The organism is Actinomadura sp. BRA 177, assembly GCF_013372625.1.
In the GTDB taxonomy this organism is placed as follows: Bacteria; Actinomycetota; Actinomycetes; order Streptosporangiales; family Streptosporangiaceae; genus Spirillospora.
In genome coordinates this window covers 1-51,814 of the sequence record NZ_JABXFD010000334.1, presented here as the reverse complement: position 1 = coordinate 51,814, position 51,814 = coordinate 1, and the positions used below count along the sequence as shown (strand labels likewise).

Annotated in this window: 44 protein-coding genes and 2 pseudogenes; 4 read left to right on the top strand and 42 right to left on the bottom strand. The window is 71.2% G+C overall.

The annotated features are described in order from the left end of the window. Nucleotides 1–4: 4 nt before the first annotated feature. The 16 genes from HUX53_RS17790 to HUX53_RS17715 all read right to left on the bottom strand — a co-directional run bounded on the left by HUX53_RS17790 (nucleotide 5) and on the right by HUX53_RS17715 (nucleotide 17,416). Nucleotides 5–622 (bottom strand): TetR/AcrR family transcriptional regulator, encoded by a 618-nt coding sequence (locus HUX53_RS17790; protein ID WP_176404328.1) that lies wholly within the window; start codon nucleotides 620–622, stop codon nucleotides 5–7. A 4-nt stretch (nucleotides 623–626) separates the two neighbouring features. Next, on the bottom strand, nucleotides 627–1,751 hold the full coding sequence (locus HUX53_RS17785) for a hypothetical protein (protein WP_176404327.1): 1,125 nt from the start codon (nucleotides 1,749–1,751) through the stop codon (nucleotides 627–629). A gap of 15 nt (nucleotides 1,752–1,766) precedes the next feature. Next, a complete protein-coding gene (locus tag HUX53_RS17780) occupies nucleotides 1,767–3,251 on the bottom strand; it encodes an NAD(P)/FAD-dependent oxidoreductase (RefSeq protein ID WP_176404326.1) in 1,485 nt (494 codons plus the stop codon). Between the two features lie 62 nt (nucleotides 3,252–3,313). After that, the gene (locus tag HUX53_RS17775; protein WP_176404325.1) at nucleotides 3,314–4,567 is read right to left on the bottom strand and encodes an acyl-CoA dehydrogenase family protein; all 1,254 of its coding nucleotides are present in this window, start codon (nucleotides 4,565–4,567) and stop codon (nucleotides 3,314–3,316) included. A gap of 20 nt (nucleotides 4,568–4,587) precedes the next feature. Continuing rightward, nucleotides 4,588–5,613, bottom strand: coding sequence for a phosphotransferase family protein (locus HUX53_RS17770; RefSeq protein ID WP_176404324.1), 1,026 nt, complete (start codon nucleotides 5,611–5,613; stop codon nucleotides 4,588–4,590). Continuing rightward, nucleotides 5,606–7,006 (bottom strand): 4-hydroxyphenylacetate 3-hydroxylase N-terminal domain-containing protein, encoded by a 1,401-nt coding sequence (locus tag HUX53_RS17765; protein ID WP_176404323.1) that lies wholly within the window; start codon nucleotides 7,004–7,006, stop codon nucleotides 5,606–5,608. Before HUX53_RS17765 ends, HUX53_RS17770 begins: the two co-directional genes overlap by 8 nt. 14 nt (nucleotides 7,007–7,020) lie before the next feature. Then, entirely contained in the window at nucleotides 7,021–7,809 is a 789-nt protein-coding gene (locus HUX53_RS17760) for an enoyl-CoA hydratase (RefSeq protein WP_176404322.1), read from the bottom strand. Then, nucleotides 7,806–8,588: a crotonase/enoyl-CoA hydratase family protein gene (locus HUX53_RS17755; protein WP_176404321.1), complete on the bottom strand. Its 783-nt coding sequence runs from the start codon at nucleotides 8,586–8,588 to the stop codon at nucleotides 7,806–7,808. The genes HUX53_RS17760 and HUX53_RS17755 overlap by 4 nt, the downstream gene beginning before the upstream one ends. Then, entirely contained in the window at nucleotides 8,585–9,712 is a 1,128-nt protein-coding gene (locus tag HUX53_RS17750) for an acyl-CoA dehydrogenase family protein (protein ID WP_176404320.1), read from the bottom strand. The genes HUX53_RS17755 and HUX53_RS17750 overlap by 4 nt, the downstream gene beginning before the upstream one ends. 19 nt (nucleotides 9,713–9,731) lie before the next feature. Beyond that, entirely contained in the window at nucleotides 9,732–10,943 is a 1,212-nt protein-coding gene (locus tag HUX53_RS17745) for an acyl-CoA dehydrogenase family protein (protein ID WP_176404319.1), read from the bottom strand. Between the two features lie 28 nt (nucleotides 10,944–10,971). After that, on the bottom strand, nucleotides 10,972–11,775 hold the full coding sequence (locus HUX53_RS17740; protein WP_176404318.1) for an enoyl-CoA hydratase/isomerase family protein: 804 nt from the start codon (nucleotides 11,773–11,775) through the stop codon (nucleotides 10,972–10,974). A gap of 34 nt (nucleotides 11,776–11,809) precedes the next feature. Then, on the bottom strand, nucleotides 11,810–13,042 hold the full coding sequence (locus HUX53_RS17735) for an acyl-CoA dehydrogenase family protein (RefSeq protein ID WP_176404317.1): 1,233 nt from the start codon (nucleotides 13,040–13,042) through the stop codon (nucleotides 11,810–11,812). Continuing rightward, nucleotides 13,039–14,184 (bottom strand): acyl-CoA dehydrogenase family protein, encoded by a 1,146-nt coding sequence (locus HUX53_RS17730; protein WP_176404316.1) that lies wholly within the window; start codon nucleotides 14,182–14,184, stop codon nucleotides 13,039–13,041. Before HUX53_RS17730 ends, HUX53_RS17735 begins: the two co-directional genes overlap by 4 nt. 27 nt (nucleotides 14,185–14,211) lie before the next feature. After that, nucleotides 14,212–14,973 carry an SDR family NAD(P)-dependent oxidoreductase gene (locus HUX53_RS17725; protein WP_176404315.1) on the bottom strand — a complete coding sequence of 254 codons (762 nt, stop codon included), beginning with the start codon at nucleotides 14,971–14,973 and terminating at the stop codon, nucleotides 14,212–14,214. A gap of 30 nt (nucleotides 14,974–15,003) precedes the next feature. Beyond that, nucleotides 15,004–15,795: an enoyl-CoA hydratase/isomerase family protein gene (locus HUX53_RS17720; RefSeq protein ID WP_176404314.1), complete on the bottom strand. Its 792-nt coding sequence runs from the start codon at nucleotides 15,793–15,795 to the stop codon at nucleotides 15,004–15,006. A 40-nt stretch (nucleotides 15,796–15,835) separates the two neighbouring features. Continuing rightward, nucleotides 15,836–17,416 carry a class I adenylate-forming enzyme family protein gene (locus HUX53_RS17715; RefSeq protein ID WP_176404313.1) on the bottom strand — a complete coding sequence of 527 codons (1,581 nt, stop codon included), beginning with the start codon at nucleotides 17,414–17,416 and terminating at the stop codon, nucleotides 15,836–15,838. Between the two features lie 224 nt (nucleotides 17,417–17,640). On the opposite strand from HUX53_RS17715, the gene HUX53_RS17710 reads away from it, so the two are divergent. Beyond that, complete coding sequence (locus HUX53_RS17710; RefSeq protein WP_176404312.1) at nucleotides 17,641–19,203, top strand: class I adenylate-forming enzyme family protein; 1,563 nt, start codon at nucleotides 17,641–17,643, stop codon at nucleotides 19,201–19,203. 28 nt (nucleotides 19,204–19,231) lie between these two features. Here the strand turns inward: HUX53_RS17710 and HUX53_RS17705 are convergent, their stop codons facing one another. The 10 genes from HUX53_RS17705 to HUX53_RS17660 all read right to left on the bottom strand — a co-directional run bounded on the left by HUX53_RS17705 (nucleotide 19,232) and on the right by HUX53_RS17660 (nucleotide 32,020). After that, complete coding sequence (locus HUX53_RS17705; RefSeq protein WP_176404311.1) at nucleotides 19,232–19,915, bottom strand: TetR/AcrR family transcriptional regulator; 684 nt, start codon at nucleotides 19,913–19,915, stop codon at nucleotides 19,232–19,234. A 244-nt stretch (nucleotides 19,916–20,159) separates the two neighbouring features. Next, nucleotides 20,160–21,386 carry an ABC transporter substrate-binding protein gene (locus tag HUX53_RS17700; RefSeq protein WP_176404310.1) on the bottom strand — a complete coding sequence of 409 codons (1,227 nt, stop codon included), beginning with the start codon at nucleotides 21,384–21,386 and terminating at the stop codon, nucleotides 20,160–20,162. A gap of 127 nt (nucleotides 21,387–21,513) precedes the next feature. After that, nucleotides 21,514–23,055, bottom strand: coding sequence for a class I adenylate-forming enzyme family protein (locus tag HUX53_RS17695; RefSeq protein ID WP_176404309.1), 1,542 nt, complete (start codon nucleotides 23,053–23,055; stop codon nucleotides 21,514–21,516). A 2-nt stretch (nucleotides 23,056–23,057) separates the two neighbouring features. Continuing rightward, on the bottom strand, nucleotides 23,058–23,918 hold the full coding sequence (locus HUX53_RS17690; protein WP_176404308.1) for an alpha/beta fold hydrolase: 861 nt from the start codon (nucleotides 23,916–23,918) through the stop codon (nucleotides 23,058–23,060). 14 nt (nucleotides 23,919–23,932) lie between these two features. Then, nucleotides 23,933–24,676, bottom strand: coding sequence for an ABC transporter ATP-binding protein (locus HUX53_RS17685; RefSeq protein WP_176404307.1), 744 nt, complete (start codon nucleotides 24,674–24,676; stop codon nucleotides 23,933–23,935). Beyond that, complete coding sequence (locus HUX53_RS17680; protein WP_176404306.1) at nucleotides 24,669–25,433, bottom strand: ABC transporter ATP-binding protein; 765 nt, start codon at nucleotides 25,431–25,433, stop codon at nucleotides 24,669–24,671. The genes HUX53_RS17685 and HUX53_RS17680 overlap by 8 nt, the downstream gene beginning before the upstream one ends. Further along, a complete protein-coding gene (locus HUX53_RS17675) occupies nucleotides 25,426–27,450 on the bottom strand; it encodes an ABC transporter permease (RefSeq protein ID WP_176404305.1) in 2,025 nt (674 codons plus the stop codon). The genes HUX53_RS17680 and HUX53_RS17675 overlap by 8 nt, the downstream gene beginning before the upstream one ends. Nucleotides 27,451–27,612: 162 nt before the next feature. Further along, nucleotides 27,613–28,992 carry a 4-hydroxyphenylacetate 3-hydroxylase N-terminal domain-containing protein gene (locus HUX53_RS17670; RefSeq protein ID WP_176404304.1) on the bottom strand — a complete coding sequence of 460 codons (1,380 nt, stop codon included), beginning with the start codon at nucleotides 28,990–28,992 and terminating at the stop codon, nucleotides 27,613–27,615. Between the two features lie 243 nt (nucleotides 28,993–29,235). Further along, nucleotides 29,236–30,798 carry a class I adenylate-forming enzyme family protein gene (locus tag HUX53_RS17665; RefSeq protein ID WP_176404303.1) on the bottom strand — a complete coding sequence of 521 codons (1,563 nt, stop codon included), beginning with the start codon at nucleotides 30,796–30,798 and terminating at the stop codon, nucleotides 29,236–29,238. 22 nt (nucleotides 30,799–30,820) lie between these two features. Further along, entirely contained in the window at nucleotides 30,821–32,020 is a 1,200-nt protein-coding gene (locus HUX53_RS17660) for an acetyl-CoA C-acyltransferase (RefSeq protein ID WP_176404302.1), read from the bottom strand. An 83-nt stretch (nucleotides 32,021–32,103) separates the two neighbouring features. On the opposite strand from HUX53_RS17660, the gene HUX53_RS17655 reads away from it, so the two are divergent. Continuing rightward, complete coding sequence (locus tag HUX53_RS17655; protein WP_176404301.1) at nucleotides 32,104–33,144, top strand: LLM class F420-dependent oxidoreductase; 1,041 nt, start codon at nucleotides 32,104–32,106, stop codon at nucleotides 33,142–33,144. 6 nt (nucleotides 33,145–33,150) lie between these two features. On the opposite strand, the gene HUX53_RS17650 is transcribed toward HUX53_RS17655, so the two are convergent. Then, nucleotides 33,151–33,810: a Sua5/YciO/YrdC/YwlC family protein gene (locus HUX53_RS17650; protein WP_176404300.1), complete on the bottom strand. Its 660-nt coding sequence runs from the start codon at nucleotides 33,808–33,810 to the stop codon at nucleotides 33,151–33,153. A gap of 160 nt (nucleotides 33,811–33,970) precedes the next feature. Here HUX53_RS17650 and HUX53_RS17645 point away from each other — a divergent pair, with 160 nt between their 5' ends. Then, the gene (locus tag HUX53_RS17645) at nucleotides 33,971–34,786 is read left to right on the top strand and encodes an SAM-dependent methyltransferase (RefSeq protein ID WP_176404299.1); all 816 of its coding nucleotides are present in this window, start codon (nucleotides 33,971–33,973) and stop codon (nucleotides 34,784–34,786) included. A 7-nt stretch (nucleotides 34,787–34,793) separates the two neighbouring features. Here the strand turns inward: HUX53_RS17645 and HUX53_RS17640 are convergent, their stop codons facing one another. The 15 genes and pseudogenes from HUX53_RS17640 to HUX53_RS17580 form a co-directional block, all read right to left on the bottom strand. Next, nucleotides 34,794–35,699: a DUF6596 domain-containing protein gene (locus HUX53_RS17640; RefSeq protein ID WP_309237293.1), complete on the bottom strand. Its 906-nt coding sequence runs from the start codon at nucleotides 35,697–35,699 to the stop codon at nucleotides 34,794–34,796. Next, nucleotides 35,699–35,959 carry a sigma factor gene (locus HUX53_RS40065; protein ID WP_217919565.1) on the bottom strand — a complete coding sequence of 87 codons (261 nt, stop codon included), beginning with the start codon at nucleotides 35,957–35,959 and terminating at the stop codon, nucleotides 35,699–35,701. Before HUX53_RS40065 ends, HUX53_RS17640 begins: the two co-directional genes overlap by 1 nt. Nucleotides 35,960–35,979: 20 nt before the next feature. Beyond that, nucleotides 35,980–36,582, bottom strand: a complete 603-nt coding sequence (locus HUX53_RS17635; RefSeq protein WP_176404298.1) for a dihydrofolate reductase family protein — start codon at nucleotides 36,580–36,582, stop codon at nucleotides 35,980–35,982. 113 nt (nucleotides 36,583–36,695) lie between these two features. Next, nucleotides 36,696–37,442, bottom strand: a complete 747-nt coding sequence (locus HUX53_RS17630) for a class I SAM-dependent methyltransferase (RefSeq protein WP_176404297.1) — start codon at nucleotides 37,440–37,442, stop codon at nucleotides 36,696–36,698. A 5-nt stretch (nucleotides 37,443–37,447) separates the two neighbouring features. Then, nucleotides 37,448–38,434, bottom strand: coding sequence for an ABC transporter substrate-binding protein (locus HUX53_RS17625; RefSeq protein WP_176404296.1), 987 nt, complete (start codon nucleotides 38,432–38,434; stop codon nucleotides 37,448–37,450). Nucleotides 38,435–38,475: 41 nt separating this feature from the next. Beyond that, nucleotides 38,476–39,267 carry an ABC transporter ATP-binding protein gene (locus tag HUX53_RS17620; RefSeq protein WP_176404295.1) on the bottom strand — a complete coding sequence of 264 codons (792 nt, stop codon included), beginning with the start codon at nucleotides 39,265–39,267 and terminating at the stop codon, nucleotides 38,476–38,478. 7 nt (nucleotides 39,268–39,274) lie between these two features. After that, nucleotides 39,275–40,381, bottom strand: a complete 1,107-nt coding sequence (locus HUX53_RS17615; RefSeq protein ID WP_176404294.1) for an iron ABC transporter permease — start codon at nucleotides 40,379–40,381, stop codon at nucleotides 39,275–39,277. Between the two features lie 97 nt (nucleotides 40,382–40,478). After that, nucleotides 40,479–41,279 carry an enoyl-CoA hydratase/isomerase family protein gene (locus HUX53_RS17610; RefSeq protein ID WP_217919564.1) on the bottom strand — a complete coding sequence of 267 codons (801 nt, stop codon included), beginning with the start codon at nucleotides 41,277–41,279 and terminating at the stop codon, nucleotides 40,479–40,481. Beyond that, nucleotides 41,276–42,898, bottom strand: coding sequence for a GMC family oxidoreductase N-terminal domain-containing protein (locus tag HUX53_RS42560; protein ID WP_176404293.1), 1,623 nt, complete (start codon nucleotides 42,896–42,898; stop codon nucleotides 41,276–41,278). The genes HUX53_RS17610 and HUX53_RS42560 overlap by 4 nt, the downstream gene beginning before the upstream one ends. 148 nt (nucleotides 42,899–43,046) lie before the next feature. Continuing rightward, nucleotides 43,047–45,083: a catalase gene (locus tag HUX53_RS17600; protein ID WP_176404292.1), complete on the bottom strand. Its 2,037-nt coding sequence runs from the start codon at nucleotides 45,081–45,083 to the stop codon at nucleotides 43,047–43,049. Nucleotides 45,084–45,235: 152 nt separating this feature from the next. Then, the gene (locus HUX53_RS17595) at nucleotides 45,236–46,060 is read right to left on the bottom strand and encodes an SAM-dependent methyltransferase (RefSeq protein WP_176404291.1); all 825 of its coding nucleotides are present in this window, start codon (nucleotides 46,058–46,060) and stop codon (nucleotides 45,236–45,238) included. A 16-nt stretch (nucleotides 46,061–46,076) separates the two neighbouring features. Then, nucleotides 46,077–46,697: pseudogene (locus HUX53_RS41245) on the bottom strand (PP2C family protein-serine/threonine phosphatase); the annotation flags it as partial. Between the two features lie 144 nt (nucleotides 46,698–46,841). Further along, nucleotides 46,842–47,654: pseudogene (locus HUX53_RS41240) on the bottom strand (helix-turn-helix domain-containing protein); the annotation flags it as partial. Between the two features lie 109 nt (nucleotides 47,655–47,763). Beyond that, nucleotides 47,764–49,122 carry an NAD(P)/FAD-dependent oxidoreductase gene (locus tag HUX53_RS17585; protein WP_176404289.1) on the bottom strand — a complete coding sequence of 453 codons (1,359 nt, stop codon included), beginning with the start codon at nucleotides 49,120–49,122 and terminating at the stop codon, nucleotides 47,764–47,766. 45 nt (nucleotides 49,123–49,167) lie between these two features. Next, on the bottom strand, nucleotides 49,168–51,291 hold the full coding sequence (locus HUX53_RS17580) for an NB-ARC domain-containing protein (RefSeq protein WP_176404288.1): 2,124 nt from the start codon (nucleotides 51,289–51,291) through the stop codon (nucleotides 49,168–49,170). A 177-nt stretch (nucleotides 51,292–51,468) separates the two neighbouring features. On the opposite strand from HUX53_RS17580, the gene HUX53_RS17575 reads away from it, so the two are divergent. Next, on the top strand, nucleotides 51,469–51,732 hold the full coding sequence (locus tag HUX53_RS17575; protein ID WP_176404287.1) for a DUF6069 family protein: 264 nt from the start codon (nucleotides 51,469–51,471) through the stop codon (nucleotides 51,730–51,732). The last annotated feature ends 82 nt before the right edge of the window (nucleotides 51,733–51,814 follow it).

Genomic DNA, 51,814 nt, shown 5'->3' with positions numbered 1-51,814 from the left:
TTCATTATGTTGTGTTTGTGTGTGATGCTCGCGCGTCCCGAGGTGTCTCCACGTTCCTCTTCGTCGGCGGCGTCGGATGTGTATAAGAGACAGGGTCGCTTGGGTGCTGCAGCAGGGAGGTCAGGAGGCGCATGATGATCTCGGCGAGGCCGTTGAGGTCGTCGTCGCCTATGCCCGCGGCTTCCCAGTCGACGGGGTAGCGCTTGAGCATCTGGGCGCCGTAGGCGATGACGTCGCCGGTGGTGGCGCCGCGGCCGAAGGCGTCGGAGTCCTTGAGCTGCAGGAGCAGGCTCAGGTGCGGCTCGGTGGGGATGGTCCGCACGCAGAAGACCATGCCCTCGACCACGGCCTCGGCCGGGTCGCTGATGCCCTGGAGGTGGGCGATCAGCCGGTCGACGAACGACTCCGCGCCCTGGGCCGCCACCTCGCCGATGATGTCGGTGATCCGGTCGAAGTGGCGGTAGACGGTCTGGCGGGTGACGCCGAGCTCGTTCGCGACGTCGGTCAGGGTCGTCTTCGCGGCGCCGTGCCTGTCGACGCAGCGGGCGGTCGCGTCGACGATGCGCTGACGGGCCTCGGCGTCCGATGCGGGAGGTCGGCCTCCCCAGCCGTGGTGCGCCATGATCCTAGGATTCCACAGCCTCCGCGGTGAGTTGCGTCGCAGTCGCACGCAGTGCGACCAGGAGGAAGCCGGTCGCGGCGGCGGTGCACAGCGCGGCGTACCACAGGCTGCCGATCGGGGTGCCCTGCTCGGTGACGCCGTCGGTCGCCGCGAAGTACGCAGGCAGGGCGATCAGCCACAGGACGACGTGGACGCCTAGGTAGAGCGCCGGGTAGGTCCGTACGAACAGCGGCGACTCCATCTGGGGGACCGCGCCGGCGCGGTGCGTGCGCCAGGCGTCCGCGAGCAGGTAGAGGCCGGCGATCCAGACGACGGCGAGTTCCGCGGAGAGGATCGCGCGCTGGATCCCGAGCTGGTCCTCGCCGCGGAAGGCGCCGCTGGGCGCGCTCACGATGATCATTGCCAGCGGTGTCAGGGCGCCGGCGACGATGGAGCGCCAGGCGACGCCCGGGCCGGTGAGCGTGCCGCGGCCGTTCCCGGTCAGGCGGACGACGAGGTAGGTCATCGCGCCGAAGGAGACCGAGGCGAACAGCAGCATGCTGTTCATCGGCACCGAGTCGAGCGCCGGCTGGTTGATCATCCTGTTGCCGGGGTTCCACGCCCACCATTTCAGCTGCGGGCCGAGGTGGTCGAAGATCTCGTAGAAGACCTGGCAGGCGAACGCGACCGCCACGGAGCCGAGCAGCGGGCCGCGCCGCGCGAAGACGCCCAGGGCCCGGACGAGTTCGTAGGCGAGCTGCGACAGCGCGGGGTAGAACGCCACGATGTACAGCGGCAGCCGGTCGTACATGAACTGCACGGTGAACACGTTGTGGGAGAATATGAACCCGACGTGCTCCTCAAGGCCGAACCAGCCGGGGAAGTAGAGCGGCGGCTCGATCACGGCCAGGTAGACGACCGAGGCGATCCACAGCGAGATGTTGACGGGGTCGCCGTCGCGCCGCCACCGCCGCCACGCGTGGACGAGGGCGAACACCGCGCCGCCGATGATGAGCAGCTCCAGGAACGGCATGGTGCCGTTCTCCAGGCCGAACGGGTTGCGGAAGCTCACCCAGGGGTTGGTGTCGTGGCAGGAGAAGCCGAGCCCTTCGGCGACACGCTCGGCCGCCGAGTCGCAGGTGTAGTCCATTCCTCGCTCCCCGGGTCAGGCGCCGACGAGGTCGGCGCGGCCGGCGGGACGGGTGTAGCCGGTGAAGTCGGTGCCGGGCGGGTCCTGCCGGTCGTCGAAACCGCCGGGCACGACCGTCCGGCCGAGTTTCTGGCGCACCTTGTAGCGGACGATGCCGAACCAGAACCGCGGATCGGCGGCCATCTCCCTGAGCGACCTGTCGAGGTTGAACACCTGGGCGAACGTCTGCTCGACGTAGGCGTCCTCGCGGCTCGCGGCGTTGATGGCGTTGAAGATCGGCCAGCTGAGGCGGGCGGCCAGCCTGCGCCGCCAGGCGGGGGCGACCTCGCTCCCCGTCGCGAAGTCGTAGGCCTGGTCACGGGCCATCGCGAGCATCCACGGCACGTCGAGCGACTGCTTCTGCCGGGCGAGGAACTCGCGGAAGAAGGCGAGGTCGAGGGCGTCCCGGCCGCGCAGCATCTCCTCCAGGATGAGCGCGGAGCGGGCGGCCGAGCTCATCCCCTGGGCGTAGAACGGGTTGAAGGCGCAGATCGAGTCGCCGACGCAGACCAGCCCGACCGGGGGCACGTCGAGCAGGTCGAACCGGCGCCATTTGTTGCCGGTCGCACGGGTCAGATGCACCTCGGAGGTCGGCGTGCAGGCACGGGCCGCCCGGCCGAAGGCCGTGGCCCGCACCCGGTCCACCGCGTCCTCGAACGTGTCGGCCTTGCGCGGCATCTGAACGCCCCATGAGCCCATGCAGACGATGGCGCGGCCGCCCTCGATGGGGAAGAAGTTGCTGAGGAACTCGTGCTCGTCGGGGTGGTCGCCGGTGTCCTGCGTCGGCGTGATGACCAGGTGCTTCCACCACCACGACTCCGGACGCCGGTCGGCGGGAGGCAGGTCGTACCAGCGCGAGGTGTAGGTGACCTTTGCGTCGAGGGTCTTCTCCGGCGGCGCGGACCAGCCGTCCGCACTGAGCCAGTCGATGACGGACGAGCCGCGCCCCAGCGCGTCCACGACCAGGTCGGCGGCCAGATAGCCGTCGCTGGACTCGACGCCCTCGACGCGCCCGCGCGCGGTGCCGCCTCCGCTGGAGCGGAGCCCGGTGACCGTCACGCCCTCGCGGATCTCGATGGCCGGCAGCTCGCGGACCTTGTCGCGCAGGACCCGCTCGATGAGGACCCGGGAGCTGTACACCATCGTCATCGAGCCGGACTTGCGCGGTGCCCAGCCGTCGTTCTCGCAGTAGGCCGCGTCCATCGACGGCATCAGGTGCATCCCGCCGGCGGCGATCAGCGCGTCCTCGAAGCCGGGGAAGATCTCGCCGATCGCCCGGCGGCCGGAGTTGAGCAGGAAGTGCGGGTGCTTGCTCTGCGGGACGCCCCGGCGGTGCTCCGCGTCCGGCGGCAGCTCGTCCCGCTCCAGGACGATCACCTCGTCGAAGTGCTTCGCGAGCACCCCGGCGGCGCACAGCCCCGCCACGCTGCCGCCGAGCACCACGGCCGTCGTCGTCTCCATCGCCACTCCATTCATACACTCAACGGATGAATGTATGAATGCGGCGAGGTCGCGTCAACCCCTCACAGGTAGCCGAACAGGCGGCCGGCCACGCGGCGCATCTGGATCTCCTCGGAGCCCTCGGTGATGCGGTAGCGGCGGTGGTGCCGGTAGATGTGCTCGAAGGGCTCGTGCCGCGTGTAGCCGATGCCGCCGTGCACCTGCATCGCGCGGTCCGCGGCCTCGCACACCAGGCGGTTGCCGCGGTAGTTGCACATCGAGACGAGATGGCCGATGGTGACCGCCGGTTCGCCGGCCGCGTGCACCTCGTCGAGGCGCTGGGCGGTCTTGTGGATCAGTGTCCGCACCATCTCGGCCTCGGTGTGCAGCTCGACCAGCGGCCACTGGATGGCCTGGCGGGACGACAGCGGGCGGCCGAAGGTGATGCGTTCCCGCGCGTAGGCGACCGAGCGGTCGATGCAGTACTGGGCAGCGCCCACACCGCTGGCCGCCTGGCGGATGCGGTTCTCATGGACGAACGTCTGCGCAACCGCGAGCCCCTCGCCTTCCTCGCCAAGAATCGAGGAGGACGGGACGCGGACCCCGTCCAGCGTCACTTCAGCGTGGTCGGTGGGCATGTTGAGCGTCCACCAGTAGTGCGGGATGTCGAGGCCGGGGGCGTCGAGCGGCACGATGAAGGCCGTGATGCCGGTGGCCTGTCCGGGCTCGCCCGAGGTGCGGGCGAAGACGACGTCGTGCGTCGTGGACGGGCCCAGCGTGTTGAACCGCTTGACGCCCGTGATCACCCAGTCGCCGCCGTCGCGCACCGCCCGCGTCGACATCCAGGTCGCGTCGCTGCCGTGCTCGGGTTCGGTGAGCGCGAACGCCAGGCCGTTCTCGCCCCGGACCGACGGCTCGACGAACTGCTCCCGCTGCTCGGGCGTGCCGAACCGGTGCAGCAGCTCGACGAAGACCAGGTTGCCCACGACCGAGTGCTCGGTCTGCAGGTCGTTGTGGAGGCCGAGGCCGCGGTGCGCCAAGTGCTCGCGGATGATCGCCATTTCCAGGTTGGTGCCGCCGTGCCCGCCGAGGTCGGCCGGCAGGCTGTACCGGTAGAACCCGGCCGCGTCCGCGCGCCGCTTCGCCTCCGCGAGGAGTTCCACCCACTCGGGGCGCATGACGCCGTCCCGCTCGAAGTCCGTCCGCGCCCACTCCCGGCGGTGGTCGAAGAAGCGGCGGTTGTCGCCCTCCTCCTCCAGCGGGACGATCTCACGCTCGATGAAGGTGTCCAGCGCCCCCAGCAGATCGCGGGTCGCCTCGGGGATATCGAAGTCCATGCGGTCGCCTCCTGTCGTCCTCACACGCGTCCAAGGAGAATGCCACGCGCCAGTGCGGCCAGTTCGCGCGGCCGCCGTTCGAGCACGTCCAAGGGCTCGGGCGGGGTGTCCAGCCTGCGGTAACGGTCGTGGATGCCGTGGCTGATGCAGCCGAGCCGCCACAGCGCGAACGCCTCGAAGAACGGCAGGTCCGACACGTCCCGTCCCGAGATGTCGGCGTAGTGCCGCGACAGCGTCGCGGCGTCCAGGAAACCCGGGAGCCGGGCCGGGCCCCAGCCGACGGTGCCGCCGGTGTGCCACCAGGCGGTGAGCCAGCCGAGATCCGCCAGGACGTCTCCGGTGGTGCACAGTTCCCAGTCGAGGACGGCGGCGATGGTCCCGCCGCCGTCGATGATCATGTTGCCGGGACGGTAGTCGCCGTGCGCCAGGCCCGTCCACCGCTGCGGGGGCGTCCGCGCCTCCAGCAGGGCGCGCACCTCCGCCAGCTCCCGCGCGGCGGGGTCCTCGTGTCCCGACCGTGCGGCGACCCGGTCGACCTGGGCCGTCCACCGGCGCAGCTGGCGGGGCACATAGGGTTCCGCGTCCGGCCGGACGGCGAGGCCGGCGTCCGCCGGGGCCACGTCGTGGATCTTCGCGAGGACTTCCGCGCACTGCCGCGAGAACCGGGCCCGTGCCTCGGACGACAGGCCGGCGGCGTCCTCGTCGGAGTCGAGCACCGTCCCGTCGACGAAGTCCATGACGTAGAACGGGGCGCCCGTGACAGCCGAATCTTCGCAGAGCGCCCGCGTCTTCGGCACCGGCACCGAGGTGCGGCCGACGCCGGTGACGATGCGCCACTCCCGTTCCATGTCGTGGGCCGTCGGCAGGAGATCCCCAGTCGGGGGCCTGCGCAGCGCGAAGGCGCGGCCGTCCGGAGCGGCCACCCGGTAGGTGAGGTTGGAGCGGCCGCCGGAGATCCACGTGAACTCCAGCGGCCCGGACACGCCCAGCGTCTCGCCGAACCATTCGGTGAGCGCGCCCGCGTCGATGCCGCGCAAGTCAGACACCCCGGCTCGGCGTCCCGTCGGGGACCAGGCCCGCCGCCTGGAGCGCGGCCTGCTTCGCGGCGTCGAGGTCGTAGTGCTTGCGGGTGACGATGCGCTGCGCGTACAGTCCGCCGCCGGCCTGGACGTTGGTGACCTGGCGCCATCCGCCGTAGGAGTCGGCGGTCAGGTCGCGGATCGCGTGGAAGAGCCGGGTGCGGTACTCGCCGTCCACGTCGGACCGGGTCGACATGTACTTGCGCGCCAGCGGCCCCACCTCGGGGTTCTCCAGGTCCGCGACGGACGGGGCGGTGACGACGGCGGCGCCCGCGATGTCGTGCAGATGCCGCACCATCGTGTTGTACTCGACCGCTCCGGTGTACTTGCCCGCGTTGGTGAACAGCTCGTTGGGGAAGACGGCGCCGAACACGCCGGTCTCCGCGTGGGTCAGCGCGGCCTCCAGGCAGGCCCGCACCACGGTGGCGTGGATGATCATCTCCGAGATCTTCTCCCGGACGTGCCCGACCCGCTGCAGCCCGTTCGCCTCGGCGATCAGCTGGGCGAGCCCGACCAGCACGTCCGCGCCGTCGGCCATGGAGGTGAGGCCGCCGAGCCGCTCCCACAGGCCGAGGGAGTGGGCGAAGACGGCCGCGCTCTCCACCTCGCCGTCGAGGAAGACGCGCTCGTTCGGGACGAACACGTCGTCGAAGATGACGAAGCCCTCCGGGAAGTGCTCCTGGCCCGACATCGGGAACGACCGCAGGTCGGCGTGCCGGGGCGCGTAGGTCGTGTTGATGATCTTCACGCCGGGGGCGTTGACCGGGATCACCGCCGCGAACGCGTAGTCCTCCTCCCCCGGCTTCATCGCCTTGGTCGGGATCGTCATCAGCTCGTGCCCGAACGACGCCGCGGTGATGTGCAGCTTGGCGCCCCGGATCACGACCCCGTCGGACGTCCGGTCGACCACGCGGACGTAGGCGTCCGGGTCGTCCTGCCGGGCCGGCGGGAGCGACCGGTCGCCCTTCGCGTCGGTGATGCACTGCGTGACCCGGATGTCGCGTTCCTGGGCGTCGTCCACGTAGGCCCGGATCCGCTCGACATACTGCGGGCTGCTCTCGGCCAGCCGTCCCGCCGCCGTCGTCAGGGTCATCAGCGAGCTGTAGTTGACGTGCGCCATCATGCCCGCCGTGTGGACGAGCTCGACCTTCTCGCGGAGCTGCTCCACCGTGGCCGGGACGCCGCTGAGTGGGCTGACGCCGTCGACCGCCTTGAGCGCCAGCCAGTCGTAGCCGTCGGCGATGTTCTGCACGACGGTGCCGAGGACGGGGTGCCCGGGAAGGTCGGTGACCTTCCCGCCCTCGAAGTAGGTGCTGCGGCCGTCGTCGAGACTGGCCTTGTACTGGTCACCGGTGAGCACGGCGTTCCTCTCGTTCAGGGGGCGTTCTGGGCGCGGCCCCGGTCGACGATCGCCCGCCGGCGTCCCTCGACCGAGGCGGGGGCGAACCCGCGGGCCAGCCAGTCGCGCGACGTCCGGCCCTCGATGTCGTAGCCGGCTGCGAGTTGGGTCAGCTCGATGCGCCGGTAGGAGTCGAGCAGCGTCCGGACGGCGTCGTGGTCGTTGGCGGCGATCCTCCGGGCGATCCGGTGCGCGGTGGGCAGGAGGTCGGCGTGGGCGACGACCTCCGTGACGAGTCCGGCGCGCAGGGCCTCGCCGGCGGTGATGAAGTCGCCGGTCAGGCTCATGCGGCGGGCCAGCTGCCGGCCGACCAGCTGCGGCAGCAGCACCGAGAGCCCCCACCCCGGCAGCACGCCGACGCGGGCATGGGTGTCGGCGAACCGGGCCCGTTCCGAGGCGACGAGGATGTCGCAGTTGAGGGCGAGTTTCAGCCCGCCGGTGACCGCGACGCCGTTCACGGCTCCGATCACCGGCTTGGACAACACCGGCCAGGGATAGGGCGAGGGCCCCTCGTCCTCCTCCTGGCCGAGCTGGAGGTTGTCCCCCGAGCTGCCGAGCTGCTTGAGGTCCAGGCCGGCGCAGAAGGCGGGATCGGCGCCGGTGAGGACGACGGCGTGCACCTCGGCGTCGTCCTCAAGGGCCCGCATGGTCTCGCGCAGAGCGTTGATGAGCACCGAGCTGAGGGCGTTGCGCACCTCGGGCCGGTTGAGGGTCACCGTGGCGACCCCGTCGGCGCGGTCGAGAAGCAGGACGTCGCTCATCATCGCCCCTTCCATACCGGCGGCCGCTTCTCGGCGAACGCCGTGGCACCCTCGCGGGCGTCCTCGGACCGCGCCACCGGCCGCGCGATCTTGTCCTGCTCGGTCCAGGCTTCTTCTTCCGTCCAGTCCGCCGATTCCACGATGATCCGCTTGCTCGCGGTGAGCGCGAGGGGGCCGTTGGCGGCGATCTCGCGGGCCAGGCCGAGCGCCGCGCCGAGCGCGTCGCCGTCGTCCACGAGGCGGTTGACCAGCCCCAGCTCGCTCATCCGCGCCGCCCCGACGTGGTTGCCGAGCAGGGCGAACTCCATTGCCACGTGGTAGGGGACGCGGCGCGGCAGCCGCAGCAGCCCGCCGCCGGCGGCGACCAGGCTCCGCTTCACCTCGGGGATGCCGAACGACGCGCCTCGGGCCGCGACGACGAGGTCGCAGGCCAGCACGATCTCGAAGCCGCCCGCGAGCGCGTACCCCTCGACCGCGGCGATCAGCGGTTTGCGCGGCGGACGCTGGACGAGCCCGGCGAAGCCGCGTCCCTCGACCACGGGGTGCTCGCCCCGCACGAACGCCTTGAGGTCCATTCCCGCACAGAAGGTGCCGCCGGCGCCCGTGATGACGCCGACCTGGAGGGCGGGATCGGAGTCGAGCCGCTCGATGCCCTCCGCGATGGCGCGCGCGACGTTCTCGTTGACGGCGTTGCGTGCCTTGGGACGGTCGATCGTGATGACGAGGACGCCGCCGTCGGCCTCGACGTGGACCTCCGCGGCGTTTTGAGTCTCGGCTGTCATGGTGCTCCTTGAATGAGGGCGGCGTCGAGGACCATCGCGGCCAGCCGTTCGGACGCGGCGGCGCGGCCGCCGAGCAGCGAGGCGTCGCTCACGGCGCGCTTGTAGTAGAGGTGCACGGGGTGCTCCCAGGTGAAGCCGATACCACCGTGCACTTGAACGGTGTTCTTGGCCACCGCCTGGTAGTCGGCCGCCGTCTCGACGGTGGCCAGGTCGACGGCGATCCGCGGGTCGTCGAGGCTCGGATCGTCCAACGTCCAGGCCGCGTGGTAGGCGGTCGACCGGGACTGCTCCACGGCGACGTGCATGTCCGCGCACCGGTGCTTGACGCCCTGGAACGAGCCGATCGGACGGCCGAACTGGAGCCGCGCGGTGGCGTACTCGACGCTCATCGCCAGCAACCGGGCGCTGGCCCCGGCGGCTTCGGCCGCGAGGACGACCGCGCCGACGTCCCGGGCCGCCGAAACGGCGTCGAGCGCCGACGTCCCGGGTTCGCCCAAGAGCTGGGCGGGAGTGCCGTCGAACCGGACCCGGCCGAGGCGGCGGGTCTGGTCGAGGGTGGTCAGCGGCTCCACGGCGAGGCCCTGCGCGCCCGCGTCGACAAGGAACAGCGACGGCCTGCCCTCGGCCTGGGCCACCGCCACGAACGCGTCGGCGGCGACGGCGTCAAGGACGTGCGAGGCTTCGCCGCACAGCACAGGGCCGTCCGCAATGATGCCGGTCCGCTCCGGCGCCCAGGCTCCCCGCGCGTCGGTGGCCACCAGGCTCACCACGGTCTCGCCAGAAACGATCTTGGGGACGAGCCCGGCCGCGTCTCCCGAACGTGCCAGCACCGTCCCGGCGAGCGCGACGCAGCCGAGCAGCGGCACACCGGCCAGGACACGTCCGAACTCCTCGGCGACGATGGCGAGGTCCACCACCCCGCCGACGGCCTCGCCGCTCTCGGTGGGCAGGGCGAGCCCCAGCACGCCGAGGTCCCGGCCCAAGGTCCGCCACACCTCACGGTCGAACCCCGCGGAAGTCTTCAGCTGGGCGCGGACCGCGTCGTCGGTCCAGGTGCGCTCCGCCACGGACCCGGCCAGGTCGCGCAGCGCCCGCTGCTCCTCGGTGAACTCGAACTCCAGCACAGCTCCTCCTCCCGCCAGGTCAGCCACGGGGCACCTCGCGCCACGGCTTCCCCGTGTCGACGCGGAGATCGCCGGGCAGACCCAGCAGCCGCTCGCCGATGACGTTGCGCAGCACCTCGGAGGTGCCGCCCTCGATGGTGTTGGCGCGCGACCGCAGGAACGCGCGCGCCAGGTCCTCGCCGCCACCGGACGGCACCGCGTCGTAGCCGCTGTAGAGCGCCGCGTCCGGTCCGAGCATGTCCATGCAGAACTCGTACACGTCCTGGTTCAGCTCGGCGCCGGTGAGCTTGCCGATCGATCCCTCCGCGCCGGCGGGACGGTCGCCCTGCTCCACCCGCTGCCGGTCGCCGGTCAGGCGTGCGGCGTCCGCGCGGACGAACAACTCCAGCAGCCGGGCGCGCAGCGCGGGTGTCCGCAAGTCCTCCCGCTCCCGCCACAGCCGCAACGCCGAGCCGATCGAGCCGCTGCCGCGGATGCTGGAGCCGCCGCCGATCGCGTTGCGCTCGTTCATCAGAGTGGTCATGGCCACCCGCCACCCCTCACCGACGGCACCGAGCCGGTGCGCGTCGGGGATACGGGCGTCCCGCATGTAGACCTCGTTGAACTCGGCCTCCCCGGTCATCTGCCGCAGCGGCCGCACCTCGACGCCCGGGTCCTCCATGTCCAGGACGAAGTACGTCAGCCCCTTGTGCTTGGGCTGGTCGGGGTCGGTCCGGGCGAGCAGCAGCGCCCACCTCGCCTTGTGGGCGTTGCTCGTCCACACCTTCTGCCCGTTGAGGACCCATTCGTCACCGTCCTGGACCGCCCGGGTCGCCAAGCCCGCGAGATCCGAACCCGCGCCCGGCTCGGAGAACAACTGGCACCAGATCTCATCGCAAACGTAGAGCGGCCGCAGCAGTCGCTCCTTCAGTTCCCGGCTCGCGTGGGCCATCACCGTCGGGCCCGCCATGCCGTAGCCCATCGGGTTGAGGTCGAACGGCACCGGCCCGCCCGCGCTCTGCAGGACGGCATCGACCGCGGCCTGAAGGCCCGGTTCCACACCCAGACCGCCGAGCCCCTCGGGGAACTGCACCCATGCCAGCCCCGCGTCGAAGCAGGCTTCGAGGAACTCCCGCTGCGGCGTCGAGGCCGGCGGATGGCGTTCGAGGACGGCCCGCGCCGCGTCCAGGACGCGCCGGCGGTCCCCCGGGTCCTCGTCGGTCCGGGCATCGCCAGGGGCGGTGGTGGTCACTGCAGACTCCTCATGGTCGGCGGGCCGGTCAGCGGTCACGGAAGGCGGGCGGGCGTCGTTCCCGGAACGCCGCGGCGGCCTCGTCGTGGTCCTCGGTGTAGGAGGTCAGGATCTGGGTCCGGTTCTCCAGGTCGATGCCCGCCTGGAGGCTGCCGATCTCCAACTGGCTCCACATGACCTCCTTGGTCATGCGCACGCCCATCGGGCTGTTGGCGCGGATGGCCCGTGCGGTCTCCAGCGCGGATTCCAGCAGTTCCCCATCCGGGACGACCCGCGTCACCAGCCCGATGCGGTCGGCCTCGGCCGCGTCGATGAGGCGGCCGGTCAGCAGCAGCTCGAACGCCCGGGACGCGCCGACCAGCCTGGGCAGCATCCAGCTCACGCCGATGTCGCAGCCCGACAGGCCGATCCGCACGAACGCGACGTTGAAGCGGGCCGACGCGCCCGCGATGCGGACGTCCGAGGCCAGCGCGAGCGCCAGCCCGCCGCCCGCCGCCGGGCCGTTGACGGCCGCGACCACGGGCTGCGGCATCGCCCGCAGCTTCGGCACCAGCGCCGCGATGTGCTTCTGCAGCGCGAGGCGCTCCTGCGGCGACTCCCGCCGCTCGCGCTGGGAGCCGAGGTCATAGGCCGTGAGGTCCAGGCCGGCGCAGAACCCGCGTCCCGCGCCGGTGAGGACGACGACCCGGCACCCGGGGTCCTCGGCCACCGCGTCGAGCGTCCGGTGGAGTTCGGCGAGCAGCTCCGCCGACATCGCGTTGAGCCGCTCGGGACGGGACAGGGTGAGCAGGGCGATGCCCGGCTCGGGAGTGCTCAGTTCGAGCGTGGACATGGGGGCTCCTGGATCATGGGCGAGGCGGACGGTCTCAGCCGCCGCGCCGCCGCTCGTTGAACGGGACGTCCTTCTCCGGGTCGGGGTCCTTGGGCAGCCCCAGGATCCGCTCGGCGATGATGTTGCGCTGGATCTCCGACGTCCCGCCCGCGATGCTCGTCTGCTTCATCGCGAGGAATTCGTACGAAGCCTCGGAATTCTGCCGGCCCTCGTCCCAGGCCAGCGCGGACAGCGGCGCCACCTCGGCGGCCAGCGACGCCGCGGCCTCCTCGAACTGGGCGTGGACGAGCTTGCGGATCGACCCCTCGGCCCCGACCGCGTCCCGGCCGGACTCCGCGTACGACCGGACGGTGGTCATCTGCAGGACCCGCTCCTCGACGACGAGGCGAAGCAGCTCGTCCCGCAGCACCGGCTCGGCGAGGGTCCCGTTGTCGCGGGCCCGGCGGAGCAGCTCGTCCGAGCGCCCCGGGCCCACGGCGGGAAGCCCGGTCAGCCCGTTGCGCTCCTGCATGAGGGTCGTGATCGCCACCGCCCAGCCGCCGTTGACCTCGCCCAGCAGGGCGTCGGCGGGCAGGTGCACGTCGGTGAGGAAGACCTCGTTGAACTCGGCGTCCCCGGTCATCTGCTTCAGCGGCCGGGCATCGACGCCGGGCGTGCGCATGTTGACGAGGAAGTAGCTGATGCCCTTGTGCTTGGGCAGCGCCGGGTCGGTGCGGGCCATGAGCAGGCCGTAGTCGGACACGTGGGCGAACGAGCTCCACACCTTCTGGCCGTTGACCAGCCAGGTGCCGTCGTCCTGCCGCACGGCCCGCGTCGAGAGCCCGGCGAGGTCTGAGCCGGCGCCGGGCTCGCTGAACAGCTGGCACCAGCGGTGCTCGCCGCGTGCGAGCGGGCCGAGGAAGCGCCGCTTCTGCTCCGGCGTCCCGTGGACGATGATCGTCGGCCCGGCGAGGGCGAGCCCAACGAAGTCGGACATCCCGCGATCGACCCGGTACCGCAGCACCGCCTCGGCGACCGCGCCCGCCGCCCGCGCGGAGAGCCCCAGACCGCCCCATTCCTTCGGCCATGTGGGCGTCGACAGCCCGGCGGCGCCCAGCGCTGAGTGCCACGCCGGGCCTCGCTCGGGATCGGCCAGGAACGCGGCGACGGTCGCCCAGTCCGCGTCCAGGGCGGCCTTCAGGGCGTCGCCGGGCAGGTTGCGGCGCAGCCAGGCGTCCGCGACCTCGTAGGCCTCCGCCTCGGTGGCGTCCTCCGCGAGTTCGATCATGGGGTCGCTCCTTCCAGCTCGGGCGGCGGATCGGGGAGGACGTGGGGCAGGAGCGCGGCGCGGGCCTCGGCCGTCCCGCCGAGCAGGGTCGCGTCGAGGCGGGCCCGCCGGAGGAAGAGGTGCGCGTCGTGCTCCCAGGTGAACCCGATGCCGCCGTGCAGCTGGATCGTGTCCTTGGCCGTCTGCAGGAGGGCGTCGGAGCAGTAGGACCGGGCCACGAGGGCACCGAACTCCCGGTCGGGCGAACCGGGCTCCTGCCAGGCGGCCCAGAACGCGGCGGACCGGGCCATCTCGTGCCGCACCGCCATGTCGGCGAGCCGGTGCTTCACGCCCTGGAAGGCGCCGACCGGGCGGCCGAACTGGCGGCGCGTCGTCGCGTACTCGGCCGTGCGGCGCACCAGCTCACCGGCGGCGCCGGCCTGCTCGGCCGCGAGCAGGATCGCCGCCGTCCGCCGCATCCGCTCGGCGACCGCCCAGCCCCGGCCCGGTTCCCCGAGCAGGCGGGCCGGTGTCCCGCGCAGCTCAAGGCGGGCCGCCGGACGGGTGCCGTCGAGGACCTCGCGCGGCACGCGGGTGAGGCCATCGGCCCGGCCGTCGACCGCGTACCAGTTCCAGCCGGCGTCCGACCTGGCGAGCACGAGGATCACGTCGGCGCCGGCACCGTCGAGGACGAGTTCCTTGTCGCCGTCCAGGACGGGACCGCCGCCGCCGTCGCGGGCGAAGGTCCGCAGCGACTCCGGCGCCCAGCGTCCGTCCGACTCGACGACGGCGACGGCCGCCGTCAGCTCGCCCTCGGCCAGCGGCGGCAGCAGTTCCGCGGTGACCGGGTCGTCCGGCAGCGCCGCGAGGACGTTCGCCGCGAGCACCGCCGTGGGCAGGAACGGGCCGCCGAACAGCACGGCGCCCATCTCCTCCATGACGATGGCCAGATCCACGAGTGAGCCGCCGCTGCCGCCGACGTCCTCGGGCAGGGCGAGGCCCTGCAATCCCAGCTGCGCGGCGAGGGTCTCCCACATCTCGGGATCGTGCCGCTCACCCGCCTCGGCCAGTTCCCGCGCGCGCGACAGCGGCGCCTTGGCCGTCAGCACGCTGCGCACCGCGGCGCGCAGATCACCGTGCTCCGGCGTCCAGGAGAACTCCATGCGACCACCTCCCTGTGGCGACTGCGTCTAGCGGGGGCTCATCCGGATGGCGCCGTCCAGCCGGATCGTCTCGCCGTTGAGCATCGGGTTCTCGACGATGTGCTGGACCATCGCGGCGTACTCGTCGGGGGCGCCGAGACGCGACGGGTGCGGCACCTGCCGTCCCAGGGACTCGCGCACCTCGTCGCTGAGCCCGCCCAGCATCGGGGTCTCGAAGATGCCCGGCGCGATCGTCATCATCCGGATCTGCAGCGAGGCGAGGTCCCGCGCGATCGGCAGGGTCATCCCCACGACGCCGCCCTTGGAGGCGGAGTAGGCGGCCTGGCCGATCTGCCCCTCGTAGGCGGCCACCGACGCGGTCGCTACCGCGACCCCCCGCTCGCCGCCGACGGGCTCCTGCTCGGCGATGCGCGCCGCGGCGAGGCGGATCAGGTTGAAGGTTCCGACGAGGTTGACCTCGACGGTCCAGGAGAACCCGTCGAGGGGCATGGGGCCGTCCCGCCCGACGGTCCGGCCCGCCCGTCCCGTGCCGGCGCAGCTGACCGCGATGCGCAGCGGGGCGAGGGCCGACGCGGCCTCCACCGCGGCCGCCACGTCCTCCTCGGACCGGACGTCCCCGGCGACGAACACGGCCCCGTCACCCAGTTCCGCGGCCGTCTTCTCGCCCGCCGAGGACGGCAGGTCGAGCAGGACGACGCGGCCGCCCTGCCCGAGCAGCCTGCGCGCGGTCGCCAGCCCGAGCCCGGAGGCCCCGCCCGACACGACCGCTGACGTGCCTTCGATCCTCATGTGGTCAACTCCTGTTCGGGGGGTGGTGGGTCAGCGTCCGCGGAACACGGGGCGCCGCTTCTCGAAGAAGGCACGGCCGGCCTCCGCGGCGTCCTCCATGGCGAGGTTCACCGCCTGGGCGTGGGCCTCGGCCTCCAGCGCGCCCTCGAAGCTGCTCTCGAAGGCGTCGTTGAGCAGCCGCTTCGACTGGGCGAGCGCCACCGGGGGCCCGGCGGCGAGCTGCTCGGCGAGGACGGCGACCGCGGCGTCCAGCTCCTCGGGCGGGACGACCTGCCGCACGATCCCGAGCCCGTGCAGCGCCGCGGCGTCGATCATCTCGCCGAGCAGCACCATCTCCTTGGCGCGGTGCAGCCCGACCAGCCGCGGCAGCAGCCACGAGCCGCCGAAGTCCACGGAGAGCCCGCGCTTGACGAAGATCTGGGCGAAGCGGGCCCGGTCGCTGGCGATGACGAAGTCGCCGGCGAGGGCGAGGTTCATCCCCGCGCCCACGGCGTACCCGTCGACGCGGCAGATGACCGGCACCCGCATCCGGTGGACGGCCAGGCACGCCTCGTTGACCTCCTGCATGCCGATGAGCGCGTGCCGCTCGCCGCGCGCGGACAGGTCCGCGCCGGCGCAGAAGTCGCCGCCCTCACCGGTGATGACGAGCACCCGGGCGTCGCCGTCCGCGATACCCGAGACCGCGTCCCGGAGCGCGCCCCAGGCCGCCTGGCCGATCGAGTTCTTGCGCCGCGGGTTGGAGATCGTGAGCGTCGCCACGTGCCCCTCGCGCGACACCGCGAACGGCGCGACCGCGGGTGCCGCCTCGTCAGTGCTTGTCATGGGTCCCGTCTCTCGATTCGAACTTGATGTCACTGTCATATCATGGCAGCGGAGCGGCGTGAAGACGCAGCTCGCGTTTGAGGATCTTGCCGCTGGCGTTGACCGGCATCGCGTCGAGGACGACGAAGTCCCGCGGCACCTTGTAGCGCGCCAGCCGGGCGCCGCAGTGCGCCGCCAGCTCGGCCGCGTCCGGCCGGTGGCCGACCGCCGGCGTGACGAAGGCGCGCACGACCTCTCCCCAGTGCTCGTCCGGCACCCCGACCACCGCGGCCTGCGCCACCGACGGATGCTCGGCCAGCACGGACTCGATCTCGACCGGGTAGACGTTCTCGCCGCCACGGATGATCATGTCTTTGCTGCGCCCGTGCAGGTACAGGTAGCCCTCCGCGTCGAGGTAGCCCATGTCGCCGGCGCGGAACCAGCCGTCCTCGAAGGCCCGCGCCGTCTCCTCGGGCATGTCGAGGTAGCCGTCCATCACCTGGTCGCTGCGCGTCGCGACCTCGCCGACCTCGCCCGGGGGCACGTCGCGCATCTCGGCGTCCACGATCCGCATCGCCACCCCGACCGACGGGCGGCCGCACGAGCGCAGCAACCCGGGCCGGCCGGCGAGGGCCCGCCGGTGGTCCTCGGGAGTCAGCGTCGACTGGAGGCCGGCCTCGGTCCCGGCCCCGAACGCCTGCAGGAAGTCGCAGTCGAAGACGTCCATCGCGCGGCGCAGCAGCGTCGGGGAGATCGGGGCCGCGCCGTAGGTGATGAGGCGCAGGCGCGCGTAGTCGTGGCCGTCGACCCCGTCCAGCTGGAGGATGCTGCTGATCATCGTCGGGACGAGGAAGACCGAGGTCACCCGGTCCCGAACGAGGAAGTCGAGGACGGCGCCCGGCTCGAACTGCGGGAGCAGCAGCGAGGTGAAGCCGGCCGCCACGCCCATGAACAGCCCGCACACCCCGGAGATGTGGAAGGCGGGGGCCGCGGTGTAGCGGACGTCGTCGGGCCGCGCCTGGTACTCGACCATGCCGGAGTAGATGATGGCCTTCAGCATCCGCTGCGACTGCATGACGCCCTTGGGCAGTCCCGTCGTGCCGGAGGTGAAGGCCAGCGCGATGAGGTCGTCGTCGCTGCTCACCACCGGCGGCTCGACGTCCTCGCCCGCGTTCAGCAGCCGTTCATAGGGCGACGGGCCGGCGCCGTCGGGGGCGTCCAGCTCGATGACCGTCCGCAGGGAGGCGTGCTCGTCGGCCGCGCCGGCCAGCAGTTCGCGGTAGCGGACGTCGTGGAAGAGCGCGACCGGTGCCGAGCGCCGGAGCAGGACGTCGACCTCCGGGCGCTGGAGCCGGTAGTTGAGCGGCACGTAGACCGCGCCGAGCTTCATGCACGCCAGCACGATCTCCAGGTAGCGGTGCGAGTCGAGCGCGAAGACGGCGAGCCGGTCGCCCCGGCCGACGCCCTCCGCGCGCAGGGCGGACACGAGCCGGTTCACCCGCGAGTTCGTCATCGCGAAGGAGTGCGCGGTCCCGTCCGGGAACTCCAGGCAGGGCCGGTCGGGGTGCCGCCGGGCGCTCAGCGGGAGGAACTCCCCGATCGTGATGCCGAGCCGCTCTGCTCCCGCCCGTCGCGCCATCATTCCTCCCAGATTGACCCTGATGTCAATCTCGGTCTGTCTACCCGCGCGGCCGGACGGTGTCAACGGTCGGCACGCAAGCGCTTCACCAGCGCCATGCCAGGCGAAATCGCGAAGACGGCGACCATTGACAGCGCTCCGGCGATGGTTTAGACACGGGGTGACTCCGACGTCAGTTATGGCGCGGCGATCGGATCCACTCCTCCCCCGCACCGCAGGAGCGGCTCATGCACCCCAGAATCCGTGTCGGTGACTACCTGCGGCTCAGTGCGCAGCGCTACCCGGACGTCCCCTGCCTGGTCTTCGGGGACGGCACCGAGCAGACCTTTGCCGAGACCAACACGCGGGTGAACCGGCTCGCCGACGCCATGGCCCGGCGGGGCGTCGCGAAGGGCGACAAGGTCGCGATCGTCGCCACCGACTGCGGCGGATACGTCGAACTGCTGCTGGCCTGCATGAAACTGGGCGCGGTCTACGTCCCGCTCAACAACCGCCTCGCCGGCCCCGAGCTGCTGACGCTGCTGCGCTGGGCCGAGCCGTCGATGCTGTTCGTGACCAGCCGGTACCTGGAATCGGCGCGCGCCCTGCTCCCGCAGGTCGAAGGGCTGGACGTGCTGGTCGACTTCGACCAGGACGGCGGCCCGGAGGGCTACGAGGCGCTCCTGGCGACCGGCGCGGACGTCGAGCCCGACGTCGACGTGCGCGACGAGGACGTCATCGGCCTGGCGTTCACCTCGGGCACGACGGGACTACCCAAGGGCGTCCTGCAGTCGCAACGCATGATCAAGTCGCTCATCGTCAACATGTCGATCGACTACGAGGTCGGGCCGGGCGAGTTCCGCTACACCGCGTCGCCGACCTTCCACATCGCGGGCCAGGGCATGATCCTCATGCACGTCTGGCGCGGCTTCCCGACGCTCGTCCTGCCCCAGTTCGACCCGGGCGAGGTGCTGCGCTGGATGCGGTCCGGCCGGCTCACCGGCGTCTTCCTCGTCCCGACGATGATCAGCTCGGTGCTGGAGCACCCCGAGGCCGCCGGCGGCGACTACTCCAGCCTGCGCTCCATCATCTACGGTGGCGCCCCCATCTCGCCCGGCCTGCTGCGCCGGGCCATCGAGACCTTCGGCTGCGACCTGATCAACGCCTTCGGGGCCGCGACGGAAGGAGGCCTGCAGACCGTCCTGGGCTCCGCCGACCACCGGCGCGCGATGGCGGGCGACACCCACCTGCTCGGCTCCATCGGCAAGCCCGCCTTCGGGGTGGAGCTGCGCATCGTGGACGCCGACGGCAAGGACGTGCCGCGCGGCGAGACGGGCGAGATCATCACCCGGTCGGACGCGGTGATGAACGGCTACCTGGAGATGCCCGAGGAGACCGCGCGGGCCGTCCGCGACGGCTGGTTCTGGGGCGGGGACCTGGCGCGGATGGACGAGGAGGGCTACCTCTACCTCGCCGGGCGCAGCAAGGACATGATCATCCGAGGCGGCGAGAACATCTACCCCATCGAGATCGAGACGGTGATCTCGGGCCATCCGGGCGTCGCGCAGGTCGCCGTGGTCGGCCGCCCGGACGACCACTGGGGCGAGGTCGTGGTCGCCTACCTGACCGCCGAGAAGGAGATCGACCTCGGGGCGCTGCAGCGGCACTGCCGCGACCACCTGGCCGCTTACAAGGTGCCCGCCGAGTTCGTCGTGATCCCGGAGATGCCGCTCAACGCCAGCGGCAAGATCCTCAAACGCACGCTCCGCACCGCACCGCCGGCGGCCGCCGAGCGGCAGCTGAGCGGCTGAGCGCGGGGGCCGCCCGGTGCGGCGGCCCTCAGCCGGACTTGGCGGCCTGCCAGTCGTAGACGCCGGCGCCGCGCAGCCACACCGTGGTCAGGGCGTGCAGGAGCTTCTTCTCGTCGAACTCCTTGCCGAGGTTGAGCCAGACGTGGCAGATCTGGTCGACCATCGAGCCGATCAGCTCCGCGGTCATCTCGGGGTCGAGCGACGGGTCGGCCAGCCCCTCGTTCTGGTGGTGCTCGATGATGCGCGCCATCCGGTCCACGTGCGCCTCGCGGACCTGCAGCCGGATCCGCTTCATCTCGGGAGTGAACGTCCCGACCTGCTCGATGAGGGCGACGATCTTGGCGTTGCGGCGGTAGGAGTCCACGAACCGCTTCATCGCGGCGTAGGTGCGGTCGTAGGTCGCGGGCGCCTGCGGACGGCTCGACCCCAGCTCGATGATCATGTCGCCGGCCACCCGGGTGGCGACGGCCTGGAAGATCGCGTCCTTGGAGTCGAAGTAGGTGTAGAAGGTGCCCTGGGCCACCTTCGCCTCCGCCGCGATGTCGGCGACCCGGGTGTCGAGGAAGCCCTTCTCCTCGAAGACCCGGCGCGCCGCGTCCAGCAGCGCGGCGCGGCGCGCGTGGCCGCGCCCCGTCAGCGGGCCGGCCTGGCGCCGCTCCTGCTGCTCCGGACTCGTGGCGACACCGAGCCGGCCACCGCGCGTCTTGGACATGCTCATCACTCCCGGTCACTGGTGTACGTCCCCCGCTCAGCGCACCAATGAGCATCTCACCTCGGTGACTGCGGCATCAAAGGTTCGACGAGAGCTGCGGGCGGCGGGGGCGCTGGTGGGCCGTGCCCACCTTAGTCAGTCGCTGGTCATCTTACTTGACAATGACGTCATGATTCAAAATGGCCCCGCGACACCGGCGAGGCAGCGCCGGTGCCGCGGAGCCGTGCCGTCGGCCGGGCTCGGGTCAGGAGACCGCCGCCGGCTCCAGGTCGATGTACCCCTGCTCGTTGACGGGCTTGAGCGTGCCGTCCTCCTGCACCTCGAAGAAGATCCCCTCGTGGCTGCACGCGCCCGGCGCACCCGGCCACTGCTCGCCGTCACAGGTCACCTTCGGCCCGAGGAAGGTCGGGAAGTCCTTGACCTGCTGCATGGCCGTGGAGACGGCCTTGTTGGTGATCTCCCCGTCGATCCCCTGGACGACCTTGGCCAGGTTGATCAGCCCGGCGAAGGAGTAGAGCGACCGCGCCGACTGCTCGTCCTCGTAGTCGACGGCCTTCATCGCCTCGGCGAACTCGTCCAGCTGCTTCTGCACCTCGGCGGGCGCGTGGTCGCGGGAGAGCGGGACCCACAGCCGCGGCTGCACGATCGCGCCCGCCGCGTCCTTGCCCAGCTCGTCGATGAACTGCGAGCACGAGCCGGCGAAGATCGTGCCCTCGTAGCCGGACTGCCGCAGCGCCCGGATCAGCCCGGTGCAGCCGTCCTCCGGCAGCGCGATGACGCCGGCCACGTCGGGCTTGGACGACATCTCGGTGGACGCCAGCACCTGGAAGTTGATGTTGTCGACCTTGACGTAGACGGCCCCCACCTGGACGCCGAGCTTCTCGCCCATCGGCTTGACCAGGTTGTCGACGTACCCGTGCGACGACGGCGCGTCGGTCACGGCCAGGGACGCCTTCTTCTTGCCGAGCTGGCTGAGGATCTTCACCATGCCGAGCGCGCTGGTCTCCAGCGGGCCGGAGAAGTAGAAGGACGTCGGGTACTTCTCCCGCTCGGCCACCGCCTGGCCGGCGAGCGTGCCCACGATCGGGATGCCGGCCGACTTCAGGATCGGCGTCATTGCGCCCATGCTCGTGCCGTCGTAGGCGTCGAAGACCACCGGCGCGTTCTTGGCGACGAAGTCGTTCGCGCACTTCACGCCGGTTTCGGGGGTGCCGTCGCCCGAGCAGATGTCGAGCTTGACCGGGCGGCCGCCGATCCCGCCCATCTTGTTGTTGATGTACCACTCCGCGGCCTCGGCGCCGTAGGTGTTCTGCGGGTAGGCCACCGGGCCGGTGTCGAGCGACTGGACGCCGAGGACGATCGGCTCCCCGGTCAGGCCGCCGTCGGAGTCCGATGCCTTCGTCTCCCCGCCGCATGCGGCCAGCGCGAGGGCCAGGGTCAGCGCCCCCGCGGCCGCGATCGTCTTCTTCATTCCTGCTACCAGCCTTCTGCCGGAGGCGGCGGCGCCGCCCTACATGTGCCTAGAGCATTGTTGGTGTTGACGTCAGTGTCAATCAATCTGTGCGAGGTTTGTTCAGGTTGTGACCAGGTCGTGTGGGTCAGGAGGTGGCCAGGTCCAGCAGGTCGCTCTTGCGGACCTTGCCCGTCGGGTTGCGGGGAAGCTCGCGGAGGATGTGGTACTCGACCGGCACCTTGTAGCCGGCGAGCCGGGCCCGGCACATCCGCTCCAGGTCCTCGGCCGCCGGCGGCTCGCCGCGGTACTCCACGAACGCCACCACGACCTCGCCCCACCGCTCGTCGGGCCGGCCGACCACGGCCGCGTCCGCGACCTCGGGGACGTCGGTGAGCACCAGCTCGATCTCCGAGACGTAGATGTTCTCGCCGCCGCGCACGATCATGTCGCGGCTGCGGCCGCCCAGGAACAGGTATCCCTCCTCGTCGACCCAGCCGCGGTCGCCGCCCCAGAACCACCCGTCGTGCAGCGCCTCCCGCGTCTTGTCGGGCAGGTCGAGGTATCCGGCCATCACGCAGTCGGTGCGCGCCGCGATGTTGCCCACCACGCCGGCCGGCACCTCGTTGCCCGCGTCGTCCAGGATCCGCATGTCGACGTAGAGGACCGGCTGGCCCGCCGACGCCAGCAGGTGCTCCTCCCCCGCCAGCGCGCGCCGGTGGTCCTCGGGGCGCAGCAGGGTCTGCACGCCCGACTCCGTCCCGGCGCCGAACATGTTCCAGAACCCGCAGTCGGGATACCGCTCCAGCGCCCGCTTCAGCAGGCTCGGCGGCATCGGCGCCGAGCCGTAGAGCATGGTGTCGAGCCGCTCCCTTCCGGTGGGGCCCGTGTCGGCGTCGAGCACCGCCTGGATCATCGTCGGGACGAGGAAGCACCCGGTCAGCAGCCCGTCCGCGATCGCCTTCGCCGTCACGGCGGGGTCGAACTGCGGCTCGATGAGGGACGTGCAGCCGACCGACACCTGCTCGAAGACCAGCGCCCAGCCGGCGATGTGGAACAGCGGGGACGCCGTGTACCGTACGTCGCGCGGCCTGGCGAAGACCTCCCAGCCCAGGCTCAGCATCCGCTTGAGCATGCCGTGGGTCTGCATGACCCCCTTGGGCAGCCCGGTGGTGCCGCTGGTGAACATGATCCCGAGCAGGTCGTCGTCCTTGAGCCTGACGTCGGGCTCGATGTCGCGTCCGGCGGCCGCGAGCGACTCCACGTCGTCGTCCAGGCAGCCGTCCAGCGACAGCAGCGCGCACTCCCGGGGCAGCCCGGGGACGACCTTGCGCGCGAGGTCCAGGTAGCGCCCGCCCACGAAGAAGAGCTCGGGCTTCGCCTGCCCCAGGATGTTCTCGATCTCGAACTGCGCCAGCCGGAAGTTCACCGGGACGTACGTCGCGCCCAGCTTGAAGCAGGCGAGCAGGACCTCGGCGTAGGCGAAGGAGTCGGTGTCCAGCAGCGCGATCCGGGTGCCCTTGCCGACCCCCCGTTCGGCCAGCGCGTCGCAGATCCGGTTGACGCGGGCGTTGACCTCGGCGAACGTGCGCTGCTCCCCGCTGGTCGCCAGCCAGCACGGGACGTCGCGGAAGCGCCGCGCGGACTCGGTGATGATCCGGCCGATGGGCCACGAAACGTCCAGGTCCACTTCTACTCCTTCTGTTGTTCCGCGGAGACGGGCGCCAGCAGCTCGTCCAGCGCCCGCCGCAGCAACCGCCCGAACGGCGCACCCTGGTCGATCATCACGTGGTGGTAGGCGTTCGGGACGTCGTACTGGGCGACGGGGCGGCCGAGGAGGTCGGCCAGCACCGCGGCGGCGTCCGCGGGCACGAGCTGGCTCAGCTCGCCGCGGACCACCGCCGTCGGGCACCGCACGTCCGCGAGCGGTGCCGTCATCCGGTCGGTGTCGAGGGCGCCGAAGATCGCCGGGTCGGCCTTCCACGCCCACCCGCCGCGCACCGGGCGCACCGACCGCTCGGCCACGTAGGTCAGGACCCGCACGTCGGGCACCGGCTGGGGCGGCGTCAGCCGGAACCGGCCGAGCGCCTCCTCGACCGTCCGGAACACCGTCCCGCCGCGTCCGGCCGACGGCTTCCCGGCCTTGCGGGGCTCGGTGACGACGCAGTCCACGAGGACCATCGCCCGAACCGCGTCCGGGCGGGCCGCCGCCGCACCGGCGGTGACCAGGCCGCCGATGCTGTGCCCCACGAGGACCGCCGGGCCGCCGACCACCGCGTCGACGACGCCGAGGACCTCGCGCGACCAGGTGTCCAGGTCGTAGCCGGCCCGGCGGCCGCTGTCGCCGTGCCCGGACAGGTCCACGGCGACGACGTCGTACCCGTCGGCGAGCCGGCTCACGGTGTGGTGCCACCACGCCGTGTGCGCGGTGGTCCCGTGCACCAGCACGGCGCAGGGGGCGCCGGGCCGCGGCCACCGCTCCCAGGCGACGGCCACGCCGTCGACGACGACCGACCCGCGCCGGCCGGGGGTGAGCTCGATCGACTCCGTCATGTCGCGCTCCCTGCTCAGGAGGGCAGCACGGCGTCGGCGTCGCCGTACTCGTCGGCACCGAAGTACGCCGCCTCGACGTCCGCGCGCCGGTTCAGCAGCGACTTCGCGGGGGCGTCCAGCACGACCCGGCTGTGGTTGAGGATGATCCCGCGGTCCGCGACCGAGAGGGCGAGCTCGATGTGCTGCTCGACGAGGACCAGGCCGATCCCCTCCTCCTTCGCCAGGTCCCGGATCGACGGCAGCATCTCCTGGACGATCTTCGGTGCCAGGCCGAGGCTCATCTCGTCGATCATGAGCACCTTCGGCTTGGCGAGGATCGCCTTGGCGATGGTGAGCATCTGCTGCTCCCCGCCCGACAGCAGGCCGACGCGGCGGCCCTGCAGGTCGCGGAGCGCCGGGAACCGCTCCAGCACCTGCCGCTCGCGCTCCCTGTCGGGCCGCCGGTGCGCCAGCCGGAAGTGCTCGCGGACGCTGAGGCCGAAGAACACGCCGCGGTCGTCCGGCACGAGCATCACGCCGCGCCGGGCCAGCCGGTGGGGCCGCTTGGACTCGACCTCGCGGCCCAGCGCCCGGACCTCCCCGGACATGAGCGGCACGAGCCCCACGATCGACAGCAGCGCCGTGGTCTTGCCCGCGCCGTTGGGGCCGAGCAGGGCCACCACCTCCCCGGGCGCCACGTCGAAGGTGAGGTCGCGGACGGCCTGGACGCCGCCGTACCCGGCCGTGAGGTTCCGGACGCTGAGCACGGGATCAGACATCTGCTTCCTCCATCGGGGAACCGAGGTAGGCGGCGGCCACCGCCGCGTCCACGCGGGCCTCCGCCGGCGTGCCGGCGAAGATGACCTTGCCGAACTCCATGACGTAGACGACGTCGCACACGTTGAGGACGAGCGACATGTCGTGGTCGATCAGCAGCACCCCGGGCCCGGACGCCGCGATCTCGCGCACCCGTTCGCCCAGCTCGACGCTCTCGTTGCTGTCCAGGCCGGCGGCCGGCTCGTCCAGGAGGAGCAGGTCGCACCGGCCGGCGAGCGCGCGGGCGACGCCCACCAGCTTCTGCTGGCCGAGGGTCAGGTCGCGCGCCAGGGCGCCGCGCGCCCCGGTCAGCCCGACCGTCTCCAGCGCCCGGTCGACCGAGCCTCCCGCACCCGCCCGGCCGAAGAGGTCGCGGAACAGGGAGCCGAACCCGACCGTGCGGGCCGACACCAGGAGGTTCTCCTCGACGGTGAGGTTGCCGAACAGTTCCGCGGACTGCCAGGTGCGGGCGAGCCCTTCGGCCTTGCGCTTGTGCGGCGCCATCGCGGCGAGGCTCTGGCCGTTCAGGGTGATCTCGCCCTCCGCGGGCGTGAACCCCGTGACGGCGTCGACGAGGGTCGTCTTCCCGGCGCCGTTCGGGCCGATGAGGCCGACGACCGTGCCGGGCCGGACGTCCAGGTCGATGCCGTCGTTGGCGACGACACCGCCGTAGCGGACGGTCAGGCCGCGGGCCGTTAGCCCGCGCTCATGCTCAGACATGCCGGGCGACCTCCTCACGCGCGCCGCCGGCCGGCGCGCCTTCGACTTCGGTTGTCCCGCGTCCGGCCGGGCCCGCGGGGGCCGACCCGGCCGTTCTCGCGCGGATCCAGGCGATCTGCTCCCTCGTCTTCCCGGCGATGCCGGCCGGGTTGAGGATCGCGGTGAGGATCAGCGCGAAACCGCTGATCAGCGCGTAGTAGTCGCCCATGTCGAACCACTGGTGCAGGGCCGTGTACACCAGCCCCAGCGGGCCGATCATGCCCGCGACGAGCGCTCCGCCGAACGAGGTGATGCCGCCCAGGTAGGCCATGGCGAGGATCTGCAAGCCCACGACCACCGAGAACGACTCGGCGGACAGCTGGCCCTGGCTGTAGCCGAGCAGGCAGCCGGCCACGCCGGCGATGAACGCCGACAGGCCGAAGCCCATCAGCTTGGTGCGCCGCACGTCGATCCCCGCCGAGGCGGCCGCCCGCTCGTTGGCCCGGACGGCCAGGAACGCGCGTCCCGTGTCGCCCCGGGCGATCCGGATGAACATCCAGATCACCAGCGCGACGACCACGAGCACCATCAGCGAGAACTCCACCCGCGCGAGGTCGCGTCCCTCCCGCACGGCGAAGCTCATGCCGAACAGCCCCGGGTCGGCGATCGGGTTCCCGGTCGGGGGCGTCAGGCTGTAGTTGCCGAACACGAACCGCTCGATCGCGAGCGCCGCCGCGATCGTCACGATGGCGAGCTGGACGCCGCGGATCCGGAACGCCGGCAGCGACACCGCCATGCCGAGGCACGCCGCCACGAGCGCGCAGAGCACGATGGCCAGCGGGAACGGCATGTTCCAGGCGGCGGTCAGCTTGGCCAGCGCGAATCCGGCGGCGCCGGCGAACGCCGACTGCGCCAGCGAGATCTGCCCGAGGTAGCCGGTGATCACCACGTAGGACAGCGCGAGCAGCGCGATGATCAGCGAGCTGGTGAGGGCGAACCGGTAGGTGTCGTTGAAGGCGACCAGCAGGAACGCCGCCGCGCCCAGCAGGAGCAGCGCGGGCACCGGGCGGACGCGGGGCACCGCCACGTCCGGGAGGCGCACCGACTGCAGCGAGCCGCGCGCCGGCATCCGCCGCCCGAGCACGAACAGGATGATCATGATGACGATGAACGGGACGACCTGCTCCAGGCCCGACTTCGCCCACACCGGCCACCAGCTCTTCGAGGCGATGAGGCTGAGCTCGGACTGGAACACCCCGAGCGCGACGCCGCCCGCGCAGACGAGCGCGATGGACTCCAGCCGGGCGATCAGCAGCACCGCGAGCGCCGGCACGACCATCACGGTGTAGTTCGCCGGGCTCAGCCCGGTCAGCGTGCTGGCCAGCACCACCCCCATCGTGCTGACCAGGGCGCCCATGACCATCGCCACCAGGGCGAGGCGGTCGGGGTCGAAGCCCATGAGGACCGCGCCGCGCTCGTTCTCCGACGCCGCCCGGGTGGCGGCGCCCGAGTAGGTGAACCGGAGGTAGGCCCAGACCCCGGCGGCGAGCACGAGCATGATGGCGGTCATCACCATCTCGCGCACCGACAGGGAGGCGCCGAGCAGCTCGATCTCGCCGCGCGGGATCAGCGTCTCGACCTTCATGTTGTTCGGGCCGAACCGGATCACCGCCAGCGCCTGGAGGCCGATCATCAGCCCGATCGAGACCACGACCTGGGCGAGGACCGGCGCGTTCCGCACCGGCCGGAACACCAGGTAGTGCACGAGGACGCCGAGGACCGCCGCGTTGAGCAGCCCGATCAGCAGCGCCGGCAGGATGCCCAGCTCGTCGCCGAACTGGACGCTGCCCACCGGGAAGATCAGCAGCCCGTCGTCGACGAGCGCGGCGAAGACGTAGGCCCCCCACATCGCCATCGCGCCCTGGGCGAAGTTGACGATCCCGGTCGCGCGGTACACGAGCAGCAGGCCCGTCGCCAGTCCGATGTAGACAGCCGCGAGCCCGAGACCGAGCACCGCGAACTCCAGATACGTGGTCACCTGCTTCTCCTCGCATCCGCCATGGTTCGTGTCCGTCCTGTGTTGGGCCGCGCTGCGTCCGGGCACGGCGAGCCGCCGCCGCGCCCGCCTCGGGCGAGCGTCCGCGATCGTGGGTGGGGAGGGTGCTCCCGGAGCCCGGCCGGCTCCGGGAGCGGGGACGGGTCAGCCGCCGGACAGGCCCGCCGCCTTGTAGGCGAGGTGCTTGGCGCGTTCCATGTCGTAGTGCCTGCGGGTGACCAGCCGCTGCGCGAACAGGCCGCCGCCGGACTGGATGTTGGTCACCAGGTGCCAGCCGCCGTAGGCGTCGGCGGTCGTGTCGCGGATGGCGTGGAAGAGCTTGGTGCGGTACTCGCCGGCGACCTCGTCCCCGGTCGACATGTACTTCTCCAGGAACGGGCGGAGCGTCTCGTTGTCGAAGTCCGACATCGAGGGGGCCGTCAGCACCGCGCCGCCGGCGATGTCGTGGAGGTTGCGCACCATGTGCCCGAACTGCGTCGCACCCTGGTACTTGGTGACGTTGGTGTACATGTCGTCGGGGTAGAAGTACCCCTCGGGCGTCGAGTGGGCGTGCATGAGCGCCGCCTCCAGGCCGGCCCGCAGCAGGGTGGCGTGGATGATCATCTCGTCGATCTTCTCGCGGACGTGCGAGATCCGGTGGGTGCCGTTCGCCTCGGCGATCAGCTGGGCGAGGCCCACCAGCTCGTCGGCCTGCTCGACCATGAAGGCCGTGCCGCCGAGCCGCTCCCAGAGCCCCAGCGAGTGGGCGAAGACGGCCGCGTGCTCGACCTGGCCGTCCAGGAAGACGTGCTCGTTGGGGACGAAGACGTCGTCGAAGATGCACATGCTGTCCGGCACGCTGCTCTTCGAGCTCACCGGGAAGTCCCGGGCGTCGCGGCCGGTGGGGTGGTAGGTGGTGTTGGTGATGTGGACGCCCGGCGCGTTCACGGGGATCGCGCAGGCGATCGCGTAGTCCTCCTCGCCGGGCTTCATGGTCTTGGTGGGCATGACCATGAGGTGGTGGCCGAGCGCCGCGGCGCTGATGTGCATCTTGGCGCCGCGCACCACGACGCCGTCGGGGCGGCGCTCGACGACGCGGACGTAGGCGTCGGGGTCGTCCTGCTTGGCCGGCGCCTGGCTGCGGTTGCCCTTGGAGTCGGTGATGCACTCGGTGATGCGGATGTCATCTTCGAGTGCCTGGTTGATGTAGGCGTGGATGCGGGGGATGTACTCCGGCGCGGCCGACTCCATCCGCGCGGCGGCGACGATCAGCGTCATGATCGACTGGTACGTCACGTTGAGGAGCAGGTCCATCTCCAGCAGCTCCGGAATCTTGTTCCGCAGCTCGTCCACGCTGCCCGGCGCGGAGATGACCGGGTTCCGCGCGCCGGGCTCGGCGGAGTGGTACTTGTCGTACCCCTCCGCGGCCACCTCCATCGGCACCGCGAGCCCCGGCTCGGTGGCGAAGTCCTCGACAAGCCGCCCCTCGAAGTAGACCTTCCGGCCGTCCTTGAGCGAGTCCTTGTACTGCTGCCCCGTCATCATGTGCGGGTCCTCCTCCTGTGCGAGGCCGCCGCTCGTGCGGCGCTCGTGCTACTGCCGGGCCGGGCCCGGCGGACACCTGAACTCAGTACTGGAACGGCCTGAATATGACGTCGCCGTCATAATTCGAGACCATGTCACGCCCCTTCCGCGGGTGTCAAGGGTCACATTCGTCGTGCGGAACGCCCGCTGCGCAGCGCGGACGCGAGGCCGCGCCGCCGCGCGAGCGGCCGGTCGAAGGGGCCTTCAGTCCCAGGTGCGAAGCTCCCGCTTCAGGATCTTGCCGCTGGCGTTGGTGGGCAGGGCCCCGGCGAACCGGAACTCCGCGGGCACCTTGTACTTGGCCAGCCGCTCGGCGCAGTGCGCGGCGAGTTCCTCCGCCGTCACCCGCGCGCCCTCGCGCACCTGCACCCAGGCCCGGACGATCTCGCTCCAGTGCTCGTCCGCGACCCCGACGGCGGCGCACTGCACGACGTCGGGATGCTCGGCGAGGACGGACTCGATCTCGATCGGGTAGATGTTCTCCCCGCCCCGCACGATCATGTCCTTCTTGCGTCCGTGCAGGTAGAGGTAGCCGCTGTCGTCGACGTATCCCATGTCCCCGGCCCGGAACCAGCCGCCGCGGGTGGCGCGCTCGGTCTCCTCGGGCATGTCGAGGTAGCCGTCGAACTGCATGTCGCTGCGGGTGGCGATCTCGCCGACCTCGCCGGGCGGCACGTCCCGCAGGTCGTCGTCCACGATCCGCAGCGCGACCCCGTACGCCGGCTTGCCGATCGAACCGAGCAGTTCCGGCCTGCCGTCCAGGGCCCGGCGGTGGTCCTCCGGCCCCAGCAGCGCCTGCAGCCCCGCCTCGGTGCCGGCGCCGAACGCGTTGAGGAAGTCGCATCTGAAGGTGTCCATGGCACGGCGCAGGAGGGACGGCGACATGGCGGCGGCGCCGTAGTACATCAGCCGCAGCCGCTCGTAGTCGTGGTCGTGGACGCCGTCGAGCTGCAGCACGGTGCTGATCATCGTGGGCACCATGAAGATGCCGGTCAGCTTGTCGGCGGCGAGGTGGTCGAGGGTCACCCGGGGGTCGAACTGCGGGACGACCAGCGAGGTGAACCCGTAGGAGACCCCCGCGAGGAGCTGGCAGATGCCGGTGATGTGGAACGCCGGCGCCGCGGTGTAGCGGACCTCCTCGGGCAGCATGCGGAACTCGATGATCTGCTCGGTGACGATCGCCTTCATCATCCGCTGCGACTGGAGCACGCCCTTGGGCAGGCCGGTCGTGCCGGAGGTGAAGGCGAGCCCGATGATGTCGCCGTCGGACGCCACGACGGGCGGCTCGGCCTCGGTCCCGGTCGCGAGGAGGTCCTCGTACTCGGAGACCGCCTCCCCCGGACGTTCGTCCAGTGCGAGCATGAGCTTGATCCCGTGCTGCTCGTCCAGCCCGTCGAGCAGTCCGGCGTACCGGACGTCGTAGAAGAAGGCCGCCGGCTTCGCCCGCCCGACGAGGACGTCCACCTCCGGTCTGCGGAGCCGGTAGTTGAGCGGGACGTAGACGGCGCCGAGCTTCGTGGCCGCGAGGACGATCTCCACGAAGCGGTGCGAGTCCAGCGCGAAGATCGCCAGCCGGTCGCCCCGGCCGATGCCGTTGGAGCGGAGCGCCGACACCAGCCGGTTCACCCGGGCGTTCGTCTGCGCGAAGGTGTGCTCGCCGCCGTCGGCGAACAGGAAGCTCGCCCGGTCGGGGTAGTTCCGCGCGGTGAGCGCGATGCTCTCCCCCAGGCTGATCTGCATGCTCTGGCCGAGCGCGGTGCCCATCATTCGCCTCCTCGCGGTTCCCTGCTCACAGCCGCTCGATGATGGTCGCGTTGGCCATGCCGCCGCCCTCGCACATGGTCTGCAGCCCGTAGCGCCCGCCGGTGCGCTCCAGCTCGCACAGCAGCGTCGCCATCAACCGGGTGCCGGACGAGCCGAGCGCGTGGCCGAGCGCGATCGCGCCGCCGTTCGGGTTCACCTTCGCCATGTCGAAGCCGGTCTCCCTCTGCCACGCCAGGACGACGGACGCGAACGCCTCGTTGACCTCGGCGATGTCGATGTCGCCGGCGGAGAGTCCGGAACGCTCCAGCACCTTGCGGGTGGCGGGGATCGGCCCGGTGAGCATGGCGATGGGGTCGTCGCCGACCACGGCGAACGAGTGGAAGCGGGCCCGCGGGGTGAGGCCGAGCTGCGCAGCCTTCTCCTCGGACATGATCAGCACGGCCGAGGCGCCGTCGGTGATCTGTGAGCTGTTCGCGGCGGTCACCTTCCCGTCCGGCAGGAACGCGGGCTTGAGGGTCGCCAGCTTCTCCGCCGTCGACGCGCGGATTCCCTCGTCGGCGGTGAGGTCGGTGCCCGTGCGGGTCACGTCCTTGGACTCGGGATCCCAGGTCCGGGCCTCGACGGGGACGATCTCGCGGTCGAAGCGCCCGGCGTCCCGTGCCGCCGCGGCGAGCTGCTGGCTGCGCAGGCCGAAGGCGTCCAGGTCCGCGCGGGTGAGTCCCCAGCGGTCGGCGATGAGCTCGGCGCTCAGCCCCTGGTGGATCAGTCCCCTGGTGCCGTGAATCTCGACGTCGGCATAGCGGGCCTTGGTGAGCGGGCCGAACGGCTCGCCGCCGACCCCGGACGCGCCCATCGGCGTGCGCGTCATCACCTCGACGCCCGCCGCCACGACGACGTCGTACGCACCGGCGATCACGCCCTGTGCGGCGAAGTGCGCGGCCTGCTGGCTCGATCCGCACTGCCGGTCGATCGTGGTGGCCGGGACGCCCTCGGGCCAGCCGGCGGCGAGCACGGCGGAACGCCCGACGTTGACGCTCTGGTCACCGACCTGGCCGACGCATCCCATGATGACGTCCTCGACGAGGGCGGGGTCGAGGTCGTTCCGCTCCCCCAGCGTCCGCAGGACCGTGCCGGCCAGGTCGGCGGCATGCCATCCGCCCAGGGACCCGTTGCGTTTACCGCCCGGCGTGCGGACGGCGTCGACGATGACCGCGGACCTGGACATGGGCGGCTCCTAATTTTGAAGTTGACGTCGGCATCAGACTAAGTTTCGGCGCAGGACGTGTCAACGGTCACAGAGGAGGCCCCATGCGCATCGGAATGCCGCTGTCGTACGCCGGAGGTTTCTGGGAGGCGGTCGACGACCTGCCCGACTTCGAGCGGGCCGGGCTGCAGATCGTGTTCGTCCCCGAGGCCTACAGCTTCGACGCGGTGAGCCAGCTCGGGTTCATCGCCGCGCGCACGACGACGCTGGAGATCGCCTCGGGCATCATGCAGATCTACTCGCGCACCCCGACCCTCACCGCCATGACCGCCGCCGGGCTCGACCACGTCTCCAGGGGCCGCTTCACGCTCGGCCTGGGCGTCTCCGGCCCGCAGGTGGTGGAGGGCTTCCACGGCGTCCCGTACCGCGAGCCGCTCGTGCGCACCCGGGAGGTCGTCGAGATCTGCCGCAAGGTCTGGCGCCGGGAGGACCTGACCCACCGGGGCCCGCACTTCACCATCCCGCTGCCGGCCGGCCAGGGCACCGGCCTGGGCAAGCCGCTGCACCTCATCAACCGCCCGGTGCGCGACTCCATCCCGATCCTGCTCGCCGCGCTCGGCCCCAGGAACGTGGCCCAGGCGGCGGAGATCGCCGACGGCTGGGAGCCGCTGTTCTACTACCCCGAGAAGGCGCACGAGATCTGGGGCGCCCCGCTCGCCGAGGGACGCGCCCGCAGGGTCCCGGGCCTCGGCGAACTTGACGTCGTCGTCGGTGCGTCCCTGGCCATCGGCGAGGACGTCGGCCGCCTCAAGGCGGACGTCCGCGCGCAGATCGCCCTCTACGTCGGCGGGATGGGCGCCCGCAGCAAGAACTTCTACAACCAGCTCGCCTGCCGGTACGGGTTCGAGGAGGCCGCCGAGACCGTCCAGCGGCTCTACCTGGACGGCCGCAAGGCCGAAGCGGCGGCCGCCGTACCGGACGAGCTGGTCGACCGCACGTCCCTCATCGGCCCGTTGGGCTACGTCCGCGAACGCCTCGACGCCCTGCGCGAAAGCGGCGCGACCACCCTCAACCTGACCCCGCTGGCGGAGGGCCGGGCCCAGCGCATCAAGGACATCGAGACCGTGCGCGCCCTGGTCACCTGACGGGCGTCAGGATGCTCGGGATGCCTGCCAATCGCGTTTCAGGTCGGCGAGGAAGCTGCTCGCGTCCGGCCATCCGTCCATGTGGATTCCGCTGCGATGCACGGAGGCGGCCAACTTCCGGTCGAAGCGCACGATCGCGGCGGATCCCGACTTCGTGCTCGCGTCTCGCAGCCGGTCGCCGTCGAGGACGAGCAGATTCGGGAACTCGGTGCCGGCCGCGTGCGCCGTGGTGGCCACCTCGTGCTTGGTCCGGTTCGCACTGCTGAGATACAGATGCCGGAATCCGTCCAGCAGGGGACGCAGTTCGGGAAGCCAGGCCAGGGTGATGGCCGCCTGACCGGCGACCACGGTCGGCCGGACCCAGTCCGGCACGGCGTCCGTCACCGGGACCAGCACATTGACCTTCCTGGCCCGGGACGCCCATTCGGCGAACTGCCAGCTTTCCGGATCGAGTGCGATATACGGCAGAATGTCCGCAGCATCGGCAATGGCCATTCCCGTCGGCTGCTCCGCGGGCCGCCCTTTCGCGGTGTTGACGCCGTCCGCGCTGGTACCGGCGACGACATAGGGCAGCGGCGAAGGAAACGGCAGGATGATCTCTCGTCCAGCCGAGAGTTCGTGCGTTGCCGCGCGAATTCCATCCTGGTCCAGCCTCTGAATCGGCATAGTCCGATATTACGACGTTGCGCAATGATGGTGGCGCGGGCAGCAGCGTTCGCCCGTCCGCCTTCTGCCGCAGGCTCTCCGCAGTGCCGATTTGCGAAGTTGCGGATCATGAACGCCCGCAGCGGCTAGGCTGTGGCCCCGACGTGAAGGGGGACGCAGGGTGGCTGAGAATCGGACGGACGGCACGCCGGCGGGCGTCGATACCTCGACCGCGCATCCCGCCCGCGTCTACGACGCCTGGCTGGGCGGCAAGGACAACTACGCCGCCGACCGCGAGGCGGCCGAACTGGCCGTCGCCGCCAATCCCGACATCCCGCTCGCGGTCCGCGCCAACCGGGCGTTCCTCGGGCGGGCGGTGCATTACCTGGCGGCCGATGCGGGAATCGGCCAGTTCCTCGACATCGGCACCGGTATCCCGGCCGCCAACAACACCCACGAGGTGGCGCAGCGGGCCGCGCCGGCGTCCCGCATCGTCTATGTCGACAACGACCCCGTCGTGCTCGCGCACGCCCGCGCGCTGCTGTCCAGCACGCCGGAGGGGGCCACCGGCTACTTGGACGCCGACCTGCGCGATGTGGACGCCATCCTGGCGCAGGCCGGGGAGATCCTGGACCTGGGCCGGCCGGTCGCGCTGATGCTGGTGGCGGTCCTGCAGTACATCTCGGACGCCGACGACCCGTACGGCATCGTCACCCGGCTGCTGGCGGCGCTGGCACCGGGCAGCCACCTGGTGGTCTCGCACCCGGCCAGCGACATCGGGGCGGACCAGGTGGCCGAGTCGATGCGGCGCTACAACGAGCGGGCGCCCCAGCAGGAACAGGCCACGCCCCGCACCCACGCCGGCGTCTCGCGCTTCTTCGCCGGGCTGGAGATGCTGGAGCCCGGAGTGGTGCAACTGCCCGCGTGGCGGCCCGGCCCCGGAGTCTCCTCCACCCGGCAGCTGCCCATGTGGTGCGGCGTAGCGAAGAAGCCCTGACCGCCTTTCACATCGGAAGCTGGTCGCGGCGGCGGGTCAGGTAGGCGGTCTCGGCGGTGTTGCCCGCCAGCTCGATCGCCCTGTCGTACGCCGCGCGTGACTCACGGCTCCGGCCCAGCCGGCGCAGCAGGTCGGCGCGGGCCGCATGGTAGGCGTGGTAGCCGGCCAATCTGTCGGCGAGGCGGTCGACGGCCGCCAGCGCGACCTCCGGGCCGTCGAGTTCGGCGACCGCGATCGCCCGGTTGAGGGCGATGACCGGCGACGGGTCGACGCGGACGAGCTGGTCGTAGAGGGCGACGACCTGCGACCAGTCGGTGTCGCGCATGTCGCGGGCCGAGGTGTGCACGGCGTTGATCGCCGCGAGGATCTGGTAGCGCCCCGGAGCCGTCCGGGCGGCCAGGCGCTCGCGCACCAGCCGGTGGCCCTCGGCGATCAGCGCCACGTCCCACGTCCCGCGGTCCTGCTCGTCGAGCGCGACCAGGTCGCCGCCCGCCGAGACGCGGGCGGGGCGGCGGGCCTCGGTGAGCAGCATCAGCGCCAGCAGCCCCGTCGCCTCGCCGTCGTCCGGCAGGAGGGCGCGGACCAGGCGGGTGAGCCGGATCGCCTCGGCGGTCAGGCCGGGACGTACCGGACCGGTGCCGGGGCCGGTCGCCAGGTAGCCCTCGTTGAAGACGAGGAACAGGACGGCGAGCACGCCGGAGACGCGCGCCGGGAGATCCTCGGCGGACGGCACCCGGTACGGGATGCGCGCCGCCTTGATCTTGTCCTTCGCGCGGGTGATCCGCCGCCCCATGGCGCTCTCCCGCACCAGGAAGGCGCGGGCGATCTCGGGCACGGTCAGCCCGCCGACCATGCGCAGCGTCAGCGCCACGCGGGCCTCCATCGCCAGCGCCGGGTGGCAGCAGGTGAAGATCAGCCGGAGCCGGTCGTCATCGATGGCGCCGGGAGGCTCGGACAGTCGTCGTAGACCATCTGAGCCTCCTTGTGCCTGTCGTCGCGCTTGTTCTCACGCCGGATCCGGTCGATGGCCTTCCGGTTGGCGGTGGTGGTCAGCCAGCCGCCGGGGTTGGGCGGTACACCGCCGGCCGGCCACCGCTCGACGGCGGTCGCGAACGCCTCGGCCGCGGTGGCGAGGTCGCCGCTGTCATGGATGACGGAGATCAGGTACTGCATCCCGGATCGCCTCCCGTGCTTCAGGCCGCGTACTGCGGACGTCCGGCGGGCCGAAAGACCTGGAGCGTTATGCCCTTCGGATAGGTTCGCGACTCCACCGGCTCAAGCGCCAGGTCCGGGCCGTTTTCGGGGAACAGCCGCGTGCCCGCGCCGACGACGACCGGGCAGACGAGCAGGTTGATCTCGTCGACCAGCCCGTTGGCGAGGAGCCAGCGGACGAGCCTGCCGCTCCCGTGCACCTGCAACTCGCCTCCCGGCCTGGCCTTCAACTCGCGGACGGCCGCCGCGACGTCCCCGGACAGGACGGTCGTGTCCGCCCAGCCCGCGTCGGTGAGCGTGTTCGACGCGACGTACTTGGGCCGCGTGTTCAACACGTCCGCGATGGGGCTGCTGCCCGGCTCCATCACTCCCCAGTAGCCGGCGAACAGATCGTAGGTCCGCCGGCCGAACAGGAAGGCGTCGGCGCGCTGGTAGAACTCGTCGACGAACGTCATGGCCTCGCCGTCGAACAGCGGCCGGGCCCACCCGCCGCGCTCGAAACCGGGGTCGAAGTCCGGGTTCCGCCCACCGTTCGCCTGCACCACTCCATCGACGGAGACCTGCGTGTTGGTCGTCAGCTTCATGATCGGGGTTCCCTTCTCGTTGGGAGCGCCCTCGTGGGCGGCCTCACCCCTGCTACGAACACCACCCCCTCGATCCGACACCGCCGCCCGGATTTCTTTCGCGGACGTGTGGCTTATCCCCCGTCCTGGGGGCGGGACGTGGCCGTCTCGGGGTTCCGCGCGGTGATCAGGTGTTGCAGGGTGCGGCGGTGGTCGGCCGCGACGCCGTGGACGCCGTCGAGTTCGTAGAGGTCAGTCAGCGCGGTGACCTCGACGTCCGCGAAGCCTGCGGCGGTGATCCGGTCCTGCCAGGCGGTGATGGTCTCCGCTTCCGCCAGCACCAGTGCGCGGCGGGCCTCCTCGTCGTAGGCGCGGGCTCTGGGGTCGGTGTCGGAGTGCCGCATTCCGCCGGCGTGCCAGGGCGCGTCCGCGATGGCCAGCCGGCCTCCGGGGCGGAGCAGGCGGCGCCAGTTGCTCAGCGCGGTGTCGACGTCGGGCAGTGTCCAGAGGAGGTAGCGGCTGACGAGTGCGTCGAAGGGGGCGCCGGGCGCTTCGGGCCTGACCGCGTCGCCTTGGACGAAGGTGATGTCGAGTCCGCGGCGCTGGGCGTTGTCGCGTGCGTAGTCGAGCATGGCGGGCGCGATGTCGATGCCGGTCACGCGGCGGCCGAGGGCGGCGATGGTCAGTGCGGCGTGACCGGTGCCGGTACCGATGTCGAGGACGGTTTCGGCGTCGTCCGGCAGCGCGTCCTGCCAGATCCGGGTCCAGGCGGCGTTGTAGTCGGGGTGCGCGAGGCGCTGCTCCTGGAATTCCTGGTAGGCGGGGGCGTGCTGGTCCCAGTACCAGGTGATCCGCTCCTGGACGGGCGAGTTCGAGGGCATGGCGTTCACTTTCCCTTGAAGTAGGCGGCGAGGCGCTCCAGTCCGTCCAGGACCAGGGGCGTGGGCGGTTCGGTGAAGTTGAACAGCTGCACGGTGATCGCGTCGTTCTTGACCGCGCGGAGGTCCTTGGCGCCGGGGATGTCGAGCAGGGCCTGCTTGATCTCCTGGTCGGTGCCTTCGGTGTGCAGCAGGACGATGGTGTCGGGGTCGCGTCCCAGCAGTTCCTCCATCGACACTTCGAAGATGCGCTTGTCGACGTCGGCGAACACCTTCCGCGCGCCGAGCGTCTTGAGCTGGGGTGTGGCCATGCTCTGGTTGCCGTAGGCCCCGACGGTCCCTTCGCCCCGGTAGGGCCACAGCACGGCCACCTTGCGGCCCTTCTGGGCGGGAAGGCCCGCTTCGACGGTCGTGATGCGCTTCTGGAGGTCCTTGACGGCCTGCTCGGCCTGCGCCTGCCGGTCGAAGACCTTCCCGTACAGCCGCATCTGGCTGTAGATCGTCTCGTAGCCGGGGTCCTCGATCCCGTCCGGGCAGAAGCTGGGCTCCAGGAGCACGGGGATGCCGGCGGCGGCGAGGGACTCCCGCGTGACGCCCTCCGGCAGGCCGAGCAGCAGGTCGGGGTCCTGGGCGATGATCGCCTCGGTGGAGATCTTCAGATGCCCGTCGGAGCCGAGCCGGTCGGTGAGGGACGGGACCTTGCCGACCGCCGCGAGCGTCTGCTCCGAATAGTACTCCGGCGGGAACTTCCCGGCCCGCGATCCCAGCCGGTCGAGGACGCCGAGCGAGGACAGGTACTGCAGCGGCGCACTGTTGACGATCATGGCGCGGGAGGGCGGCTCGTCCACCTTGACGTCCACCCCGCAGTTCTGGACGGTGACGGGATAGCCCGCCGCGGTGTTCCCCTGGCCGTCCGCCTCCGGGCCGGTCGAGCCGCAGCCGGCCAGCGCGGCGGCCAGCAGGCCGGCCCCGAACCAGGCGAGGTATCGCTTCATCTGACGGACTACTCCTTGCAGTGATCGGTACGGCGTCCGGGTCAGCCGCTGCTCGCGGACGCCGGTACGGACGCGGTGTCGAGCGGGTGGAAGAGGAACTGGATGCCGCGCGAGGTGTCGAGGCGTTCGACGCCGACGCCGTAGACGCCTTCGAGGAGTTCGGGCGTCAGCACGTCGGCGCAGGGTCCGTGCGCGACGACGTCGCCCTGCTGGAGGACCAGGACGTCGTCGCAGTAGCGGGCGGCCAGATTCAGGTCGTGGAGCACGATGACCGTGGTGATGCCGAGCCCGCGGATCATGGTGAGCAGCTCGTGCTGGAACCGGATGTCGAGGTGGTTGGTCGGCTCGTCCAGGACCAGGTGCGCCGGCTGCTGCGCCAGCGCGCGGGCGATCATCACGCGCTGCTTCTCGCCGCCGGACAGCCGGACGAAGATCCGGTCCGCCAGGTGCCGGGCGCCGACCCTGCGCAGCGCGGCCGCCGCGATGCGGTGGTCCTCGGCGCTGTTGCGGGAGAACGTCGACTGGTGCGGCGCCCGGCCGAGCATGACCATGTCGGCCACGGTCATCGGCAGGTCGCCGGACGACTCCTGCAGCACGACGGCGATCTGCCGGGCGAGTTCGCGGTGGGGGAAGGCGTCCAGCGGACGCCCGTCCAGCAGGACGTGCCCGCTGCGGGGCGCGACGATCCCGGTGAGCATCCGCACGACCGTGGTCTTGCCGCTGCCGTTCGGGCCGAGCAGCCCGAGGATCCGGCCCGATTCCGCTCGGACGTCGATGTCGCGCACCACGGTCGTCGATCCGTAGGCGTAGCTGAGCCCGCGTCCTTCGATCATGGCTGTCTCACTCGCTTCCGGCGTGCAGGCGGCGGACCAGGATGAGCAGGAACGGCGCGCCGACCAGCGCGGTGATGATGCCGATCGGCAGTTCCTGCGGGCTCAGCACCATGCGGGCGGCCAGGTCGGCCCACAGCAGGAAGGTCGCGCCGATCAGCGCCGCGACGGGAATGGCCCGCCGGTGGGTGGCGCCCACGATGCGCCGGGCCAGGTGCGGGATCACCAGCCCGACGAAGCCGATGCTGCCCGAGGAGGCCACCAGCACCCCCACGGCCAGCGACACCAGCACCAGCAGCACCAGCCGGAACCGCGCCGGCGAGACCCCCAGGGTCTGCGCGGTCTCGTCACCGATCGCCAGCGCGTCCAGCCGCCGTCCCCACAGCGTGAGCAGGCCGGTCACCAGGACGACGGCGGCCACGACCACGACCAGCGGCACCGACCAGTGCGCGAGCGCCAGCGTGCCCAGCAGCCAGAACAGCACCGACCTCGACCCCTCGGCCGAATCGGACGCGAAGATCAGGAAGCTGGTCAGCGCGTAGAGCGCGTAGCCGACGGCCACCCCGGTCATCAGCAGCCGCGTCGAGGTGACCCGTCCCGCCGTCCGCGCGATCACGAAGACCAGCAGCGAGGCGGCGAGCGCCCCCAGGAAGGCGGCGAACTGCAGCGCGTGCTCGCCCCACCCCGCACCGAACCCGAAGAGGATCGCCGCCGCCGCGCCCGTCGATCCGCCGGAGTTGACGCCCAGCAGGTACGGGTCGGCGAGCATGTTGCGCACCATCGCCTGCAGGGCCATGCCGGTGACGGCGAGCCCGGCACCGACCGCCGCGCCCAGCAGCACGCGCGGCAACCGGACCCGCCACACGATCGAGTCGTGCGCCGGACGCCAGGTGACCTCGGCCGGGCTGCCCACGAGGTGGTGGCCGACGATGTCGAGGACGGTCAGCGGCGGCACCGACACCGCGCCCATCCCGACCGCCGCGACGACCGTGGCGAGGAAGACCGCCAGCAGCCCGAGCAGGAGGAGCAGGTACCGGCGCCGGCGGGAGGACGCCCCCAGATCGTCGAGGTCGGATCCCGCCTCCGCCGCTGCCGGGGCCACCGTTGCCGAACCCATGCGTCCCCTCAGTAACTGCAACAAGTATGCAATAACTAAGTAGATGCAGCATCGCCTGTCAAACGGGCCCGGCGACCGGGGAGATCCTGCGCCGGGCCTACCAGCCCGGCGGGAGGGAGGTGAAGTCGGGGTCGCGGCCCTCGGCGAAAGCCGCCAGGGCCTCGGCGTTGGCGGGGCCGCCCATGAGCCGGGCGAAACCGTCGTTCTCCCGCTCCCGGGCCCGCCGGATCTCCTCGCGCAGCGGCGCGGTCATGTCGCGCTTGACCTCGCGCAGGCTGGAGATCGGGCGGCTCGCCAGCGTGGCCGCGACCCGGTGCGCCTCGTCCAGCAGGGCGGCGGGCTCGCAGACCCGCCAGACCAGTCCCATCTCCTTGGCCTCGGCCGCGGAGATCCATTCCGCCGACAGCAGGATCCAGGCGGCGTTCTGACGGCCGACCAGGCGGGGCAGCAGGTAGCTCGACGCGGCCTCCGGCGCGACGCCCAGGCTGGTGAACGGGGTCTTGAGCCGGGCGTCGCCGGACATCAGGACCAGGTCCGCGAACCCGATGACGGTCAGCCCGATGCCCAGCCCCAGCCCGTTGACCGCCAGGATCAGCGGCTTGTCGAACGCGTCCAGGGCGTCGATGAGGCCGATGAATCCGTGCTTGCCGGGTTCGAAGTCCGGGTCGGCGATGCGCTCGCCCATCTCGACCAGGTCGGTGCCGGCGCTGAACGCGCGTCCGCTGCCGGTCAGCAGCACCACCGCCACCGCCGGGTCGTCGGCGGCCTCCAGCAGCGCGTCCGTCAGCGCGTCGTAGAGGGCCTCGTTGAACGCGTTGAGCGCGGCGGGCCGGTTGAGCGTGATCGTCCGGACGCGGTCGGCGTCCTCGACCAGCAGGATCGGGGCTTCCTCGCTCACTTGGCCGCCTCCGTCCCGAGGACGAGGTCCGCGCAGCGCTCACCGATCATGATCGAGGGCGCGTTGGTGTTGCCTCCGGTGACCGACGGCATGACCGACGCGTCGGCGACCCGCAGCCCCTCGACGCCCCGGACCCGCAGTTGCGGATCGACGACGGCGCGCTCGTCCGATCCGATCCGGCAGGTGCCGACCGGGTGGTAGACCGAGTGCACGATGTTGGGCAGGAACCGCCGCAGTTCGGCGGAGTCGGTGTAGTCGGGGCCGGGGCGGATCTCACCCTGGTTGTCGCCCGTTCCCGCCATCACCTCCCGGACGATCGAGATGCCCTCCATCAGCACCTCGGCGTCCTTGCCGGCCGTCAGGTAGGCGGGGTCGATCAGCGGCGGCAGCGCCGGGTCGGGGCCGGCGATCCGGACCGTCCCCCGGCTCTCGGGGTAGATCAGCGTCGGGAAGACGCTGAGGCCGGGCTTGGACGTGGGCGGGCGCACCGCCTTGTCGCCGTCCTGGTTGGGGAACGGATAGACCCAGTACAGCGCGTGCAGCTGCAGGTCGGGGATCGCGCCGGACAGCGAGCTGCGCACGAACCCGGTCGCCTCGAACTGCGAGCCGCTCGCCCAGCCCAAGCGGTGCAGCCGCGCCCGCGCGAGCCCGCGCATGAAGTACGCCGGCGTCGGCCGCCGCAGCGCCGAGTCCATCCGGAAGGAGACCGGGACGAACAGGTGGTCGTGCAGGTTGTCGCCCACCGGCAGGTCGCTGACCACCTCGATGCCGTGCTGCCGCAGGAGCGCCGCCGGCCCGATCCCCGACAGCTGCAGCAGCTTGGGCGAGCCGAACACCCCGGCGGAGACGATCACCTCGCGGTCGGCGGCGATGACCTGCCGTTCGCCGTCCGCGCCGACGACCTCGACGCCGGTGGCGCGGCCGCCGCTCAGCACGATCCGGGCCGCGTCGGCATCGGTGAGGACCAGCAGGTTGTCCGGCGGGTCGGTGCGCAGGTAGGCGCGGGCGGCCGAGTAGCGCACCCCGCGGTCCGCGCTGAGCTGGAAGACGCCGACGCCCTCCTGCTCGGGGCCGTTGTAGTCGTCCAGGAACGGGACGGCGAGCCGGTCGGTCGCGGCGTCGATGAAGCTGCGGGACGCCTCGGTGAGGTCCTTCTGCCGCCGCACCTTGACTGGGCCCCCGGCCCCCCGCAGCTCGCCGGCGCCGTCCTCCCAGTCTTCGAGCCGCTTGAACGCGGGCAGCACGTCCTCGTACGACCAGCCCTCGGCGCCGTCCGCGGCCCAGTCGTCGAAGTTCTGCCGGTTGCCGCGCACGAACAACATGCCGTTGACCGAACTGGAGCCGCCGAGCACCCTGCCGCGCGTCTGCGGGATCACCCGTCCCCACGCCGACGTCTGAGGCACCGACTTGTACCCCCAGTCGACGAGTTTCTTCAGCTGCGGTGTGGAGAGCATCACCGCGACCGCACCGGGGATCTCCAGCAGGTTCTTCACCCCCCGCGCGGTGTCGCGGCCCCCGGCCTCCAGCACCACCACGCTCGCCCCGCTCTCGGCGAGACGGCGCGCCACCGCGCACCCGGCGCTGCCCGCGCCCACCACGACGTAATCGGCTCGGACCACGAGCACCTCCGCGCACACGAGGGAATTGGACACATGTCCAGTCACTACTCCAGGGATAGAGTAGAACACGTTCTACCATCGCGCCACGCGCCGGCGCCGCACGCGGCCGGCGCCGTGGGGCGCCGGCCGCGTGCGGAAGGAGTCGGTGTCAGGCGGGGAAGGAGGCGAGGTCGCGGTCCCAGTGGCGGTGCGCGGCGACCGCGTCGGCGAACTGCTGCGCGAACGCGTCCCCCGCGCTCGCGTCGACGACGCCCTGGCGTCCGGGCAGGTTCGCGGCCTCCAGCAGCGGTTCGGCGCCCGGCAGCACGCCGACCGCCTTGCAGTGCTTGAACGCCTCGCGGACGAACTGGACGGCGTATCCGTCGGCGACGAGTTCCTGCCCGCCGGCCGCCAGCACCGCGTCGTAGAGCACCGAGTTCGCCGCGCTCAGCTGCTTGTCGACCGCGAGCGTCGCCACGGTGCCCTCGTGCGGAGCGACGATCTCGCAGATGGCGCCCTGGCCGCGCAGTGCCTCCAGTACCGGTTGCAGCGTCCCCGCGTCGGTCTGGTCGCCGGCCAGCACGGCGATCTTGCGGGTGGCGATCGACCTCGGCTGGTCGGCCATGCTGAGCGCCGGGGACGACCTGCCGTGGTTCGTCACGGTCTGACTCGGCGCGGTGATACCGAGGCCGTCGGCCACCTGCGTGGCGAGGTCGCCGTCCACGTTGGCGAGCCGCTCGACGACCTTCTCCTTGATGTAGCGGCGCTCCACGTGGCCGAGCTCGAACAGCAGCGCGTTGACGATGTGGGTCTTCTCCCAGCCGGCCATGCTGTTCCAGAACAGCGTCGCCTGGGAGTAGTGGTCCTCGAAGCTCGGGCTGCGCCGGCGGATCACCTCGCCCGACACGCGCTCCTCGTAGTGCCGGAACACCCCCTGCATCTTCCCGGTGTCGGCGGCGGTCGCCGGGCAGCCGCCGCTGATCGAGTTCTTGGCGTAGGCGGTGTCGCTGTCGTGGATCATGTGCTGGTGGTAGCCGTCCCGGTGGTCGTTGTGCACGGGCGCGATCGGCCGGTTGACGGGGATCTGCTGGTGGTTGGGCCCGCCGAGGCGGATGAGCTGGGTGTCGAGGTAGGAGAAGTTGCGCGCCTGCAGCAGCGGGTCGTTGGTGAAGTCGATGCCGGCGACGATGTTGGCGGTGCAGAACGCGACCTGCTCGGTCTCGGCGAAGAAGTTCTGCGGGTTCCGGTTGAGGACCATCTTGCCGATCGGCCGCAGCGGCACCTCCTCCTCCGGAATGATCTTGGTGGAGTCGAGCAGGTCGAAGTCGAACTTGTGCTCGTCCTCCTCGGCCACCAGCTGGACGCACAGCTCGAACTCGGCGAAGTCGCCGCTGTCGATGGTGTCCCACAGGTCGCGCCGGTTGAAGTCGGGGTCGTTGCCCTGGACGCGCAGGACCTCGTCCCACACCAGCGAGTACGTGCCGAGCTTCGGCCGCCAGTGGAACTTCACGAACGTGCCCTTGCCCTGGGCGTTGACGAACCGGAAGGTGTGCACGCCGAAGCCCTGCATCATCCGGTAGCTGCGCGGGATCGCCCGGTCCGACATCAGCCACATGATGAAGTGCATGGTCTCGGGCTGCATCTGCACGAAGTCCCACAGGGTGTCGTGCGCCGACTGTGCCTGGGGGATCTGGTTGCGCGGCTCCGGCTTCACCGCGTGCACGAAGTCGAGGAACTTGATGCCGTCCTGGATCGGGAACACCGGGAAGTTGTTGGCGACCAGGTCGTAGTTGCCCTGCCGGGTGTAGAACTTGGTCGCGAAGCCCCGCACGTCCCGGACGGTGTCGGCCGAACCGCGCTCGCCGGCGACGGTGGAGAACCGCACGAACGTGGGCGTGACCAGGGACGGGTCGCACAGGAAGTCGGCGCACGTGATGTCCTCCAGGGACTCGTACACCTGGAACTCCCCGTACGCGCCGGACCCGCGCGCGTGCACCACCCGCTCGGGGATCCGCTCGTGGTCGAACCGCATGATCTTCTCGCGGAAGTGGAAGTCCTCCAGCAGGGTCGGGCCGCGCTCCCCCACCGACAGCGAGTTGTCGGTGTCGTCGACCCCGATGCCCTGGTCTGTGGTGTATTGGGCTCCGTCCGACCTGACCCGGTGGTAGTCGAGCTGGCGTTGCTTGTCGTTGTCGGCTCCTGCCACGTGAACCTCCACGGTGAGTTGATCGCGCTACCCGGTGGCCGCCATCCGAGTACCCACCCCGGCGAACACGAATCGACAGTGACGAATCTTTGACTACATGCAGTCGCCGGCGAATATGGAAGAGCTCGTACTGATGCCGCGGCGCTTGCGCGTCAGGGCTTGCGGCCGATTCCGCCGATCGCGTGGATCGACCGCGGGGCCGGCTCCGGCTCGGCGGTGCCGGGCCGCCACTGCTGCAGCAGGACCATGCCGGGCGGCAGCAGGTCCAGGTCCCGCATCAGGTCCTCGACCTCGGCCGCGGTGCGCAGGTTCGAGCGCGTCCGCGCACCCCGGACCGTCTTGTTCTCCTGATAGAGCGCGGCGAGCCGGGCGGTCGTCTCGGGGTCGGGATCACTGATGGCGTGCGCCAGCAGCAGGTGGCTGCCCGGCGCCACCCGCGCCAGGAGCCCCTGGACGATGTGGTCCGCGACGTCGTCCTCCGGAATCACTGCCAGGACCGAATGCAGGACGAGCCCGACCGGCTCGTCCAGGTCGATCACCGACGTGACGACCGGGTCGTCCATCAGCGCGTCGGGGTCGCGCATGTCGGCCATCACGATCCGGGACGGCCCGCCGATACCGACCACCGAGGCGGCGTGCGCCGCCACGACGGGATCGTTGTCCACACAGACCAGCCGGGAGCCCGGCGCGGTCTCCTGGAGGATGTGGTGGACGCTGCCCGGCGTGGGCAGCCCGCAGCCCACATCGATGAACTGCCGCATGCCTTCGGCGACGAGGGCTTCCACCGCGCGGCGCAGGAACCGGCGCGACTGCATGGCGGCGACCCTCAGTTCGGGCGCGATCCGCAGCGCCTGCTCGGCCGCCTCACGGTCCACGGCGAAATGGTCCTTGCCGCCGGTGAGGTAATCGAGGATGCGTGCCTCATTGGGGATCTCAGGGTGAAAGCCGGCGTGTTCGTCGGACCAGTGTGAGGGCACCGTCCGAAGGTAACGCTCAGCCGGACTCCAGGTGGCTGATTCCAGTGGATCGCCCGTGCGGATCTGCGGGGAACGGCTGCGGAGTAGGTCGTTCGAGGTCCGCCAGCAGGAGTGTCGTCGAGAGGCCGAGACCGTCCACCGCGTGGTCGAGCAGGTCGGCTCTGATGTTCTCCAATGCAAGGGCCGGATCGTCCGTGCTCAGTGCGGCCGCCCGTTCCGAATGCGGATAGGCGCGGCCTCCCTCGTCGCGTGCCTGCATCAGGCCGTAGGTGTGCAGCAGCAGGCGATCACCGTGGCGGAGCGGCACGGTCGTGGTCTCGCACCACTGGCCGTCGAGGTCGAGCAGGGTCAGCGGCGGATAGGCGGGCAGAGCTTCGAATGGAAGTACCCGGCCCTCTCTCATCAGCAGGGGCGGCGGGTTCCCGCAGCACACCATTTCGGCGGTGTCCTCGCGGAGGGTGAGCAGCAGCGCGGTGACGAATTCGTCGTCCTGGAGCATCGGGGCGAGGACCGAATGCATCCGCTCGGCCACCCCCGGCAGGTTCGGCTCATTGAGAGCCAGTTGCCGGAAGTTGCCGAGTGCGGCGGCCGCCGTCTGCTGGGCTGATTCGCCTGTACCGAGCACGTCCCCGATCAGGATCCGGGTGCCGAAAGGCGTGGGCAGGACGGCATGGAAATCACCATGGTTCTGGGACGCCGCCGGAATCCGGCAACTGCGCGTGCGCACCGTTCCACCCTGCTGCGCGAAGGTCTCGGCCGCCGTCGGCGTTCGGTATTCCCTCCTGAGGACGTCCAAGAGGACCTCGGGAGTGGACTCCGGAGTGGCGCTGTCCACGCACAGCCGTTCAATCGTTCGCAGGTAGCTTTCGGTCTCCTCCGGCTTGTCCAGATAGAGCGCGCCAGTGAGGTTCTCCAGGTAGACCACGTCCGGCACCTCGGGCTCGGGGAAGCGCAGAATGGTGAACGCGCCGCCCTCCGCGACGTGGCCCCCGAAACGGAACGGCATGATCTGAATCGTGGTGTTCGGTCGCGTGGACATGGCGATGAGATGCTCGAGCTGGCCCCGCATCGTCTCGGCTCCGCCGAGTGGCCGGCGCAGCGCCGTCTCATCGATGACGGCCCACAGCCGGGGGGCGTCCGGTCCGGAGAGCCGTTCCTGGCGGCGCAGCCGCAGTTCGACCCGGTGCTCGATCTCGGCGGCGGACGCGTCCGGATTCCCGAGCCGGATCACCGCGCGCGCATAATCGGGAGTCTGCAGCAGGCCGGGGACGAACTGAATCTCGTACGTTCGGATGAGCGACGTCGATTCTTCGAGCCCCACATAAGTCTGGAACCAGTTGGGCAGGACGTCGTGGTACCGGTGCCACCATCCCGGCGTGTTCGCCTCGCGAACCTTTTCCAGGATCGTGTCCCGCTCGACCTGGTCGGCCACACCGTAAAGGGTGAGCAGGTCGGCGACGTCCCGCTCCTTGAAGCTCACCCGGCCGAGTTCCATCCGGCTGATCTTCGATTCCGAGCTCCGGATGCGGTCACCGGCCTCGTGGCGGCTCAGCCCGGACGCCTCCCGCAGGCGGCGCAGCTGTGCGCCGAGGATGATGCGCAGCACCGTCGAACTCGACCCCGGGCGATCAGCGGTCACCTCCCACCTCCGAAGGCGTCTGCAGCGGCATCGCGGGCTCCTCGCGCGTTGGCTCGCATCCCGCTCACGGGACGAGGTCGTCGGGTCCGGTGGCCGGGCGCGTGCGCGTGGTGGCGGCGCGCCAGAGCACCTCCGGCAGGAACAGGGACTGGGGCTGGGCGGTGAGCGCCAGCACGTCGACGAACCGGTCGCATACTCGCGGGTCGACGTTGGCGAGGTGCTGGACCCGGTCGACGTAGCGGTTGAGGATCTTGGTCCGGACACCGGCCGTGGCGCCCTGGGTGGTGCCGTACCGCAGGTCCTCCCCGGTGGCCACCAGCCACGGGCCGGTGGCGTTCTTGATCACCTTGCGGTGGAAGCGCCGCGCCAGCCCGTCGAGGTCGCCGTCCGCCCGCAGGCACGCGTCCAGCGTGAGCGCGGACTTCGCCGCGACGGTCATTCCCTGGCCGTAGAGCGGGTTGAAGGCGCACAGGGCGTCCCCCGAGACGAGGAACCTCTTCGGCCATGCCCGCATCCGCTCGTAGTGACGGCGGAGATTCTCGGTGCGCCGGTAGCTGCCGATGGGGGTGAGCGGCTCGGCGTCGCGGATCGCCTCGTAGAGCACCGGGCTGCGCAGGCTCTTGGCGAACTCCAGGAAGCCGTCGTCGTCGGTGGGCGGGTAGTCCTCGCCGACACCGAAGAGGCTGACGATCCACCGTCCGCCCTCCTGAGGGAACAGCGCGCCGGTGCGCGTGCCCTGCGGAGGGTCGGCCTGGAGGTAGAGCGCCTTCCAGCCGGGGTCGAACCCGGCGGGGATGGCGTAGGTGCGGCTGGCATATCCCAGCAGCGGGTTGATCAGGGTCTGCCGGACGGCCGGGTAGCCGAGCCGCTCCAGCCAGGCGGGGGTCTTCGAGGCGCGCCCGGTGGCGTCGACGACCAGGTCCGCGGTGATCGGCTCACCCGGTCCGGTCGTCCCGCGCTCCCGCATCTCGACTCCGGTGACGGCCCCGGCGTCGGCCAGCAGCCCGGTCACCTCGTGCCCAGAGAGCAGCCGGAGGTTCCCGATCTTGGCCAGCCGGGCGCGCACGGTCCAGTCGAGGAGGTCCCGGCTGAAGGTCAGCAGGCGGGTCGACTCGAACCGGCGCCGCCATCCGGCGGAGGTCAGCCACAGCATGTCGGCGGGCACCCGGACCTCTGGGACGTCCGCGGCGAGCAGTTCGTCCTCCAGCCCGGGGAACAGTTGCTCGGCGATCTCCAGTCCCCGGCTCCAGAGCACGTGCAGATGGCGGGCCTGCCCCAGGCCGGGACGGGACGCGACGGCCTCCGCGAAACGGTCCCGCTCGATCAGCGTGACCTGGGCGAAGTGGTCGGTGAGGATCCTGGCCGCCAGCAGCCCCATCAGGCTGCCGCCGATCACAACGGCATGCTCACGGGGCTGCGTCATGGTCTTCCTCCTCGCGGGCGCGGAATAGGCACTGCTCCAAGGACGTCAGCGGCGGCGATCAGCGGCTTCCGTGAGCGGGAGGGCACTCGGGCGCTCCCCCATCGCGAAGGCGACGGCCTGGTCGAGGTCGAGGCCCGTCCCCTGCTCGAAGAAGTGGCCGTACGTCTCGTCACCCAAGGCCTGCCGGGCAAGCGCCTCGCCTTCGTTGTGCGGGGCGTTGAAATACGCGGAACCGAACAGCGGGAGCCCTACCGTCCGCCAGATCCGTCCGGCCGCCCCCTGCAGGGCCGCGGCGTCCCGAGGACGGCCGCCCGCCGCGTGGAACAACGCGAGCAGCTCGATGCCCAGCACCGCGCACACCAGATCATGGAAAGTCCGGCTGATGTTCACACACTGCCGGGCGAGATCGGTCGCCTCCTCGACCCGGCCACCGGTCCAGGCGGCGAAGGCCAGGACGTAGAGCGCGTAGGCCCTGACCCACTGCTCGCCGTACTCCTCGCCGATCGCGCGCACCTCTTCGCACAACTCGACGGCGAAGGGCAGGTCACCCTGGAACGCGACCGTCATGGCGTACTCGGCGCGCGCCATGATCACGCTGGTGTTCATTTCTCCGAGCGAGTCATAGGCCGCGAGCGCGTCCTTGAACAGGGTGGCCGCTTGCGCGTGGTCGTCGGTCACCAGCGCGACGCAGCCCAGACGGTGGACGGCGTTGGCCGACGCCACCGGGTCGCCGATCTGCAGGGCCGCCGCCCGACCGGCCTCCAGGTACGCGGTCGCGGCGTCCGTTTCGCCCTGCTTGATGGCGATGTAGCCGTTCACCCAGAGGGCCTTGGCCCGAACCCGGGTCACGTCGGCGTCAAGGGCGAGTGCCCGATCCAGCCAGTACCGCCCTTCGGCCAGGAAGCCGCAGCCCACCCAGTAGAAGCACAGCGCCCCGGCCATCCGCAGGCCGGTCTGCGCCTCGCCGGGCGTGGTGAGGCAGTAGTCCAGGGCGGCGCTCACGTTGGCGTGCTCGCTGAGCAGGCGCGTGAAGATCTCCTTCTGGCCGGCGCCGAACCACTCCCGCTCGCACTGCTCGACCAGACGCAGATACCAGTCGCGGTGCCGTCCGCGCACATTCTGCTGCTCGCCCAGCTCACCGAGCCATTCCGAGCCGTACTCGCGCAAGGTGTCCAGCAGCCGGTACCGGACGTCCGCGCCGTCTCCGGTCCGCGAGAGGATCGACTTGTCGACGAGCCCCGCCAGCGTCCCCGGGACGCGATCCGCGGGCAGCACATCGTCGCTGCACACGTGTTCGACCGCCCGCTGATCGAAGTCCCCGGCGAAGACCGACAGCCGAGCCCACAGCAGCCGCTCCTGGCGCGTGCACAGCTCGTGGCTCCAGCCGACCGTCGTGCGCAGTGCGTCGTGCCGTGACACGTCCTGGGACACATCCGCGGTTCCGTCCACCAGCATCTCGAACCGGTCGTCCAGCCGATCCGACAATTGCTCCAGGGAGAGTCGCCGCAGCTGGCCGGCGGCGAGTTCCAGGGCCAGTGGAAGTCCCTCCAAGCGGTGACACAGCCGCACGACGGTACGCCAGTTGTCATCGCTGACGGCGAAGCCGCCCGTAGCGGCCGCGGCACGCTCCTCGAACAGGGTGACCGCCGCGGGCCGCGAAACCGTATCCGCCGTCTCCAGCGGCGCGAGTTTCAGCACCCGCTCACCGTTGACGCCGAGGGCCTGACGACTCGTGGACAACACGCGCAATCCGGGCGCCGCCTTCAGCAGGACCTCGACCACGCCCGCGCAGGCGTCCCGGAGGTGCTCGCACGTGTCCAGCACCAGCAGCAGCCGCCTGCCGGACAGGTGATCGGCCAGGACGTCGAGCTGCGGACGCGCGGTCTGGTCGACGACCCGCAGGGTGCGGGCGATCGCATGGCCCACGAGCGAGCCGTCCCGCAGGCCCGACAGGGGCACCACCCACGCGCCGTCACAGAACAGGTCCGCCAGTTCCCGCGCGGCCTCCAGCGCGACCCGCGTCTTGCCGACGCCGCCCACCCCGGTCACCGTCACCATGCGCCCGGTGCCGAACAACCCCCTGAGCTCGGCGAGCTCGGCATGCCGCCCGACGAGAGCGGTGCTCGGCTGGATGAGATTGCCTCTCCGCAGCACATCGGCCCCAGCCACGATCGCCTCATTCCCACGCGCCCGTCACGACGACGCACCACCTTACCCAAACGGCCTGCGACATTAAGGCATATTCGGAAATCGACCGCCGATCACGAAGAATCTGCCGGGGGCCGATGAGTACTGGGCGGGCCCGCGGTCTGCATTGTCGACTCACTTACCCGAAGGAGCGAGACAATGACCGTCCAGCAGAGCAGTGCCCCCGCCATCTCCCAGCGCCCGGCCATCCCCCTGTGGCGCATCGGCGTGCTCGCCTGCGTCGCCACCGCTGTGGCCACCACGGTCATCGCCGCTGCCGCAAAGTCGGCGGGCGTGCCAGTGGAGGTCGATGGAGAGCCGATCCCGCTGCTGGGCTTCACCCAGTTGACGCTGCTGTTCAGCGCGGTCGGCGTGGGACCTGACTCTCACAGGTCTAGTGCCCCGGTGGTGGGAGTTTGTTGAGGATGTCTCTGGCCTCGGCGGGGATGGTTGGTTCGGCGGTGATGTGGTGTTCGCCGATGGCGATCTCGACCGAGTGCAACGG

Bases quoted from the DNA above. Each gene is read 5' to 3' on its own strand.
- HUX53_RS17790 (WP_176404328.1), bottom strand. From the start codon at position 622: ATGGCGCACCACGGCTGGGGAGGCCGACCTCCCGCATCGGACGCCGAG.
- HUX53_RS17785 (WP_176404327.1), bottom strand. From the start codon at position 1,751: ATGGACTACACCTGCGACTCGGCGGCCGAGCGTGTCGCCGAAGGGCTC.
- HUX53_RS17780 (WP_176404326.1), bottom strand. From the start codon at position 3,251: ATGGAGACGACGACGGCCGTGGTGCTCGGCGGCAGCGTGGCGGGGCTG.
- HUX53_RS17775 (WP_176404325.1), bottom strand. From the start codon at position 4,567: ATGGACTTCGATATCCCCGAGGCGACCCGCGATCTGCTGGGGGCGCTG.
- HUX53_RS17760 (WP_176404322.1), bottom strand. From the start codon at position 7,809: ATGATGAGCGACGTCCTGCTTCTCGACCGCGCCGACGGGGTCGCCACG.
- HUX53_RS17755 (WP_176404321.1), bottom strand. From the start codon at position 8,588: ATGACAGCCGAGACTCAAAACGCCGCGGAGGTCCACGTCGAGGCCGAC.
- HUX53_RS17740 (WP_176404318.1), bottom strand. From the start codon at position 11,775: ATGTCCACGCTCGAACTGAGCACTCCCGAGCCGGGCATCGCCCTGCTC.
- HUX53_RS17735 (WP_176404317.1), bottom strand. From the start codon at position 13,042: ATGATCGAACTCGCGGAGGACGCCACCGAGGCGGAGGCCTACGAGGTC.
- HUX53_RS17730 (WP_176404316.1), bottom strand. From the start codon at position 14,184: ATGGAGTTCTCCTGGACGCCGGAGCACGGTGATCTGCGCGCCGCGGTG.
- HUX53_RS17725 (WP_176404315.1), bottom strand. From the start codon at position 14,973: ATGAGGATCGAAGGCACGTCAGCGGTCGTGTCGGGCGGGGCCTCCGGG.
- HUX53_RS17720 (WP_176404314.1), bottom strand. From the start codon at position 15,795: ATGACAAGCACTGACGAGGCGGCACCCGCGGTCGCGCCGTTCGCGGTG.
- HUX53_RS17715 (WP_176404313.1), bottom strand. From the start codon at position 17,416: ATGATGGCGCGACGGGCGGGAGCAGAGCGGCTCGGCATCACGATCGGG.
- HUX53_RS17710 (WP_176404312.1), top strand. From the start codon at position 17,641: ATGCACCCCAGAATCCGTGTCGGTGACTACCTGCGGCTCAGTGCGCAG.
- HUX53_RS17705 (WP_176404311.1), bottom strand. From the start codon at position 19,915: ATGTCCAAGACGCGCGGTGGCCGGCTCGGTGTCGCCACGAGTCCGGAG.
- HUX53_RS17700 (WP_176404310.1), bottom strand. From the start codon at position 21,386: ATGAAGAAGACGATCGCGGCCGCGGGGGCGCTGACCCTGGCCCTCGCG.
- HUX53_RS17690 (WP_176404308.1), bottom strand. From the start codon at position 23,918: ATGACGGAGTCGATCGAGCTCACCCCCGGCCGGCGCGGGTCGGTCGTC.
- HUX53_RS17685 (WP_176404307.1), bottom strand. From the start codon at position 24,676: ATGTCTGATCCCGTGCTCAGCGTCCGGAACCTCACGGCCGGGTACGGC.
- HUX53_RS17680 (WP_176404306.1), bottom strand. From the start codon at position 25,433: ATGTCTGAGCATGAGCGCGGGCTAACGGCCCGCGGCCTGACCGTCCGC.
- HUX53_RS17670 (WP_176404304.1), bottom strand. From the start codon at position 28,992: ATGATGACGGGGCAGCAGTACAAGGACTCGCTCAAGGACGGCCGGAAG.
- HUX53_RS17665 (WP_176404303.1), bottom strand. From the start codon at position 30,798: ATGATGGGCACCGCGCTCGGCCAGAGCATGCAGATCAGCCTGGGGGAG.
- HUX53_RS17660 (WP_176404302.1), bottom strand. From the start codon at position 32,020: ATGTCCAGGTCCGCGGTCATCGTCGACGCCGTCCGCACGCCGGGCGGT.
- HUX53_RS17655 (WP_176404301.1), top strand. From the start codon at position 32,104: ATGCGCATCGGAATGCCGCTGTCGTACGCCGGAGGTTTCTGGGAGGCG.
- HUX53_RS17650 (WP_176404300.1), bottom strand. From the start codon at position 33,810: ATGCCGATTCAGAGGCTGGACCAGGATGGAATTCGCGCGGCAACGCAC.
- HUX53_RS40065 (WP_217919565.1), bottom strand. From the start codon at position 35,959: ATGCAGTACCTGATCTCCGTCATCCATGACAGCGGCGACCTCGCCACC.
- HUX53_RS17635 (WP_176404298.1), bottom strand. From the start codon at position 36,582: ATGAAGCTGACGACCAACACGCAGGTCTCCGTCGATGGAGTGGTGCAG.
- HUX53_RS17630 (WP_176404297.1), bottom strand. From the start codon at position 37,442: ATGCCCTCGAACTCGCCCGTCCAGGAGCGGATCACCTGGTACTGGGAC.
- HUX53_RS17625 (WP_176404296.1), bottom strand. From the start codon at position 38,434: ATGAAGCGATACCTCGCCTGGTTCGGGGCCGGCCTGCTGGCCGCCGCG.
- HUX53_RS17620 (WP_176404295.1), bottom strand. From the start codon at position 39,267: ATGATCGAAGGACGCGGGCTCAGCTACGCCTACGGATCGACGACCGTG.
- HUX53_RS17615 (WP_176404294.1), bottom strand. From the start codon at position 40,381: ATGGGTTCGGCAACGGTGGCCCCGGCAGCGGCGGAGGCGGGATCCGAC.
- HUX53_RS17585 (WP_176404289.1), bottom strand. From the start codon at position 49,122: ATGACGCAGCCCCGTGAGCATGCCGTTGTGATCGGCGGCAGCCTGATG.
- HUX53_RS17575 (WP_176404287.1), top strand. From the start codon at position 51,469: ATGACCGTCCAGCAGAGCAGTGCCCCCGCCATCTCCCAGCGCCCGGCC.